General features: G+C 64.2%; 39 protein-coding genes, 1 tRNA gene and 1 other RNA gene. 14 read left to right on the forward strand and 27 right to left on the reverse strand.

Annotated features, from left to right (window positions below; translation table 11 throughout):
• From EPN31_RS00090 to EPN31_RS00110, 5 genes are all read left to right on the forward strand, one after another.
• Positions 1-1185: Cu(+)/Ag(+) sensor histidine kinase (locus EPN31_RS00090; RefSeq protein ID WP_291767985.1), on the forward strand; the 1185-nt coding region annotated here is incomplete at its 5' end.
• Between the two features lie 60 nt (positions 1186-1245).
• Positions 1246-2079, forward strand: a complete 834-nt coding sequence (locus EPN31_RS00095; RefSeq protein WP_291767986.1) for an isocitrate lyase/phosphoenolpyruvate mutase family protein — start codon at positions 1246-1248, stop codon at positions 2077-2079.
• Between the two features lie 27 nt (positions 2080-2106).
• On the forward strand, positions 2107-2475 hold the full coding sequence (locus EPN31_RS00100) for a hypothetical protein (protein WP_291767987.1): 369 nt from the start codon (positions 2107-2109) through the stop codon (positions 2473-2475).
• A 12-nt stretch (positions 2476-2487) separates the two neighbouring features.
• Positions 2488-3183 (forward strand): cytochrome b/b6 domain-containing protein, encoded by a 696-nt coding sequence (locus EPN31_RS00105; RefSeq protein WP_291767988.1) that lies wholly within the window; start codon positions 2488-2490, stop codon positions 3181-3183.
• On the forward strand, positions 3158-5335 hold the full coding sequence (locus EPN31_RS00110; RefSeq protein ID WP_291767989.1) for a copper-translocating P-type ATPase: 2178 nt from the start codon (positions 3158-3160) through the stop codon (positions 5333-5335). The genes EPN31_RS00105 and EPN31_RS00110 overlap by 26 nt, the downstream gene beginning before the upstream one ends.
• A 326-nt stretch (positions 5336-5661) precedes the next feature.
• Here the strand turns inward: EPN31_RS00110 and EPN31_RS00115 are convergent.
• Positions 5662-5737, reverse strand: a tRNA-Lys gene (locus EPN31_RS00115).
• 71 nt (positions 5738-5808) lie between these two features.
• Between EPN31_RS00115 and EPN31_RS00120 the strand changes: the two genes are divergently transcribed.
• A complete protein-coding gene (locus EPN31_RS00120; RefSeq protein WP_291767990.1) occupies positions 5809-6609 on the forward strand; it encodes a metallophosphoesterase in 801 nt (266 codons plus the stop codon).
• A 1-nt stretch (position 6610) separates the two neighbouring features.
• Here EPN31_RS00120 and EPN31_RS00125 read toward each other — a convergent pair whose 3' ends face one another.
• On the reverse strand, positions 6611-8743 hold the full coding sequence (locus EPN31_RS00125) for a glycoside hydrolase family 31 protein (protein WP_291768022.1): 2133 nt from the start codon (positions 8741-8743) through the stop codon (positions 6611-6613).
• Positions 8744-8888: 145 nt separating this feature from the next.
• A complete protein-coding gene (mnmD, locus tag EPN31_RS00130) occupies positions 8889-10748 on the reverse strand; it encodes a tRNA (5-methylaminomethyl-2-thiouridine)(34)-methyltransferase MnmD (RefSeq protein ID WP_291767991.1) in 1860 nt (619 codons plus the stop codon).
• An 89-nt stretch (positions 10749-10837) separates the two neighbouring features.
• On the opposite strand from mnmD, the gene EPN31_RS00135 reads away from it, so the two are divergent.
• The 4 genes from EPN31_RS00135 (at position 10838) to mgtE (ending at position 14872) form a co-directional block, all read left to right on the forward strand.
• Positions 10838-11677: an inositol monophosphatase family protein gene (locus EPN31_RS00135; protein WP_291767992.1), complete on the forward strand. Its 840-nt coding sequence runs from the start codon at positions 10838-10840 to the stop codon at positions 11675-11677.
• On the forward strand, positions 11674-12888 hold the full coding sequence (locus tag EPN31_RS00140) for a M20 aminoacylase family protein (RefSeq protein ID WP_291767993.1): 1215 nt from the start codon (positions 11674-11676) through the stop codon (positions 12886-12888). Before EPN31_RS00135 ends, EPN31_RS00140 begins: the two co-directional genes overlap by 4 nt.
• 76 nt (positions 12889-12964) lie before the next feature.
• Entirely contained in the window at positions 12965-13369 is a 405-nt protein-coding gene (locus EPN31_RS00145; RefSeq protein ID WP_291767994.1) for an acyl-CoA thioesterase, read from the forward strand.
• A gap of 12 nt (positions 13370-13381) precedes the next feature.
• A complete protein-coding gene (mgtE, locus tag EPN31_RS00150; RefSeq protein ID WP_291767995.1) occupies positions 13382-14872 on the forward strand; it encodes a magnesium transporter in 1491 nt (496 codons plus the stop codon).
• A gap of 99 nt (positions 14873-14971) precedes the next feature.
• Here mgtE and secA read toward each other — a convergent pair whose 3' ends face one another.
• Positions 14972-17728, reverse strand: coding sequence for a preprotein translocase subunit SecA (secA, locus tag EPN31_RS00155; protein WP_291767996.1), 2757 nt, complete (start codon positions 17726-17728; stop codon positions 14972-14974).
• 100 nt (positions 17729-17828) lie between these two features.
• Positions 17829-18800, reverse strand: a complete 972-nt coding sequence (locus tag EPN31_RS00160) for a M23 family metallopeptidase (protein ID WP_291767997.1) — start codon at positions 18798-18800, stop codon at positions 17829-17831.
• A 47-nt stretch (positions 18801-18847) separates the two neighbouring features.
• Here EPN31_RS00160 and EPN31_RS00165 point away from each other — a divergent pair, with 47 nt between their 5' ends.
• Positions 18848-19318, forward strand: coding sequence for a DciA family protein (locus tag EPN31_RS00165; RefSeq protein WP_291767998.1), 471 nt, complete (start codon positions 18848-18850; stop codon positions 19316-19318).
• A gap of 18 nt (positions 19319-19336) precedes the next feature.
• On the opposite strand, the gene lpxC is transcribed toward EPN31_RS00165, so the two are convergent.
• The 15 genes from lpxC to mraZ form a co-directional block, all read right to left on the reverse strand.
• The gene (gene lpxC / locus EPN31_RS00170) at positions 19337-20260 is read right to left on the reverse strand and encodes a UDP-3-O-acyl-N-acetylglucosamine deacetylase (protein ID WP_291767999.1); all 924 of its coding nucleotides are present in this window, start codon (positions 20258-20260) and stop codon (positions 19337-19339) included.
• A gap of 242 nt (positions 20261-20502) precedes the next feature.
• On the reverse strand, positions 20503-21675 hold the full coding sequence (ftsZ, locus tag EPN31_RS00175; RefSeq protein ID WP_291768000.1) for a cell division protein FtsZ: 1173 nt from the start codon (positions 21673-21675) through the stop codon (positions 20503-20505).
• Positions 21676-21786: 111 nt separating this feature from the next.
• Positions 21787-23013: a cell division protein FtsA gene (gene ftsA, locus EPN31_RS00180; protein WP_291768001.1), complete on the reverse strand. Its 1227-nt coding sequence runs from the start codon at positions 23011-23013 to the stop codon at positions 21787-21789.
• Positions 23010-23807: a cell division protein FtsQ/DivIB gene (locus EPN31_RS00185; RefSeq protein ID WP_291768002.1), complete on the reverse strand. Its 798-nt coding sequence runs from the start codon at positions 23805-23807 to the stop codon at positions 23010-23012. The genes ftsA and EPN31_RS00185 overlap by 4 nt, the downstream gene beginning before the upstream one ends.
• Positions 23808-23819: 12 nt before the next feature.
• Positions 23820-24767, reverse strand: a complete 948-nt coding sequence (locus EPN31_RS00190; protein ID WP_291768003.1) for a D-alanine--D-alanine ligase — start codon at positions 24765-24767, stop codon at positions 23820-23822.
• On the reverse strand, positions 24764-26170 hold the full coding sequence (gene murC, locus EPN31_RS00195) for a UDP-N-acetylmuramate--L-alanine ligase (protein WP_291768004.1): 1407 nt from the start codon (positions 26168-26170) through the stop codon (positions 24764-24766). Before murC ends, EPN31_RS00190 begins: the two co-directional genes overlap by 4 nt.
• Positions 26167-27240 carry an undecaprenyldiphospho-muramoylpentapeptide beta-N-acetylglucosaminyltransferase gene (gene murG, locus EPN31_RS00200; RefSeq protein WP_291768005.1) on the reverse strand — a complete coding sequence of 358 codons (1074 nt, stop codon included), beginning with the start codon at positions 27238-27240 and terminating at the stop codon, positions 26167-26169. The genes murC and murG overlap by 4 nt, the downstream gene beginning before the upstream one ends.
• The gene (ftsW, locus tag EPN31_RS00205; protein WP_291768006.1) at positions 27237-28430 is read right to left on the reverse strand and encodes a putative lipid II flippase FtsW; all 1194 of its coding nucleotides are present in this window, start codon (positions 28428-28430) and stop codon (positions 27237-27239) included. The genes murG and ftsW overlap by 4 nt, the downstream gene beginning before the upstream one ends.
• Entirely contained in the window at positions 28427-29953 is a 1527-nt protein-coding gene (gene murD, locus EPN31_RS00210; RefSeq protein WP_291768007.1) for a UDP-N-acetylmuramoyl-L-alanine--D-glutamate ligase, read from the reverse strand. Before murD ends, ftsW begins: the two co-directional genes overlap by 4 nt.
• The gene (gene mraY / locus EPN31_RS00215; RefSeq protein ID WP_291768008.1) at positions 29950-31122 is read right to left on the reverse strand and encodes a phospho-N-acetylmuramoyl-pentapeptide-transferase; all 1173 of its coding nucleotides are present in this window, start codon (positions 31120-31122) and stop codon (positions 29950-29952) included. The genes murD and mraY overlap by 4 nt, the downstream gene beginning before the upstream one ends.
• Positions 31112-33898: a bifunctional UDP-N-acetylmuramoyl-L-alanyl-D-glutamate--2,6-diaminopimelate ligase MurE/UDP-N-acetylmuramoyl-tripeptide--D-alanyl-D-alanine ligase MurF gene (gene murF / locus EPN31_RS00220; protein WP_291768009.1), complete on the reverse strand. Its 2787-nt coding sequence runs from the start codon at positions 33896-33898 to the stop codon at positions 31112-31114. Before murF ends, mraY begins: the two co-directional genes overlap by 11 nt.
• Positions 33895-35631 carry a penicillin-binding protein 2 gene (locus EPN31_RS00225; RefSeq protein WP_291768010.1) on the reverse strand — a complete coding sequence of 579 codons (1737 nt, stop codon included), beginning with the start codon at positions 35629-35631 and terminating at the stop codon, positions 33895-33897. The genes murF and EPN31_RS00225 overlap by 4 nt, the downstream gene beginning before the upstream one ends.
• The gene (ftsL, locus tag EPN31_RS00230; RefSeq protein ID WP_291768011.1) at positions 35628-35930 is read right to left on the reverse strand and encodes a cell division protein FtsL; all 303 of its coding nucleotides are present in this window, start codon (positions 35928-35930) and stop codon (positions 35628-35630) included. The genes EPN31_RS00225 and ftsL overlap by 4 nt, the downstream gene beginning before the upstream one ends.
• Positions 35927-36979: a 16S rRNA (cytosine(1402)-N(4))-methyltransferase RsmH gene (gene rsmH, locus EPN31_RS00235; protein WP_291768012.1), complete on the reverse strand. Its 1053-nt coding sequence runs from the start codon at positions 36977-36979 to the stop codon at positions 35927-35929. Before rsmH ends, ftsL begins: the two co-directional genes overlap by 4 nt.
• Before the next feature lie 8 nt (positions 36980-36987).
• Positions 36988-37416: a division/cell wall cluster transcriptional repressor MraZ gene (mraZ, locus tag EPN31_RS00240; RefSeq protein ID WP_291768013.1), complete on the reverse strand. Its 429-nt coding sequence runs from the start codon at positions 37414-37416 to the stop codon at positions 36988-36990.
• A 397-nt stretch (positions 37417-37813) separates the two neighbouring features.
• Here mraZ and EPN31_RS00245 point away from each other — a divergent pair, with 397 nt between their 5' ends.
• A complete protein-coding gene (locus tag EPN31_RS00245; protein WP_291768014.1) occupies positions 37814-39163 on the forward strand; it encodes an ABC transporter substrate-binding protein in 1350 nt (449 codons plus the stop codon).
• A gap of 153 nt (positions 39164-39316) precedes the next feature.
• Here the strand turns inward: EPN31_RS00245 and EPN31_RS00250 are convergent, their stop codons facing one another.
• From EPN31_RS00250 to rnpB, 5 genes are all read right to left on the reverse strand, one after another.
• Positions 39317-40522, reverse strand: coding sequence for a branched-chain amino acid ABC transporter permease (locus EPN31_RS00250; RefSeq protein WP_291768015.1), 1206 nt, complete (start codon positions 40520-40522; stop codon positions 39317-39319).
• A gap of 13 nt (positions 40523-40535) precedes the next feature.
• Complete coding sequence (locus tag EPN31_RS00255) at positions 40536-41600, reverse strand: branched-chain amino acid ABC transporter permease (RefSeq protein ID WP_291768023.1); 1065 nt, start codon at positions 41598-41600, stop codon at positions 40536-40538.
• Positions 41601-41604: 4 nt separating this feature from the next.
• Positions 41605-42312 carry an ABC transporter ATP-binding protein gene (locus EPN31_RS00260; protein WP_291768016.1) on the reverse strand — a complete coding sequence of 236 codons (708 nt, stop codon included), beginning with the start codon at positions 42310-42312 and terminating at the stop codon, positions 41605-41607.
• Positions 42293-43120: an ABC transporter ATP-binding protein gene (locus EPN31_RS00265; protein ID WP_291768017.1), complete on the reverse strand. Its 828-nt coding sequence runs from the start codon at positions 43118-43120 to the stop codon at positions 42293-42295. Before EPN31_RS00265 ends, EPN31_RS00260 begins: the two co-directional genes overlap by 20 nt.
• Positions 43121-43313: 193 nt before the next feature.
• An RNA gene (gene rnpB, locus EPN31_RS00270) (RNase P RNA component class A) lies at positions 43314-43716 on the reverse strand.
• A 94-nt stretch (positions 43717-43810) separates the two neighbouring features.
• Between rnpB and EPN31_RS00275 the strand changes: the two genes are divergently transcribed.
• Positions 43811-45652, forward strand: coding sequence for an ATP-binding cassette domain-containing protein (locus tag EPN31_RS00275; protein WP_291768018.1), 1842 nt, complete (start codon positions 43811-43813; stop codon positions 45650-45652).
• A gap of 29 nt (positions 45653-45681) precedes the next feature.
• Here the strand turns inward: EPN31_RS00275 and pyrC are convergent, their stop codons facing one another.
• Complete coding sequence (gene pyrC, locus EPN31_RS00280) at positions 45682-46809, reverse strand: dihydroorotase (protein WP_291768019.1); 1128 nt, start codon at positions 46807-46809, stop codon at positions 45682-45684.
• A 126-nt stretch (positions 46810-46935) separates the two neighbouring features.
• Between pyrC and EPN31_RS00285 the strand changes: the two genes are divergently transcribed.
• A complete protein-coding gene (locus EPN31_RS00285; protein WP_291768020.1) occupies positions 46936-47208 on the forward strand; it encodes an SWIB/MDM2 domain-containing protein in 273 nt (90 codons plus the stop codon).
• 65 nt (positions 47209-47273) lie between these two features.
• On the opposite strand, the gene EPN31_RS00290 is transcribed toward EPN31_RS00285, so the two are convergent.
• A complete protein-coding gene (locus tag EPN31_RS00290; protein ID WP_291768021.1) occupies positions 47274-47642 on the reverse strand; it encodes a hypothetical protein in 369 nt (122 codons plus the stop codon).
• Between the last annotated feature and the right edge of the window lie 145 nt (positions 47643-47787).

The raw sequence follows: 47787 nt of genomic DNA on the forward strand, positions 1-47787 counted from the left end.
GCAACTTCCGGCCCCAGCCTCAGCCAACTCGCGAAGGGCGTCCGGCCAGTCAAGACGGTCACCACCGACAACGTCAGCGTCTGGCAGGCGAACGGTGAGACCTTGCGTGCCGCCGTGGTGCAAGCACCTTCCGCCGTCGGGCCGAGCGCAGAGCCGCTGACGATCGCTGTCGCAACGGGCATCGACTTTCATCTGCACTATCTGCAGCGCTTTCACTCCTATCTCTGGACGCTCACCGCAATCACCTGCCTGGTTGCAATTCTGGCGACCTGGCTGGCCGTCCACCAGGGGCACGCGCCCATCCGGCGCATCAGCCGGGAGATCCGGAAAATCAAGACGGATCAGCTGCACGTCCGGCTGGATCTTCAGACAGTGCCTGCCGAGTTGATGGAACTGGTTTTGGCTTTTAATGACATGATCGAACGGTTGGAGACACTCTTCCAGCGTCTGTCGGACTTCTCTGGCGACATCGCACACGAATTGCGCACACCCATCACGAACTTGAAAACCCAGACCGAGGTGGCGATTTCACAACCGCGTAGCATTGAGCAATACCGCGAAATCCTGTACTCAAACCTGGAAGAGTACGAACGCATGGCAAAGATGGTGGGCGACATGCTGTTCCTCGCTCAGGCCGACAACCAGCGGCTCAAGCCCGAACTCACTACGATCGATCTGGACGCCGAACTCCGGAACCTCTTCGACTACTTCGGCGCCTGGGCGGAGGAGCGCGAGGTCGCCCTCGAGATTACGGGAAACCCGATATGCATCCTTGGGGACCGATTGATGATCCGCCGGGCGTTGAGCAACCTGCTATCGAACGCCATTCGATATACGCCGCCCAGGCATGGCGTCACGGTCAGCCTGGCAACGAGCAACCACCAAGCCATCGTGCAGATCCGCAACCCTGGCCCCGTCATCCCCGAAGAGCACTTGCCTCGCATCTTTGACCGGTTCTACCGGCTGGACGCCTCCCGGCAGCGCAGTGGCGAAGGAGCCGGCCTGGGGCTTGCCATCGCAAAATCCATCATCGAAGCGCACGGCGGCAGAATCAGCGCCCAATCGAACATCAACGCGACCACATTTCAACTTTCGCTTCCGCTCATGCCCCGCAGCCAGTCACAACCGCCAGACGAGTTTGCCCATCCGTTCAGCGGCTTCGACCCCGGCGGACCCGAAACATGAACGGCTCGTTGCGGATGGAGGAAAATTGACCCATCCGGACCCAACATCGGAGGAATTCGAATGATCCAGAGCGACTTCTCACAACGCCATACGGCCTTTCGCAAATTGCACAAAAGCGGCTGCTTCATCTTGCCCAACCCATGGGATCCCGGCTCGGCACGCTGGTTGGAGCAAGCGGGTTTCAAGGCCCTGGCGACCACCAGCGCCGGGTACGCCTTTTCACGCGGGAGGCCGGATCGCAAGATTGGCGTCGACGAAGTGCTGCGCCATTGCAACGAACTGGTACAGGCGACTCGACTGCCGGTGAACGTGGACTTCGAGGACGGTTACGCTAGCACTATCGAAAAGCTGACGGACAACGTTCAGAAATGCGTGCGCACGGGCATATCCGCACTATCCATCGAAGATTCTGTGCAGGATGCGCAAGGTACCAGGCTGTACGACCTCGATACCGCAATCGAGCGCATGCAGGCCGCTCGTGAAGCCATCGATGCCATCGATCCCAACGTCATGCTGGTCGGACGCGCCGAATGCTTCCTGGTTGGCCAGCCCGACCTCAGTGAAACCATCAAGCGGCTGTCGGCGTACGCCGAGGCCGGAGCAGACTGCCTCTACGCGCCCGGCCTTTCCACCAAAGACCAGATCGGTGCAGTCGTCAGGGCGGTCGCGCCCAAGCCAGTCAACGTCATGATGGGTCCAGCAGCCAAACTCGGATTCAAGACACTCGCCGACATTGGGGTGCGCCGAATCAGCACCGCCAGCACCCTGGCGCTTGCTGCATGGACGGGATTTGCAAAGGCTGTTGATCGACTCAAGAACCAGGAAATTGACGGATTTGACAACACGATCGATTACTTTCAACTTTGCGAACGGTTTGGAGAGACGGACCGCTGAGCGATACACAGTAACCCCGAGGTCAGCATGAAAGCCCGCGTCACCCAGTTCATTGTCACAAGCAGCGCAGTGTTGAGCCTGCTGCTGTTGTTCTCGAGCGAGGCCCTGTCGGCAACCTCGCCGTCCTTTGCCATTCAGGCACCGGCCCAAGGGGCTGTCGTCAACAGCCCCGTTATCCTCCAGGTCGAAGTCCAGGGTGCCAAGATCGGCCAACCCCTCGAGGGCCTGGACCACCTGCACTTGTCAGTGGACGGCGGCTCAGAAATCGCCATCTACCAGAACGGACTTCTACGCTTACCACTGCCCCCTGGAAAACACACGCTCTTCGTGGAGCTTGCGGGGCCTACCCACGAAGGGCTGCTGCCCCCCAAAAGCGTCACGTTTACCGTGCGGTAATCCGCGGCGAGCATGGAACCGGAACGCATTCAGCGCCACAATCACACCGTCCGGCTCGCGCATGGCGTGAATGCCATCGCTGCAATCACCCTGATAGCCACGGGCCTGGCCCTGGGAGATCAGATCCCGGCTGTCCTGGTGGCCGCCGTGGGTGGCCACGCTGCGGTCAATGGGGTACACCGGCTCGGAGGGCTGGCTTTTGTCATCGCCCTCCTCTGGGCGATAGGCATATTCCGTTCACCCACTCTCGGCCTCGTGCGTGACATCGTGCATTTTCGACCGGACGAGTGGCGCTGGTTACGGTCTTTCCTGACATGCATCCTGTCGCGGGGCCGCCAGCCTGCGGCATTCCACACAGGGCGTTTCGACCCCGCACAGCGACTGGTTCTCATCGTGCTCTTGTGTGCGACTGCATCGGTCGGCGCGAGCGGCCTCTATCTCTACATATTGCCGGATGCACCCCGCTGGATGTTCCTGCTGGTCATCCGTACACACGTCTATGGTGCCTGGATGATGATAGCCGCGCTTTGCTTGCATGCGTTCGCGGGGCTGGGTATCCTGCGCACGCACAAAGGCCTGCTAAGTGCAATGTTCGGCGATGGTACGGTACCGATCCAGACGGCTCGCACACTCTGGCCCGCCTGGACACGGAAAAAATTGCACGCTCCTCAAAGGAATCCCCATGGATCATCACACACACCACCATGATTCGCATCCGGGGCACAACGGCCAACCGGACGCAGCCAGTCTCGCAGATTTGCCCGCGGGCACGATCTACACCTGCCCCATGCATCCTGAGGTGCGGCAGGATCATCCCGGCAATTGCCCGAAATGCGGCATGACGCTCGAACCCGTCATCCCGCTGGATACCGAAGACAACAGTGAACTCGTGGCGTTCCAGCAGCGCTTCTGGTGGACGCTGCCGCTGACGGTCATCATCACCGTGCTGGCCATGTTCGGTCACCGGTTCGCATGGTTCGACATGGCTACCCAAAGCTGGGTGGAACTGGTGCTATCGCTGCCGGTCGTGCTCTGGGCGGGCCGGACATTCTTCGAACGCGGCTGGCATTCGGTGATACACCGCAGTCCCAATATGTGGACGCTTATCAGCCTAGGCACAGGTGCTGCATTCGTCTATAGCGTTGTCGCCACGCTCGCACCTGAGGTGTTCCCGCAGTCGTTCGTCTCCATGGGGCGTGTGGCCGTGTACTTCGAGGCGGCCGCCGTCATCATTTCGCTGACCCTGTTGGGGCAGATGCTGGAATTGAAAGCCCGATCGCAGACTTCTGCCGCCATCAAGGCGCTCCTGGGCCTCGCACCCAAGACAGCACGACGCATCAACGCCGATGGCAGCGAAGAAGACATCCCGCTCAACCATGTGCATGTGGGCGACCTGCTGCGCGTGCGCCCGGGCGAAAAGGTTCCCACAGACGGCGTTGTCACCGAGGGCCAAAGCGCGGTGGACGAATCCATGCTTACCGGCGAGCCGCTCCCCGTCACCAAACGGGCGGGCGATGCACTCATTGGCGCCACGCTCAATACGAGCGGCGCGCTGGTGATGCGCTCGGAAAAGGTAGGCGCGGCCACCATGCTGTCGCAGATCGTGCAAATGGTCGCCAGCGCCCAGCGCTCCAAGGCTCCCATGCAGCGTATGGCCGACGTGGTGGCCGGCAAATTCGTGTTGACCGTTGTGGCGATCGCCCTCGCCACACTGCTTGCCTGGGGGCTGTTCGGCCCCGAACCGCGCTGGGTATTCGGACTCATCAACGCGGTGGCGGTGCTCATCATCGCCTGCCCGTGCGCGCTAGGGCTGGCCACGCCCATGTCGGTCATGGTGGCCACGGGGCGCGCGGCAACGCAGGGCGTGTTGTTTCGTGATGCGGGCGCCATTGAGAAGATGCGCGAGGTGGACACGCTCATCGTGGACAAGACAGGCACGCTCACTGAAGGCAAGCCGGCTTTCGACACAGCCGTCCCGGCTCCGGGCTTTTCATCAGAAGACGTGCTGCGCCTGGCGGCCAGCCTGGACCAGGGCAGCGAACACCCACTGGCCGACGCGATCGTCAGCGCGGCGCGTGCCCAGGGCCTGACCCTCTCTGTGACGGAGGCCTTCGAATCCAGCAGCGGCATAGGTGTTCGCGGCACGGTCAATGGCAAGCGGCTGGCACTCGGCAACACCGCCCTGATGGACCAGGAAGGCATCGACGTTATAGCGTTACGAGCAGACGGCGAGCGGCTGCGCGGCGAAGGCGCGAGCATCATGCACTTGGCTGTGGACGGCGCATTCGCCGGCATTCTGGCGGTCACCGACCCCATCAAGCCCAGTACCCGCGAGGCTATCGAAGCGCTGCATCACAGTGGCCTGCGCATCGTCATGGCCACTGGCGACGGTCTGACCACTGCGCGATCGGTGGCCGGCAGGCTGGGGATCGACGAGGTGCATGGCGAGGTCAAGCCCGCCGACAAACTGGCACTGGTGGAGAAGCTGCAACAAGAAGGCCACACCGTGGCCATGGCAGGCGACGGCATCAACGATGCACCAGCGCTCGCCCGGGCCGACGTGGGCATCGCCATGGGGACAGGAACCGACGTCGCCATGAACAGCGGCCAGATTACGCTTGTCAAAGGCGACCTGCGCGGGATCCTTGCCGCGCGTCAGATATCCTCGGACACCGTGCACAACATGCGGCAGAATCTGTTGTTCGCCTTCGTGTACAACGGCATCGGCGTACCAATCGCAGCGGGCGTGCTCTATCCAATCACCGGCTGGCTGCTGTCCCCCATGATCGCAGCACTGGCCATGAGCCTGAGCTCCGCTTCGGTGATCTTCAATGCTCTGCGGTTGCGGCGTGCAAAGTAGCCGGTGACACGACGAGATTCACGTCGGGGCAGGCTAACGCGCACGCCCCGTGCCGCACCAGCAGCAGTCTGGAATACGGCTGCCCGGCTGAGTGCCTGCAGGAATTCGAGCATGAGGTCTCAGAGCAATGTCACCAGAGGCGACCGCATACGGGGAAACACATATTCACGCGCTGCAATTCCAGCGGCAAAATACCGCAGATAGGCGCACGATGCCACGATCGGACGGGCCGCACGGGTGCGGCTCCATTCAGTCATGGCTAGCCGGCGACTTCGAGGCAACTCAACCGACCATTCAGCTAAATAACTGAAAGAGAAAGGAAATTCTGGTGGGTCGTGCGCGGCTCGAACGCGCGACCAACGGATTAAAAGTCCGGTGCTCTACCAACTGAGCTAACGACCCAATGTGAGCCCGCTATTCTGACAGCATCAAAAATTCGCGTCAAGCTGCAGTCATCTTTCGGGAAAAGTGCCATGACATCCACCCATCGTTCAGAACCATTGACGCTGAATATCCTCTCGGACCTGCACCTGGGAGTGCAAGGCATGCCGCTGCCTCAGGTACAGGCCGACATCACCATCCTGGCGGGTGACATCGCACGCCCTGCGGCCGCCATGCAGTGGGCCAGCCAGTTCGACCGCCCAGTGGTGTATGTGGCCGGCAACCACGAATTCTACGGCGGCAGCATCCCGGCCGTACGCGATGAACTCGCCCGATGCGCGAAGGCCTGTGGCGTGCATCTGCTGGACCAGCAATCCCTGGAGATCGACGGCGTGCGATTCCTGGGCACGACGCTATGGACGGATTTCGAACTATTCGGCGCAGAATGCCGGGACTTGGCCATGGAGCGCTCGGCCGAGTTCATGCGCGACTTCCAGGTCATCCGCAACGCCGACGGCTCGACCTACACACCCCAGGATTCCATTGAACTCTTCCACGAACAGTACGCCTGGCTGGACGCAGCGCTGGATGATCCGTTCGACGGGCCGACGGTCGTCATCACGCACCACGCACCCAGCATGCGCAGCGTACACCCGCGGTTCGCCGAATCTCTGGTCAGTGCGGGCTTCGTCTCCGACTGCACCAGCCTGCTGGGTCGGGCCGACCTCTGGATTCACGGCCATACTCACGACAGCTTCGACTACACGGTCTACGGCACGCGGGTACTGTGCAACCCTCGCGGGTACTGCCGCGACGGGGTGAATGAAAACCCGGCCTTCGATCCCGACCTGTGCATCCAGGTCCCCGCGCACCGGCTGCTGGATCCAGCCTGACTCACCGCGCCCGCGAGATCCTTACCTCGGCCCCGCGGCGCTTCACCTCGAGCCCCTGTGACGACAGGATACGCAGGCCTTCCAGCCCCTTGATGTAGCTGGATCCCTGCATCTGCATGACCCGGATCTTGTTGCGCATGACGACCGGATTGTGCTCGGGCATGCCGAACATCCAGACCTCTTCCAGGATGCGCGCGGAATTGATCTCGCCCGTATGCTGCGCGACCGGGCCCAGGCACAGGATGTGGCCTTCGCGCCCGAATACCGGCAGCGTCTGCAGCCCGGCATGGACCGTCCAGTGTGTGCCGCCTTCGTAGCGCCAGCCAGTATTCAGATCCCACCAGGCATCGCCCTTCGGCAGGTAGACTTCCAGCGTTTCGCCCGGCTGCATTACCGGTGCCACCAACAGGGCCGGCCCCAACAGATACTGGGTATCCCACAAATGGGCCTGCTGATCCGCTGGGAAAGCTTGTGCCATGGACCGCTGGACCGGCAGGCCGGTGCGCACGGCATCATCCACGATGCCGGCCACATATGGCAGCAGGCGGTAGCGCCACTGCAGCCAATGGACCACGAGCGAGCGCGTCCGCGCATCAAAAGCATCCGGCATCAGCGCGGGCAGCCCCTGGAGGCTGAAATTACCCGAAAACACGCACATGGATAGCCAGCGCACATACAGTTCGGGCGTCATGCCATCCACGGCTCGAGCGGGATCACCCAGGCGATGCGTCTGCACGGCAACACCGCTGTTTCCCACGGACAGCGCGGCACGCAGCGATTCGGCATAGCCAGCCCAGGTGTTGTCAACTGAGGGACCCTGCTGCCAGGCATAGCGTTGAACACCCGGAAACAGGTCGCGGCTCACCATCACGCCTTCCTGGGGCGTGCGCGGCCCCGCGACGGCGTCAAACAACGCCTGGCGCGCCAGGTGGGGATAGACGTTGCGAAGCACGGCCCCAGACTCGCCCCCCCGGGCCTCGATCCCGGGCGGAAAGTCCAGCCGCGCCTGGCATATCGGGGCATCGAGCCCCTCTTCCACTGCCTGAAGATGACGCTCCGTCCAGAGCCGGCGGGCGTCCTTGTGGGTCAGATCCAGCAGTCCGAAAGGCCTGCCGCCAGACGCGGCATTCCCCGGGCACAGCCAGACATTGCCGTCGGCTCCGCACAGCAGCCAGCCGCGGTCTGCCCACTCCTCGAAAAGCGGCGTGCCCTGCAGCACTCCTGGAAAGCAGGAACCCGCCAGATGGACATTGACAGCCTGTGCCCGGGTCAGCGATTCCCGCCAGTCGGCGACTCGCCCGGTCCATTCGAAGGCGGGCTTGTCGGCCTGAAAACCGACAATCGCGGGGTCTGACAATGCCAGCACATCCATGGCCATGCCCTGGGACCGCATGCTGCGGATTTGCTCCAGGCTGGCGGCCAGGGACTGCCCCGGCGCCTGATCCAGCCACACCCCCATGGGCCACAGATTCGGCTGGCCCGCACGGCCGGTGAGCGCCGTGTACTGATTCAGGATCTCTGATGGGTCCCCGACGAACAGGAAGACATCCAGCCCGATGGCAGTCGCCCGAATGTCGTAGTGGGCGCCCCCCCGCAAATCGTGAACCACCCGATCGAGCGTATTGACATAAACCCCCCATCCGCGCGGGCTCCACGCCAGCGGCAGCGTGCGATCAGCCGCGACATCCGTGGCAAGGCACTCGCCCCTCCGGTCTGCGTCGCCCTGGGTCTCGCCCAAGCCGTACAGGCCCTCATCCTCGTCCAGCAGCCAGTCCAGGCGCCAGACACCGCCTTCTTCCGGCAACGCGAAGCGTGCCGTGGCCACCGGCTCGCCACCGCGCAGCAACTGCAGAAGCGGAGAGGCACTCCCGCTGATCTGCAAAGCGGTTTCGCCTTGTGCCAAACGCCAGCAACCGGGCTCCGGAGACGAGATCTCGAGTTCCCCAACCGCCTCTTCACGCGCCAGCAGCAGGGCCGCATGGCGCTGCGCACGGACCGACGGCTTGGCTGGCGCCAGCCACCCCGCAGGTCCACAGCGCAATCGATACACCCCCGGCGCATGGGCTTCGACCCTCAGGCGCCACTCATCCGAATGAAACGTCCATTCAGCGCAGGATGGTGTCGAGGCGACCAAGCCGATTGCAAAAATGGGGTCCGCCAGTTCAGTGGTGGGCGACACAGCGTGATCCTCTGGGCATAGGCCCGCTCAAGTCTTGTAAAGGACATTATTCTGACGGATTTGCGCCATAAAATAAAATCCACATTGAGGAAGGGCCATTCTAGCGAACGCGGATCCTGTGAATCAGCTCCCGTTCGAGCGGCAACGGCTCCCCGTAGATCTGCGCCGCAATCAGGTCCCCCGCCAGCGCGGACCAGCTCAGGCCACGCGATCCATAGGCACAAGCCAGCCACAATCCATCCATCCCCGGCACCTGGCCTACGATGGGCAAATGGTCGCGCGTTGCCGCCCGCCACCCCGCCCAGGCCATGGGCTCGCCCTGTCCTAGCCAAGGAATCGCGCCCTGGGGCAGCCAACCGGCCAGCCTGGCCAGAATGTCCTCGTGGCCAGCTGTATCTGCCAGACAGTCTTGGGCGGCGAGCCGGTAAGTGCTGCCCGCCACCCCCCACCCGTTCTGCGGCGGCAGGCAATAGCCGTTTCCAGCCAGAATACAGCGGGGTACCTGCCCCCCGCCGCCGCCGAGAACGGGATACAAGCTGAGCTGCCCGGCAATGGCGGTCACTCCCGACAATACCGGCCAAAGTGCCCGCGGCGAAGCAGCCCGCGCCAGCAATGGCCCTGCCTCGCGCGCGTTGGCCAGCACCACTTGTCCGGCAACCTGCAGCACCCGCCCGCCAGCATCCAGAAGTTCCCATCCCTCCAGGCCCCGACGCAATCCCTCGATGCGCTGCGCACGCCGCCGGATTCCCCGGCCCGTCCCCAACGCCTGCAACAGACCCTCCAGAGAAACCTGGAGTGCCTCCGGAAACCACAAGCCGCCCCAGGGCAGGGTCACACCAGACCGCTCTTGTGCGGCATCAGCCTCCAGGCGGTCAACCCAGGTGTCGGGAAACTGCAACCGCCCAAGGGCACGCCGCTGCAAGTCCGCCTGGTCCGGGGTCTGGGCGCAGACGAGCGCGCCGCACGCGGACGGACGCGCGCCGGAGGCCAACGTCATCCAGCGCGCCCAGGCCCTCTCGAGACCGACACGGGACAACCGCGACCGGGTGTCATCATCAGGGCTCAGCGCCGGGACCAGCGCAGCGCCCCCCGACGGTGTCTGCGACGGACCGGTACCTGGAGCCGGATCCCAGATCTCGACATCGGCACCCCGCAAAGCCAGCGCCTGGGCCACGCCAGCCCCCGCAAGGCCGGCACCGATGACGGCAACCTGGCCCATCGCCACAGGAGGCGACTGACCCAACCCGGGGCGCAACACGGCAACGGTCATGTCCCGCTTGCTGGCGAACCCGGGCGCCCGCGACACCAGAAACCCCGCATCACGCAAGTCCCGCCGCACCTGTCCGGCCGCACACCAGCTCGCCGCGGTGGCCCCCGCCACGGCCAGCCGGCGCATCTGGCCAAACACATGGGGAGACCACATCGCCGGATTCACACGCGGCGCAAAGCCGTCCAGATAAAAGGCATCCACCCATGCCTGCACCTGCCGGGCCAGACGCTCGATGCGGCCAAAGGCCAGGGTCAGTGTGACGGCCCCACCCGCCAGCTCGATCCGATGCACTCCAGGCAGCAAGGCGGGCCAATGTTCGCCCAGTTCCTCGGCCAAGGGCCGCATCGGCGGCGGCAGCCCAAGCCAGGCACGTTGCAGGTCCGGCAGCGCGAACGGATGGGCTTCGAAAGCCACATAGTGCAGGCGTGCGCAGCGGTCGGTGTCATCGCACCAGGCCTGCCAGGTCGCCAGGAAATTCTGCCCCAGACCGAATCCAGTCTCACAGATCGTGAAGGCGCTTCGGCCCTGCCACCGCGACGGCAGGCGGTTGCCGCCCAGAAAGACATGGCGGGCCTGAGCCAGAGCCCCCGCATCGCTGTGATACACGTCGCCATAGCGGTCGCTGCACGGAACCCCCTGCGGATTCTCGTGCCAGACGGCAGGACTCAGGATTTCGAAACTGCCCGACATTCAGTAACGCCACCACCCGGTCAAGTACAATGGACACAACCCGCCTTGCGGGCCACGACGGCTCCGCGGCGCAGCACAGGGCTTTCTCCATGTCCACACCGCATCTGTTGTCCGCCGATTGCCTGGATGCCGCCGTCACGGCCGCACACACGGCTGCCGCCATTTTACAAACGCACGCGCTGCACCGGGTTGACCTGGTCGTGGATTTCAAGACCCGCAACGACCTGGTTTCGCAGGCCGACCGGGACGCGGAACGCGCCATCATCGACACCCTGCGGGCACGTACCCCCGACATCGGGATCATTGCCGAAGAGTCCGGCGGCGAACGCGGCACGACCGCCACCTGGTCCATCGACCCGCTGGACGGCACGACCAACTTCCTCAGCGGCATTCCGCACTACGCGGTGTCCATTGCACTCATCGGCCACGCGGGCTGCCGCCCGGATGGCCATACCCCTCTCCCACAGGACACCCCGCTCATCGGGGTGATCTACGACCCCAACCGCGAGGAACTGTTCTCCTCGCTGTACGGGCTGGGAGCGTGGCTCAACGGGCGGCGCATCTACTGCTCCGGCACGACCCGCCTGGACCAGTCCGTGATCGCCACCGGTCTCCCGTTCCGCGACTTTTCGTTCGAGGCCCAGTACATGCCGGGCCTGCAGGACGCCATCCACCAGACCCGGGGCATCCGGCGCCTGGGCTCGGCAGCGCTCGATCTGGCCTGGACCGCCTGCGGGCGCTACGATGGGTATTGGGAAATGGGCCTGGCCCCGTGGGACGTTGCCGCCGGCACGGCACTGGTACGCGCCGCCGGTGGAATCTGCGAAGACATCCACCACCAAGAGCCCTGGCCCGAAAGCGGCTACGTATACGCCGGCAACCCCCACGTTGCGCCCGCACTGGACGCGTTGATTGCCAGACACCTATGACTACCCCGCTGATTACCACCCTGGAGCAATGGCTGCCGGACATGACCCGGGTCCGGCGCGACATCCACGCCTGGCCGGAGCTGTCCTTCCAGGAAGTCCGCACCGCGGATACCATCGCACGCCTGCTGGAATCCTGGGGCATTGAAACTGCCCGAGGCCTGGGCGAGACCGGCGTCGTGGGCCGCATCGACGGTGAACGACCCGGCCGATCCATTGGCCTGCGGGCCGACATGGACGCACTGCCCATGTCCGAAGCCAACACCTTCGCACATGCCAGCCGCAACCCAGAGGCGATGCACGCTTGCGGCCACGACGGCCATATCACGATGTTGCTGACGGCCGCCCGCTACCTGGCTCAGACCAAGGACTTCCCTGGCACGGTGTATGTGATCTTCCAGCCCGCCGAAGAAGGCGGCGCTGGCGCGCGCCGCATGATCCAGGACGGCCTGTTCGAGGACTTCCCCATGGATGCGGTGTTCGGCATGCACAACTGGCCGGGCATGCCGGTGGGCTCGTTCGGCCTCACGGCCGGCCCCATCATGGCCTCCAGCAGCACCTTCGAGATCATCCTGAAGGGCCGCAGCGCCCACGGAGCCATGCCGCATCTGGGGATGGACCCCGTCGTGGCGGCCGCGCAGCTCATCCTGGCCTACCAGACCATCCTCACGCGGGATCAGGATCCACTCGAGGCAGGCGTCATCAGTGTGACGCAGCTGCGGGCAGGCTCGGCCGACAACGTCATTCCCGACAGCGCCGTGCTGCGCGGCACTGTCCGCACTCTGACCGACGAGGCGCTGGACCTGATCGAATCCCGCATGCGCGACCTGACGCAGCACCTCGCCCAGGCCCTGCGTTGCGAGCCGACCTTCAACTTCCTGCGCGAATACCCAGCTACCATCAACCACGCCGCCGAGGCCGAACTCTGCACCCAGGTCCTCTGCGATCTGGTGGGCAGCGATCGGGTGAACCCCCAGGTGCGTCCTTCCATGGGAGCCGAGGACTTCGCCTTCATGCTGCAGGAACGCCCCGGCTGCTACGTGTGGATCGGAAACGGCATGGGCGACCACCGCCCCAGCGGCCATGGAATGGGACCCTGCATGTTGCACAGCAGCAGCTACGACTTCAACGATACGCTGATCCCTCTGGGTGCCGCGTACTGGGTATCGCTGGCCTACCGATTCCTCCAGAGTCCGGCCGGCCCGGCGCTCTGATTGCCGTAAAATACGCGCCTCTGCGCCGCGCGCTGCACTGCGCAAATTCCCGCCCCTTCCATCCGCCGAGGTCGTCATGTCAGATTCCGCTCCCGTCACCCTGCCCTCCTCGGACCAGCACGCGGTCCTGCGCGTCATGCCAATGCCATCGGATGCAAATATCCATGGTGACGTGTTCGGCGGCTGGATCATGGCCCAGGTGGATATTGCCGCTTCCATTCCGGCCGCGCGTCGCGCGGGCGGACGCGTCGCGACCGTGGCGGTGAACGCCTTCACCTTCAAGCAACCAGTATTCGTAGGCGACCTGCTGAGCTTCTACGCGGACATCATCCATACCGGCCGCACGTCCATCACGGTCGCGGTCGAGGTCTACGCAGAGCGCCAGCGCCTGGAAGCCGAGGTGGTCAAGGTCACCGAAGCAACCCTGACCTACGTGGCGACGGACGGAAACCGCCGCAGCCGTCCATTGCCCCCGATCTGAGGACTCGCCCGCATGGCTGACGAGCAACCCGGCCTGGAACATCCGGTGACTCCGGGCACAGGCCAGCGCCGTCTGGACTCTGAAGACGCCCAGCTCGCCCTGCAAGAGTTGCAGACCATCCTGAAACGCCAGGAGGTCGTCGATACGCTCGCACAACGCCAGCGTGACACCGAGGACGAAGACGGCTCCAATCTCCTCGAAGGCATGCTGCAGCGCCAGCACGAGGACGAGATTCGCCAGATCATCAACTCTCTGCATCCGGCCGACATCGCCTTCATTCTGGAGTCGCTGCCCATCCATGAACGCCAGGCCGTCTGGCAACTCGTCGCCCCGGAATACGACGCCGACGTGCTGCTGGAGGTCGAGGACTGGGTCCGCGAGTCGCTGATCGAGTCCATGGACCATGAGGACCTGATCGCGGCCACCGGCACCATGGATGCCGATGAGATCGCCGATCTGGCTCCCGACTTGCCGGCGGGGATCATCACCGAAGTCCAGAAGGGTCTGACCGACGCGGAACGCGCGCAGCTCCTCGCAGCCATGGGCTATCCCGAAGACACCGTGGGCGCCATCATGGACTTCGACATGGTGCGCGTACGCGAAGACGTGACGCTGGAAGTCGTGCTGCGCTACCTGCGCCGCCTGCACGAGTTGCCGGACCATACGGACCAGATCTTCGTGGTGGATCGCAATGACCTGCTGCGCGGCACGCTGTCGTTGTCGCGGCTGCTGCTGAGCGAGCCGGACACGCTGGTGAGCACGGTGATGGAGCCGGACGTGCTGAGCCTGAACCCGATGGATCCGGACGCCGACGCCGCCAGCGCGTTCGAGCGCTACGACCTGGTCTCGGCGCCGGTGGTCGACGAACAGGGTCGGCTCATTGGCCGGGTCACCATCGATGAAGTCGTGGACGTGCTGCAGGAAGATTCGCAGGAGCAGCAGCTCTCGCGCGCCGGCCTGCAGGAAGAAGACATGTTCGCGCCGGCACTGTCGGCGCTGCGCAACCGGGCACCCTGGCTGCTCATCAATCTGTGCACCGCCTCGACAGCGTCCTTCATCGCTTCACGCTTCGAGGACACGGTCAGCCACATCGTCATCCTGGCCTTCCTGATGTCCATCGTGGCGGGAATCGGCGGGAACTCCGGCAACCAGACCATGACCATGATCATTCGGGCGATGGCCACGGGCCGTGTCACGGGCTCGAACCTGTGGCCGCTGGTCCGGCGCGAGCTGCAGGTGACCTTCATGGTGGGCGCCTGCGGCAGCCTGGTGGCTGCCACGTTCGCGTGGGTGATTTCGGGATCCTACGCGGTGGCCGGTGTGATGATGGCCGCCATGGTCGGCAACATGCTGATCGGGGCCGCGCTGGGGGTTCTCATCCCGCTGCTGCGGGATCGCTTCGGAAAGGACCCGGCCATGGGTTCGTCGGTATTGCTGACCTTCGCCACGGACTCGCTGGGTTTCTTTCTGTTCCTGGGCCTGGCGACGGTGTTCCTGCTATGAAGTGGTACGCCCCCAGAGGGCGCACCAATGCCCCCAAGCGGACTGCCGGCATCCCGCCCGGTCAATCGGGGAGGGGCCCGGTCAGATACGCGCGGCTGTTTAGGCCAGCCGCCCGTGGCAATGCTTGTACTTCTTGCCGCTGCCGCACGGGCAGGGATCATTACGCCCCACACGTGGATAGCCGCCGGGCGGCTCGGGCCGCCGGCCAATCACGGCGTCCGGGTCCTGATCCAGGCCTGGATCTTCGCCCCGCAGCGCCGCATCATAATCCGCGTGGTGATAGCGAACGTTTTCCAGCGCCGGCGCGGCGGGTTCCTCGACCTGGACCTGTTCGCGCGACTCGATCCGCACGGTCAGCAGCACCCGGATGGTCTCGGTGCGGATACGGTCCAGCATGTCTGAGAACAGGGTGAAGGCCTCGCGCTTGTAGGCCTGCTTGGGATCGACCTGAGCGTAGCCACGCAGATGGATACCCTGGCGAAGATGGTCCAGGGACGCCAGGTGGCTACGCCAGTTCGAATCCAGCGCCTGCAGGAGCACCGAGCGCTCGAACGGCTCCCAGCCCTCGCGTCCGACCAGATCGACCTTTTCCTGATAAAGGCGGCGCGCCTCGGCCACGACGCGGTCGTGCAGATCATCGTCCGTGAGATTGGGTTCCTTTTCGAGCATCTCGGCCAGCAGCATGGAGATGCTCCAATCCGATTCCAGCGCTGACTGCAGGCCAGGTACGTCCCACTGCTCTTCCATGGTTTCTTCAGGAATGTAGTGGCGGAACACCGAAGTGATCTCGGCATCGCGCAGATTGGCAATGGTATCGGCCACCGACTCCGACTCCAGGACCTCGTTGCGCTGGGCATAGAGCACCTTGCGCTGGTCGTTGGCGACGTCGTCGTATTCCAGAAGCTGCTTGCGGATGTCGAAATTCCGGGCCTCGACCTTGCGCTGTGCCGATTCGATGGAACGCGACACCATGCGTGCCTCGATGGGTTCACCCTCGGGCAGCTTCAGGCGCTCCATGATGGCACGCACGCGATCGCCAGCGAAAATCCGCATCAACGAATCTTCCAGCGACAGGTAGAAGCGTGATGAGCCAGGATCCCCCTGGCGGCCGGCCCGGCCGCGCAGCTGATTGTCGATACGGCGGGACTCATGGCGCTCCGTCCCGACGATACGCAGGCCACCGGCCTGCTTGACGGCCTCGTTGTCGGGCGCCCACTCGGCCCGGATCTGGGCGACCCGCGCTTCCTTGTCCTCGGCCGACAGATCGGCGTCCGCGTGCACCAGATCGATCTGCCTGTCCACACTGCCGCCCAGCACGATGTCGGTTCCGCGTCCAGCCATGTTGGTGGCGATCGTGATGTGCCCCGGCTTGCCAGCCTCAGCCACGATGACAGCCTCGCGTGCGTGCTGCTTGGCGTTGAGCACGTCGTGCGGCAGTCCCGCCTTTTTCAGCGCCTCGGACAGCCGTTCGGAATTTTCGATGCTGGTGGTGCCGACCAGAACGGGCTGGCCGCGCTTGTGGCAATCCACGATGTCGGCCAGGATGGCCTGGTACTTCTCGGCATCCGTCTTGAAGACCTGGTCGTTCTGGTCCTTTCGGACCATCGGCCGGTTGGTCGGGATGATCACGGTTTCCAGTCCGTAGATTTCCTGGAACTCGTAGGCTTCCGTATCCGCCGTCCCGGTCATCCCGGCCAGCTTGTCATACATGCGGAAGTAATTCTGGAACGTGATTGAGGCCAGCGTCTGATTCTCGTTCTGGATGTGCACGCCTTCCTTGGCCTCGACCGCCTGGTGCAGGCCGTCGGACCAGCGCCGACCCACCATCAGACGGCCGGTGAATTCGTCCACGATGATGACTTCATCGTTCTGCACCACGTACTGCTGGTCCCGATGGAACAGGCTGTACGCCCGCAGCGCCACCAGCAGGTGGTGGATGAGAGCGATATGGCGCGGATCATAGAGCGATTCGCCCTCGGGCAGAATGCCTCGCTCGACCATCATCTGCTCGGCCTTGATCTGCCCCGCTTCGGACAGGTGGACCTGCTGTGCCTTTTCGTCCACCCAGTAGTCGCCGTCGGGTTCGGGCTCATGCGGTTTGGGCTCTTCGGTCATGCGCGTCAAGAGTGGCGGGACCACATTCATGCGCACGTAGAGCTCGGTATTGTCCTCGGCCTGACCGGAAATGATGAGCGGCGTGCGCGCCTCGTCGATCAGGATGGAGTCCACCTCGTCCACGATGGCGAATGCCAGGCTGCGCTGACGCCGGTCGCCCGGGCGGTATTCCATGTTGTCGCGCAGATAATCGAAGCCGTACTCGTTGTTGGTGCCGTAGGTGATGTCGGCCTGATAGGCCGCGCGCTTTTCCTCGTTTTCCTGTTGCGGGACCACCACGCCGACGGTCATGCCCAGGAAGCCATAGAGGCGCCCCATCCATTCGGCATCCCGCCGAGCCAGATAGTCGTTCACGGTGACGACGTGCACGCCGCGGCCGTTGAGCGCATTCAGATAGACGGCCAGCGTGGCCATCAGCGTCTTGCCCTCGCCGGTCTTCATTTCGGCGATCTTGCCGTTGTGCAGCGCGATGGCGCCTATCATCTGCACGTCGAAGTGGCGCATGCCAAACACGCGCTTGCTGGCCTCGCGCACAACCGCAAAGGCCTCAGGCAACAGGGAGTTCAAGGATTTGCCGTCGGCGATGCGCTGACGGAACTCGCCCGTCTTGGCTTTCAGCTCGTCATCCGACAGGCCCTGCATGGCAGGCTCCAGCGCATTGATCTGCGCCACCTGTTTGCGATACTGCTTCAGCAGCCGGTCATTGCGGCTGCCGATGATTGTTTTGAGCAGAGAAACCATAAGTGTGTCGTCGCGGGGGGCCCGGCAATGGAGGGCCGGAGAATTGTCAGGTGCAACCGCCTACGCGATCACAGGTAAACGCTGCAGTTTAACGCAGCTATCAACCCCCCGCATGGCCGCCTTGGCCAGCACCCGCCAGGCGCGAGTCAGCCTGTACCGGCGGCGTCTCGTCCGCCCTCTGGACGAAGAGAGTGGGATCCAGCGGATAGTCCGCCGCCCGGACCTCGAAGTGGAGGTGCGTGCCGGTGGAACGCCCCGTACTGCCGACCCGGGCGATCAGATCGCCCTGCCGGACGACATCTCCCACCCGGACCAGCACGCGGGACGCATGCGCGTAGCGGGTGCGCAGGCCATTGCCGTGGTCGATTTCAACCATCCGGCCATACCCCGGCACAGGACCGGCCCGCACCACCATTCCACCTGAGGCCGCCCGGATCGCCGCCCCCCTGGGAGCCGCGAAGTCCAGCCCCTCGTGCATGGCGTACCGGCCGCTCACCGGGCTGCGGCGCCAGCCGAACGACGAACTCAGGTAGGGATAGTCCACGGGTGACTCCGTGGGGAGCCCCGCCCGCTGCCCCGACTGCTGCGAAAGCACGTCTCGCACGAGGGTGTAGGCGTCCTCCTGGGCGGTCAGGCGCTGCGTCAGCCGGTCGATGCGGCGCCCCAATCGTTCGGCAATGCCCATCCCCGCATCCGAGGACGCCGACGTGTTTCGAAACGCCGGGGCTGTCCCGGCAGTTACTGCTTTTCCGGCCGCCGGCGCAGCCGCGGCCAGCGGGTCCGGGACCAGTTCCGGCGCCGTGTACCGCAGTCCGGCCGCTTCGGCCACCCGCGCACCCAACGCCTCCATGGCCAGCAAACGGCCTTGCAGTTCGCCGACTCGGCCGGCCAGATCGGCGAGGCTTCCTTGCAGCCGTGCCGAATCATCCGACAGCCCCGAATGCACCCGTGACACCACGTCCGGCACGTTCTGCTGAGCCGACTGCCAGCCGGCCCCCGCCCACGCGGCGGCAGCCAGCGCCAGGCCGGCGACAGCCGCCACCAACCACACGCTAGAATGTGTCAGTGACAAGCTGCACTTAAGTCGCTTTGGAATTCGTCTCAACCAGAACCTCGCTCATGTCCAAATCAGCCTCCTTCCCGCGGTCGCGCCGGGCCGGTGTACAGGCCCTGGACTGGCTGGATCACCACCCCCAGGGATCAGATCTTCTGCAGACTGCCCACGAGCTGCTGGCGTTGCAGGCAGTATTGGCCGGTACGCTGCCCGCCGCGCTCGCACGTCGCATTCAGGTGGCTCAACGGAATGGGACGGAACTGACCGTCATGGTGCCCGGACCGGCTCACGCAGCCCGGCTGCGCCAGATGACACCAGCGATCGCCCAAAGGCTGCAGCAGTCCGGTTGGCCCATTGAACGGATTGTCGTCCGGATCGACGCCCGGGCGGCCGTTGGCGGGGCACAAAAGCCACTGAGGGAATTCCAGCCCTTGGGACCGGAAGCGCTGCGCTCGTTCGAAACGTTGAGCGGCCAGGTGGCACCGGGTCCCCTGGCGGATGCCATCCGCCGGCTGCTCAACCATCACGGGCGTTGAAGCCACCCGCAAGGAAGATCAGGCCAGCTTCCAGTCGCGGGTATACGCGGCAGGCGCAAGTTCCGGGGACTCGTAGGTGATGACTTCCCAGCAGTCCTGCTGCGCCAACAGCGCGCGCACAAGCTGGTTGTTCAGGCCATGTCCCGACTTGCAGGCGGAATAGCGGGCCACCAGCGGTTTGCCCGCGAGATACAGGTCGCCGATGGCATCCAGGATCTTGTGCTTCACGAATTCATCGTCGTAACGCAGGCCATCGGCATTCAGGACACGGTACTCGTCCAGGACGATGGCATTGTCCAGGCTGCCGCCGCGCGCGAGACCCATGGACCGTAGCGCCTCGACTTCGCTAACAAAACCGAAGGTACGTGCCCGCGCAATGGTCTTGACATAGGAATCGCGCGCGAAATCGACCTCGGCCACATTGGCCGTGGCATTGATGGCCGGGTGGCGAAAATCAATGGCGAACGACAGCGCAAAACCATCGTATGGTTCCAGCCGGGCCCACTTCATCGCAGGACCTTCGCCCTCGCGGACTTCCACGGGCTTGAGCACACGCAGGAAGCGCTTGGGCGCGGACTGTTCCAGCAACCCGGCGCTGCGCAACAGGTACACGAACGTCCCGGCGCTGCCATCCATGATGGGGACTTCTTCGGCGTCCAGATCCACATGGAGATTGTCCACCCCCAGACCGGCCAGCGCCGACATCAGGTGCTCCACGGTCGAGACGCGCACCGAACCCTGTTGCAGGACCGATGCCAGGCGCGTATCGCCGACCGCGTCGGCACGCGCCGGAAGGTCGACGATCTCGGGCAGATCCACACGGTGGAACACGATGCCCGTGTTGGGTTCCGCCGGGCGCATGGTGATTTCCACACGCCGTCCGGAATGGAGACCGACGCCCTTGGTGGAAATGACCTGCTTGAGGGTGCGCTGTAAGAGCATGGAATGATTTGTTCTGAAAGGCAGACTCACGAGGCTGGCGCGAGCCGCCAGAATCGAGTCATTGTAACCGCTCTGAGGGTTTTCCACGAGACGTTCACGAAGGTTTGCGTATCAAACCGTCAACGGCGTACCGCTGATACGCGAAGACGCGCACACCCCCAGGGGCAGGGGTATGCGCGTCAGACGCCAGGCTGCGGACCCGCAGCCTCACTGTGAGGGCCTACGAAGGCCGACGCTGAAGATCAGTCTGCCTGCTTGCGCAGAAAGGCCGGGATATCGAAGTGTTCCATACCCGCTCCCTCCAGGGCGCGAACCTGCGCCGTGGCGCTCGCATTGCCACGATGCCGGATCACTGAAGGAACATCCGTACCCGCGAAATCACGGCCACCGACCACGGGCATGTTGTCCGTCCCGTTGCGCTGCACCTCGGCGTTGCTGGACACCAGTTGAGGCCGATTGAGGTTCGCCCCCAGACCCGTCGCCACGACCGTCACCCGCAGGTTCTCGCCCATGGCTTCTTCGTAGGCCGTGCCGAAGATGACAGTTGCATCTTCAGACGCATAGCTGCGAATGGTTTCCATGATTTCGCGCGTCTCACGCATCTTCAGAGTGCGGCTGGCAGTGATGTTCACCAGAATGCCCCGGGCTCCATGCAGATCCACACCTTCCAGCAGCGGGCAGGCAATGGCCTGTTCGGCCGCAACCCGGGCACGGTCGGTCCCGGCCGCCACAGCCGTCCCCATCATGGCCTGGCCCTGCTCGCCCATGATGGTCTTGACGTCCTCAAAGTCCACATTCACATTGCCTTCCACGTTGATGATTTCGGCAATGCCTGCGCAAGCGTTGTGGAGCACGTCATCGGCGGCGCGGAAGCAATCTTCCTGCGTTGCATCCTCATCCATCAGTTCATACAGGTTCTCGTTCAGCACGACTACCAAGGAATGCACATGCCGCGACAGCTCGCGGATACCTTCTTCGGCCAGCCGCATGCGCTTGTTGCCCTCGAAGATGAACGGCTTGGTCACCACACCCACCGTCAGAATGCCCAGCTCCTTGGCCACTTCGGCCACCACCGGACCTGCACCGGTACCCGTGCCGCCGCCCATGCCGGCCGTGATGAACACCATGTGTGCACCCGTCAGAGCCGCGCGAATTTCCTCACGAGCCGTTTCCGCCGCGGCTCGTCCCTGTTCCGGCTTGGCGCCGGCCCCCAGGCCTGTCCTGCCCAGGCGAATCTGCACCGGCGCCTCGCTGGTGACCAACGCCTGTGAATCCGTGTTGGCGCAAATAAACTCCACGCCCTGGACCCCCGAATGAATCATGTGCGCCACGGCGTTGCCGCCCGCACCCCCCACGCCGACGACCTTGATCACGGTGCCATTGCGGCTGGTATCCAACATTTCGAAATTCATCATGTCTGACTCCCTCACGTACTGAAAAACGGAACAACTTCCCCTGAAAAAATTCATGACCGGCCCCCTCCGCCCAAGGCTTCCACCCCGGACAACTGCCTCGCGGCAGTCTGGCTAGTTCATGAACCACTCCTTCATGCGTGCCAGAATGGACTTCACCGCTCCTTTCTGTTGCGCAACCTTGCGGCCGCGGGCGCGCTGCATGCGCGCCTCGGTCAACAAACCCATTACCGTCGCAAAGCGCGGATTGCGCATCACGTCGGACAAACTTCCTTCGTACATCGGGACCGCCACCCGGACGGGCTTGAGAAACACGTCTTCGGCCAGCTCCACGATGCCAGGCATGAGCGCCGTGCCACCCGTCAGCACCACCCCTGAGGCCAGCAGTTCCTCGTATCCAGATTCCCGGACGACCTGCTGCACGAAACCGAACAACTCTTCCAGGCGCGGCTCGATCACCGCCCCCAGGGCCTGGCGCTTGACGCTACGATTCGGACGATCGCCCAGGCCGGGCACCTCGATCATCTCCTCGGCATCCACCAGCACCTGCTTGGCAATGCCATAGCGCAGCTTGATTTCTTCCGCATCCGGCGTGGGCGTGCGCAACATGGCTGCAATGTCGCTGGTCACTTGGTCCCCGGCGATCGGGATGACAGAGGTATGCCGGATGGCGCCGCCCGTGTAGATGGCGACGTCCGTGGTCCCGCCGCCGATGTCCACCAGAACGACGCCCAGTTCTTTCTCGTCCACCGTCAGGCTGGACAGGCTGGAGGCCAGCGGCTGCAGGATCAGATCCTGCACTTCCAGTCCACAGCGGCGCACGCACTTGACGATGTTCTGGGCGGCGCTGACCGCACCGGTCACGATATGGACGCGGACTTCCAGACGCATGCCGCTCATGCCGATGGGTTCACGAATATCTTCCTGCGCATCGACGATGAACTCCTGCGTCAGGACATGCAGCACCTGCTGGTCGGTCGGGATGTTCACGGCCTTCGCAGTCTCGATCACGCGCGCGACATCGGTGGCTGTGACCTCTTTGTCCTTGACCGCCACCATGCCACTGGAGTTGAAGCTCGTGATGTGGCTGCCCGCAATCCCCGTGTAGACCTCGCGGATCTTGCAATCGGCCATGAGCTCCGCCTCTTCGAGCGCCCGCTGGATGGAGTTGACGGTGGATTCGATACTGACCACCACCCCCTTGCGCATGCCTTCGGACTCGTGCTGTCCCAGCCCGAGTACTTCGAACCCCCCGTCCGGCAGGATCTCGGCGACGACGGCCACCACCTTGCTGGTGCCGATATCGAGTGCAACGATCAGGTCTTTGATGTCACGGGTCATGGTTTGGTCGTGGAAGCGTGGTTTTCGGGGGCCAGGGTGATGGCAAATCCATTCGGGTAGCGCAGGTCTGCGCTGGCAATCAGGCGGGTGCCCAGACGCCGGGTCAGTTCCGGCCAGGCGCGCACGAAGCGCTCGATACGCGCAGCAAACGGCAGAGCCCCCGAACGGCCATGGGGATCCGTGGTATCGGCCGCAGGATCGCGGCCGAGCGTCAGATGAACACCGTCCGAAAGCGTGACTTCCCACGCATAGCGCGGCGTCAGTGTTGCTTCGTGCACACTCAGGCCCAGCGGGGCAAACCAGCGGGCGATCTCGGCGTAGCGTTGAACGACCAGGCGTTCCGAGCTGGCCGGACCATTCAACTGCGGCAGATTCATGTCATCGGGCAACTCGCCCCGATTCGCCGTAAAGGCCTCACCCCAGGTGTTGATCATCTGATTTTCATTCCAGTACGCCAGCGGCTGCTCTTCCTCGATGCGCACACGCAACGTGGCCGGCCAGACGCGCTGGACGGAGGCGTGCCGGACCCATGGCGTGGTTTCGATCATGTGACGCACCTGGGTCAGATTGACCAGGAAGAAGTTGCCCTGGACACGACCGGCCAGCGCCGTCTGCAAGCTCAGCGGTGTGACGTACTGCAGGCCGGAATTCGAAAGTGGCGCAATCTCGATACGTTTGATGGCGAAATAGGGGCGCCGGATGGTCCACATGAGCGCGCCCGCCACAATGGCCAACACTGCCAGCAACGCCAGCAGATTGGCGATCAGGTTGGTGAGGCGGGCTTCCGCAAACACGTCCGGGGCTCCTCAATGTCCGGCGGGGGCGCGCACTTTGCAGCGCGCCGTCGCCAGGATTTCCACACACAGGCGGCCATAGCTCATGCCTGCGGCCTTGGCCCCCATGGGGACCAACGAATGACCCGTCATGCCGGGTGATGTGTTCATCTCCAGTAGCCAAGGACGATTCTGATCATCCAGCATGATGTCGGCGCGCCCCCATCCTTCGCAGCCCAGCACACGGTAGGCCTCCTCGGACAGGGTCTGCACCTGGCGCGTCAGCGCCGGATCCAGATCGGCCGGGCAGTGATACTGGGTCTCGTTGGACACATACTTGTGCTCGTAATCGTAGTTACCCTGCGGCGCCACGATCTCGATCACCGGCAGGGCGCGCGTTCCCGCACCCGCTCCCAGGATGGGAACTGTCAGCTCGCGCCCCCGGATGAACTGCTCAGCCAGCACCTGGTCGTCGAAGCGGCACGCCAGGGCATGCGCCGGCGCAAGCTGATCAACCACATCCACACGCATCACGCCCAGCGTCGAGCCTTCGTGCGGCGGCTTGATGATGAGCGGCAGCCCCAGATCATCGGCCAATCCGCGCGGGTCGGCATTGCAATCCAACGTCGCGAAGCGCGGCGTGGGCAACCCGTGATGCAGCCAGACCCGCTTGGTGGCGATCTTGTCCATCGCCAGGCACGACGCCAGCGGACCGCTGCCGGTATACGGGATGTGGAGCAACTCCAGCGCACCCTGGATGGTGCCGTCTTCGCCGTACCGCCCGTGCAGGGCAATGAATACCCGGTCGAAGCGTTCGTCTGCAAGCTCGGCCAGGCTGCGGACGCCGGTGTCGAACAGATGGGCATCCACACCTTGCTCACGCAGGGCCTTGCAGACCCCAGCACCCGACATCAGGGAAACGTCACGCTCGGCAGAACTACCGCCGTACAGGACCCCGACACGCCCAAAGGACGGCTTCATAGCGGCCTCCCGAGCTGAACCGGGACCCGGCTGATGGACCCGGCTCCCATGATCACGACTACATCACCATCGCGCACGAACTCGCGAATCGCGTCCGCCATGTCGGCCACGTCCTCGACAAACACGGGTTCGACCTTGCCGGCCACGCGCAGGCCGCGCGCCAGCGACCGGCCATCGGCAGCCACCAGCGGCGGCTCACCGGCCGGATAAACCTCGGTCAGCAACACCGCATCCGCCGAGCTCAGCACGCGGACGAAATCCTCGAAACAATCCCGTGTCCGGGTATAACGATGCGGCTGGAAGGCGAGCACGATCCGGCGATCCGGCCAGGCGCCCCGCGCCGCGGCCAGCGTGGCCGCCATCTCCGCGGGGTGGTGCCCGTAATCGTCGATCACCGTATAGGTTCCGCCACCCTGCGCCGCGGACACAGGGAAGGTCCCCACTTGGGTGAAACGCCGGCCAACCCCGCGAAACTGCGTCAGGGCCTCCAGGATCGCCTCGTCGGCCACACCGAGCTCGGTGGCCACGGCGATGCTCGCAAGCGCATTGAGGACATTGTGACGACCAGGCAGGTTGAGCCTGACGGCCAGCGGCGGCAGTGCGCCATCGGGACCCTGGCGCTCAGCCACGAAGCGCATCGCGGTCCCGTCCGTATGGATGTCATGCGCCCGCACTTGGGCCGGCGTATCGATACCATAGGTCGTGATGGAACGCGACACGAAGGGCACGATCTCGCGCACGTTCGGATCGTCCATACACAGAATGGCGCTGCCGTAGAACGGCAGCCGGTGCGTGAACTCGACGAAGGCGCTCTTCAGGCGCGCGACATCGTGCCCGTAGGTGTCCATGTGGTCCAGGTCGATATTGGTAATGATGGCCGTGACTGGCAGCAGATTCAGAAACGATGCATCGGACTCGTCCGCCTCGACGACGATGTAGTCCCCCTGACCCAGACGCGCATTGGCATCCGCCGCGTTCAGGCGCCCGCCGATCACGAAGGTGGGATCCAGGCCACCGGCTGCCAGCACGCTGGCCACCAGGCTCGTGGTGGTGGTCTTGCCGTGAGTACCGGCCACCGCGATCCCGAGCTTCAGGCGCATCAGCTCGGCCAGCATCAGTGCGCGCGGCACCACCGGCACATGCGCGGCGCGCGCGGCCAGCGCCTCGGGATTGTCAGCGCGGATGGCGCTGGACGTGACGATGGCGCCCGCACCCGCGATGTGCTCCGCCGCATGGCCGATCATGATTCGCGCACCGAGCGACGCCAGGCGCTGAGTCACCGGCGTTTCCTGGATGTCCGACCCGCTCACGACATAGCCCTGGTTGAGCAGGACCTCGGCGATGCCGCTCATCCCGGAGCCGCCGATGCCGACAAAATGGATATGATGAATTCTGTGCTTCACGCCGGTTCCTTCTGGGTATGGACGCACGCCTCGGCAATCAGCCGCGCGGCATTCAAACAAGCCTGCCCGTGGGCGCGAACGGCCACCGACGCCAGCTCGGCACGCTGGCGCGCCATGAACCATGCGGCCAGCGTCGACGCATCGAGATCCGCTTGCCGCATCATCCAGCCCGCTCCCCCGTCTGACAGATAACGTGCATTGGCTGTCTGGTGATCATCGATGGCATGCGGCAGCGGGATGAACAGCGCGGCCACGCCGACGGCGGCGACCTCAGCCACCGTCATGGCCCCCGCTCGGCAAATCACCAGATCGGCTGCCGACAGCGCCTGGGCCATGTCATCGATGAAAGGCGTGACCTCCGCGCGCACAGACAGGCGATCATAGATCTGCCGCACCGACTCAGCATGCTGTTGCCCCGCCTGGTGCAGCACATGGGGCCGCTGCGGTTCCGGCAGCCGTGCCAGCGCCTCGGGCACCAGGGCATTGATCCGGGCTGCCCCCAGGCTGCCGCCCAGCACCAACAGCTGCAACGGCCCCTGCCGCCCGGCATAGCGCTGTGCAGCCGGCTGGGCGCCGGCGAGGGCCGCGCGCACCGGGTTACCCACCATCTCGGCACCCGGCAGCGTACCGGGAAATCCTTCCAGCACGCGGGTCGCCAGGCGCGCCAGCCAGCGGTTGGCGGTTCCCGCCACGGCATTCTGTTCATGCACTACCAGCGGAATGCCCAACCACCGCGCCATCAAACCGCCCGGAAAAGCCGCATAGCCCCCCATGCCCAGCACGACGTCGGGCCGCAGACGCTTGAGCAGGCGGCGCGCCTGTGCGCAGGCGGCTGCCAGCGTGCAAGGCAGCTTCAGGAGAGTCAGCAGACCTTTACCCCGGACCCCACCGAAACGTAGGGGCAACAGCTCGATGCCATGTGCCGGCACCAGCCGTCCCTCCATCCGGTCGGGATTGCCCAGCCAGAGGATCCGCCATCCCAGGTCGCGCAGCACTTCGGCCACGGCCAGCCCCGGCATGATGTGCCCGCCGGTTCCGCCCGCCATGACAAGGATGGTGCGTTGCGTCATCGCCGCTTCCCCCTCATCATGCAACGGGTCTCGTAATCCACGCGCAGCAGGATAGCCACGGCCACCAGATTCATCACAATGCCCGAACCGCCATAACTCACCAGCGGGAACGTCAGTCCCTTGGTCGGCAACAACCCCAGGCAGACGCCCACGTTGATGAAGGCCTGGACACCAAACCAGAGCGCCACGCCCTGAGCCACCAGGCCATCGAAGACGCGCTCCAGGACCATCGCCTGGCGTGCAATCTCGAACCCACGCAGCACCACATAGGCAAACACGGCCAGCAGGCAGAGCACGCCCACGAAACCCAGCTCCTCACCGATCACCGCCACGATGAAGTCGGTGTGCGCCTCCGGCAGGTAATGCAGCTTCTCGACGCTGGCGCCCAGCCCGACCCCGAACCACTCACCGCGACCTAAAGCGATCAGCGAGTGCGAGAGCTGATACGCGCTGCCGTAGGCATTGTCCGGATTCCAAGGATCCAGATATACGAAAATGCGTTCACGACGCCAGGGCGACGCCCAGATGAGCATCAGGAAACTCCCCATCACGATGCCCAGCAGTGTGGTGAACAGCTTCAGATTGATGCCGCCGATGAACAGAATGCCCACGGCGACGGCACCGATCACGATGAAGGCCCCCAGATCGGGCTCCAGCAACAGCAGCAGCCCCACCATGGCCAGCGCCAGCGCCATCGGCAGGAAGCCGCGCAGGAAACCCTGCAGATGGGCCTGCTTGCGCACCACATAGTCGGCCGCGTACAGCACCACCACCAGCTTCATGAATTCCGAAGACTGGAAGTTCAGCGGGCCCAACGGAATCCACCGGCGGGCGCCATTGACTTCGCGCCCGATCCCCGGGACCAAAACCACCACCAGCGTCAGCAGCGCCACGGCAAACAGCGGCAGCGCGACCTTTTGCCAGACTTTCATGGGTACGCTGGCGGTGAACAGCGCCGCGACCAGGCCCACCAGGATGAAGACGCCGTGCCGGCCGACGAAATAGAAGCGCCCGTAGCTTTCGTAGCGGGGACCGTCGGCCAGCGCGATCGACGCCGAATACACCATCAGCAGACCGAACAGCACCAAGGCCACGACCGCGACGATCACCCCCACGTCCACGCTGGGCATGGTAGTGCGCCCAGGACGCACGGTGTTCAGGCTGGATGTCAGGCCGCCGAGCATGCTCATGCCACCTCCCCGCGCTCGATGGCCATCTCGCGCACGGCCGCCACAAAACAGGCGCTGCGATGCGCATAGTTGCGGAACATGTCCATGCTGGCGCAGGCTGGCGACAACATGACCGCGTCCCCGGGCTGAGCGAGCGCCATGCCGCGTTCCACAGCCTGCTCCAGCGTCCCGCACGACTCCAGCGCTACACCGGTATCGGCCAGCGCTGCGGCAATGCGGGGGCCATCCTCGCCAATCAGCAGCACAGCGCGGGCATGGTCATGCACGGCAGCCGCCAGCGGCGAAAAATCCTGACCCTTGCCCAGACCGCCCGCAATCAGCACCACCGGCCGCCCTTGACCCTGCAGGGCTGCCAGGGTGGCGCCCACGTTGGTCCCCTTGCTGTCATCGATGAAATCGACCCCGGCGACCGTGCGGATCAGCTCCGTCCGGTGCGCCTCGCCGCGATACTCGCGCAAGGCATGCAGCATGGGGGCCCACGGCAAGTCCAGGGTCGCGCCCAGAGACAGCGCCGCCAGCGCATTCAAGGCATTGTGCCGACCGCGAATCTGCAGGGCATCCGCCGGCATCAGCAACTGGAGGCGACCCGGTGCGCGGTGCACGACGTCCGCCGGCTTCCTGCGGGCGTGCGGCGATGCCACCGCTTCCGGCTCGGACGGCTGAGCCCGCGCCAGCCACGTCAGGCCCTGCTGCACATGAAGCCCCAGATCGTCGGCCAGCACCGGGGCATCACCGCCGAAGCTGCGCACCTGATCGGCGGCCAGATCATCCACCATGGCCCGAACCCAGGCATCGTCCCGGTTGACCACCGCCACGCGCGCCATCCGCAGCAGCCGCGCCTTGGCCGCGGCATAGGCCTGCATGCTCCCATGCCAGTCCAGATGATCCTGGGTCAGATTCAGCACCACGGCGACGTCGGGCGCCAGAGTGGTCGTCGACTCCAGCTGGAAGCTGGACAGTTCCAGGACCCAGACCTCAGGCAGATCGTCGTGAGCCAGGGCGTCCTGCAGGCTGCTCAGTGCAGCCGGACTTATATTGCCCGCCGCGCGCACGCGGCGCCCGCAAGCCTCGACCAGATGCCGGGTCAGCGAAGTCACCGTGGTCTTGCCGTTGGTGCCGGTCACGGCGGCCACCAGCGGCGCATAGCCCTGCGGACGCAGATCCGAGAGCGCGCGGGCGAAAAGCTCGATTTCTCCCAGCACCTCGATCCCGCGCTCATGCGCGGCAGCCAGCAAGTCCGACACCGGCGCACGACGCGGATTCAGCCCCGGACTGAGCACCAGGGTATGGACGCCATCCAGGGCGCCGCTGACCAGCGCATCCGGCCCCAGATGCAGATCGGCGGAGATCTGCGCGGCTTTCAGAGCTTCCAGACCGGCCGGCTGGACACGCGTATCGAGTACCCGCAGCGATGCCCCATGCGCTGCACACCAGCGCGCCGCAGCGACGCCGGTCTCTCCCAACCCCAGGATCAGGGTCAGGCCATCGCGCCGCACGGAGGGGAATGAGTAACGTTCGGTCATCGCAGTTTCAGGCTCGACAGCCCGATCAGCACCAGCATCATGGTGATGATCCAGAAACGGACCACCACCTGGGTTTCCTTCCAGCCGCCCACTTCGAAATGATGGTGCAGCGGCGCCATCCGGAAGATGCGCCGGCCTTCGCCATAGCGCCTCTTGGTGTATTTGAACCAAGACACCTGCAGCATCACCGACAGGGTCTCGACCACGAACACCCCGCCCATGATGAACAACACGATTTCCTGGCGCACGATCACGGCGATGGTTCCCAAGGCGCCACCCAGCGCCAGCGCACCGACGTCGCCCATGAAGACCTGTGCCGGATAGGTGTTGAACCACAGGAACGCCAGACCCGCGCCAGCGAGCGCCGCACACAGCACCATCAGCTCGGATGCGCCAGGAATATACGGGAACAACAGGTAGCGAGAGTAGTCCACGCGCCCCACGACGTAGGCGAATATACCCAGCGCGGTCCCCACCATGACCGTCGGCATGATGGCCAGGCCGTCCAGGCCATCGGTCAGGTTCACGGCGTTGCTGGACCCCACGATCACCAGCCAGGTCAGGATCACGAAGCCGAAGACGCCCAGCGGGTAGCTCACGGTCTTGAAGAACGGGACGATAAGGTCGGCGCGCGTCGGCAGCGGCATGGAGAAGCCGCTCATCACCCAGTCCCGGAACAGCGGCCACAGATCAGCATTGGCGGGCGCGGCCACGGCAAAACTCAGGTACACGGCAGCGACGGCGCCGATCAACGCCTGCCAGCAGAACTTCTGTCGGGCCGGCATGCCCTCCGGATCATGATGCACGACCTTGCGATAATCATCCGCCCAGCCGACCCAGCCAAAACCGAAAGTCACCAGCAACACCACCCAGACGAAACGATTGGTCCAGTCGGCCCACAGCAGCGTGCTGATGCCGATGGAAATCAGGATGAGGGCGCCACCCATGGTGGGCGTACCGTTTTTCTGCAGATGGGATTGCGGACCATAGCTCCGCACGGCCTGGCCGATCTTCATCTCCGTCAGGCGGCGGATCAGCCAGGGCCCGGCGAGCAAACCGATTGCCAGCGCTGTCGCACACGCCAGCAGCGCACGGAACGTAATGTATTCCACGACCCCGAAGGCGCGGAAATGTTCGTCGGACAGCCAGCGGGCCAGTTCAAGCAGCATGGTCGTCCTCGCTGATGGATGCGCCTGCCAGCAGCGCGAGAACCACGCGCTCCATATGCATGCTGCGAGAACCCTTCACCAGAATGTGGCCGGGCCGTGCGGCCAGCACGGCCGGCAGCAGCGCCTCCAGCGTCTCGAACGCCTGAGCGCCAGGCCCGAATGCGCGGGCCGTGGCGCGTGAAGCGGCGCCCAGCGTCAGCAGCACCTCCAGGCCCTTCTGCCGGGCATAAACGCCGACTTCTTCGTGCATGGACGGCCCCTGGTCGCCAACTTCGGCCATGTCGCCCAACACCAGGACGCGTCGGCCGTCCAGACCAGCCAACACATCGATGGCGGCACGCACGGAATCCGGGTTGGCGTTGTAGGTATCGTCGATGAGCTGGAATCCGTCGGCCAGCAGCCGGGGCTGCATGCGCCCGCCGACCGGAGCGAAACCCGTCAGCCCGGCGACAATGGCGTTCTCCGGTGCCCCGGCCACCCAGGCGCAGGTCGCCGCCGCCAGTGCATTGTGCAGATTGTGCCGCCCCGGCGCGTGGAGCACGACCTGCACGGCCTCGCGGCCCAGGTGCAGCTGGAATTCCGTCAGATCGGTACCGGCATGGACTTGCGTAGCGCGCACGTCGGCCTGTCCGGAAAACCCGAAACGGCGAACCGTACGCGCCCCAGCCAGCTCCCGCCATACCCCCGAATGGGCGTCATCCTCCGGGAAGACAGCCACACCAGTAGCCGGCAGGGACTCGATGACGGACCCGTTCTCGCGGGCAACCGCCTCGACGCTGGCCATGAATTCCTGATGCTCGCGCTGCGCGTTGTTGACCAACGCAACCGTGGGCTGCGCAATCGCGGACAGCACAGCAATCTCGCCGGGGTGATTCATCCCCAGTTCCAGCACGGCCGCCCGGTGCGAAGGACTCAGCCGCAGCACGGACAGTGGTACGCCAATCTCGTTATTGAAATTGCCCCGGGTCGCCAGGCGGCCCTCTTCACCCAGCCAGGCAGCCAGGATCGCACTGATCATTTCCTTGGTCGTCGTCTTGCCATTGCTGCCGGTGACCGCAATGACCGGGAGCGTGTACAGGCCGCGCCAGGCCCTAGCCATACGCTGCAGCGCCTGCCGGGTATCGCCCAGCACGATCTGGGTCAGCGTGCTGCCGGCCACGGGGTGCGCCACGATGGCCGCGCGGGCACCCGCCCGCTGCGCCGTATCCAGATAGTCGTGACCGTCGAAGCGCTCACCCTGCAGCGCCAGAAACAGATCGCCCGGTTGCAGGCTGCGCGTATCCGTGGACAGCCGGACGCCAGCCTGCCAGGTCAGCGCCAAGCGGGCCCATTCGCGGTCATCGAAGGGGCTGCGCACATGCTGGACTTCCTGGTAGGTTTCGTGACCCTTGCCAGCCAGCAGAACGACATCCCGATCGCCAGCCTGCCAGACGGCGTCCAGGATCGCACACACCCGGTCGACCTCGATCCGCGGTCGCTGGGACATGCCGGCCACAATGGCCTCGATGATGTCCTCCGGAACCTCCGTGCGGGGATTGTCCGTGGTGACGATCACCGCATCCGCCAACTGTGCGGCGGCCGCTCCCATGAGCGGCCGCTTGCCCGTGTCGCGGTCTCCGCCGCAACCAAATACGCACATGAGCTGGCCGCCACGCTCCCGTGCAACAGGCCGCAGGGCCGTCAGGACCCGCTCCAGGGCGTCGGGCGTATGCGCATAGTCCACCACCACCAGCGGCTGAGGACGGGAAGCGCTTGTGCCAGCCAATCCGTTAACTACCTGCAGGCGCCCTGGCACTGGATGCAACACGGACAAGGCCCGCGCGATGCGGCTCAACCCCCAGCCCAGCTCGCGCAGGACCCCCGCCACCAGCAGCAGGTTGGAAACATTGTGTTCGCCGACCAGTCGCGTCAGGATCTGCGCACTGCCATCAGGCGTCACCAATTTGAAGACCAGACCGTCCATCCCGTGCTGCAAGTCTTCAGCGCGAAACGGCACCGTCGAGGCAGCCTTCAGGCTATAGCCCACCCGATGTCCGGACGGAGCCTTCCCCGCCAACAGTTCGGCACCAGCCGCGTCATCGGCGTTGATGACGGCACCGCGCATCCCTGAACGCTCAAAGAGCAGGAACTTGGCCTGCTTGTAACGCTCCAGGGTCCCGTGATAGTCCAGATGATCGCGGGTCAGGTTGGTGAACCCGGCAACCTGGATCCGTATACCGTCGAGCCGCCCCTGCTCCAGACCAATGGACGAGGCTTCGACGGCCGCCGCCACTCCGCCGGCACGAGCGATGGCCGCCAGGCTGCGATGCATCGTCAGCACGTCCGGCGTCGTCAGGACACCGCCCAGATTGCTGCCGTCCGGAAGCGTGACGCCCAGGGTCCCCACCGTTCCGCACGGCATGTCCTCGGAATTGAGCGCGTCGGCGATCCAGCGGACCGTGGACGTCTTGCCATTGGTGCCCGTGACCGCCATCACCGTCAGTGCATCCGAAGGCCGCCCATACCAGAGGTGCGCGATCTCACCCAGTGCAGCCGGCAGGTCCGGCACGACCAGCACCGGTACCTGATCCGGCAGCGGCTGATCGCCACCGGCCGCCACCACGATGGCGGCCGCACCAGCGGCCACGGCGGCCAGCATGTAGGCACGACCATCGGCCCCAATGCCCGGGCAGGCAAAAAACACATCGCCGGAGCGGATCTGGCGCGAGTCCAGACAGAGGTCGGCGTGACGATCGACCCGCTCATCCAGCCAGGTCATGATATCCAGGATAGTCATCGTTCGTGTCCCCCCCGATCCGCCACGGCCACCAGCGAATCCACGGGGGCATCCGGCCGCACCCCGAGACGGCGCAGGGTGCTCGAAACAATATCGGAAAATACGGGTGCGGCTACGCGGCCGCCATAATACCCCCCCGTACTGGGTTCATCGATGGAAACGGCCACTACAATGCGAGGATTTGAAACAGGGGCGAATCCGACGAACGATCCGCGATACTTCGTCTTGCTGTATTGGCCGTTGACGATCTTGCGCGCCGTCCCGCTCTTGCCAGCCACCCGGTAGCCCTGCACCTGGGCCAGCTTGGCGCCATCAGGGCCCGCAGCGGCCTCCAGGAAGGAGCGCATGATGCTCGTGACCTGTGGGGAATAGACCTGGGTGCTGGTCGGCTTGCCGTCACGCCGCAGCAGCGACAGAGACACCATGTCACCATCTCGTGCAAATGCCGTATAGGCGTGGGCGATCTGAATCAGCGAGACGGACAAACCGTAACCGTAGGCCATGGTGGCCCGCTCGATGGCGCGCCAGCGCTGCCAGGGCCGCAGCCGGCCAGCCGCCATCCCCGGAAAGTTGGTCTGCGGGACGCGGCCGAACCCGAGTTGCGAGAACTTCGTCCACATGTCGCGTGACGAGAGCAGCTCCGAAATCATGGTCATGCCAACATTGCTCGAATGCTGGATGATGCCCCCCACAGTCAGCGTCCCAAAATGGCCCACATCGGAAATCAGGGCTCCCTGGTAGCGATAGCGGCCATTCCCGGTATCAAACAGCGTCTTGGTCGTGATCTTGCCCTCATCGAGCGCCAGCGACGCCGTGAAAGGCTTCATGATGGAGCCCGGCTCGAAAGTGTCGGTCATCACACGGTTGCGCAGCGCGGGGCCGGTCCGCTGCGCCATATCGTTTGGATCATAGGAAGGCAGATTCACCATGGCCAGCACTTCACCGGTACGGGAATCCACCACGATCGCGGCGCCACCCTTGGCCTGGTGTGCGTCGATGGAGGCCTTGAGGGCGGTATATGTGTCGAACTGGATGCCGGCATCGATGGAAAGCTGCAGATTCTGACCGTCCACTGCCGGCACCGCCGCCTGCACGTCCTCCACCACCCGCCCGAGCCTGTCCTTGATCACGCGCCGGGAGCCCGGCTGCCCCGACAGGCGGTCGTTGAAAGCCAGCTCGACCCCTTCGATCCCGCGATCCTCGACGTTGGTGAAGCCGATGACGTGCGCCATGACCTCGCCTTCTGGATAGATGCGCCGCGACTCCGTCAGCTGCTGCACCCCCGGGATTTTCAGCTGGCGAATCTGCTCAGCCACGCTGAGCGGAACCTGCCGCTGCAAATACACGAAATTCTTGTCCGCGTCATGGGTGCGCTGCTCGATATCGCGCACGTCCACCCCTAGCAGTTTCGCCAGCTGCGTGATCTGGTCGGGAGTCGCCTTGTGAAAATCCTCGGGGATGACCCAGATCGCCTTGGCGGGGACGCTGGATGCCAGCACCACCGAGCCACTGCGGTCGAAGATTTTGCCGCGCGTAGCCTGCAGCACCAGCGTGCGCTCATAGCGACGCTCGCCCTGACGCTGCAGGAATTCGTTGGAGAGGATCTGGACGCTGAGCGCCTTGGCCACCAGGGCGAAAAACGCCAGCCCCAGCACGATCAGAACCAGGCGGGCACGCCAGAACGACGGCCTGGAGGACAGCACCGGACTCCTATGGAAACCAAACCGCTTCATGGCTGGCCTCCTGTTTTGCCGGGTTGCGCCGGCGCAGCGGATTCCTGCAGATAGATGGTGCGCCCGGGCGTCACCGGAACCAGATGCAGTTCGGTCCGCGCCAGAGCGTCGATGCGCGCATTGCGGGCGAGTTCCGCCCGATCGAGCTGCAATCGCCGCCAGTCGACATCCAACTCATGAGCCTGGGACCTGAGGCGCTCCGATGCCACGAACAGCTCGCGAGTCTGGAATCTCAGCGTCACCAGCGAGATGGCCGACGTCATGAGCACCAGGGTCAAGAACAGGGCCAGGCGGATCATCGATGCCCCCTGTGCCCCGTCGCACGGCCCGACTGACCCGGCCGATGGACCAGCGCACGAGCCTGCGCCAGAGTCAGCGGCACCGCCGTACGCTGTGCCACACGCAGCACGGCCGAGCGTGAACGGGCGTTGTCTCCGACTTCGGCCTCATCAGCTTGCAGCCGGCCCAGCAGGGTCACATACGGCTTGGGCATGTCCTTCTCGGCAATCGGCAGGCGGGCCTGCGCCTGTCCCGGTCGGGCGGCCGCTGCCAGACACTGCTTGACCATGCGGTCTTCCAGCGAATGGAAGCTGATCACAGCCAGGCGGCCACCCTGATGGAGGCGGCTCAGCGCTGCCGGGAGGGCGCACGCGAGCTCCTCGAGCTCTTGATTGATGTAAATCCGTATAGCTTGAAAGGTACGAGTGGCCGGATGTTGACCCTTTTCGCGCGTGCGGACGACACCGGCGACGAGCTGGGCAAGTTCGCCCGTGGTGCGCAAAGGGCGGGATTCGCGGCCCGCAACAATCGCGTTTGCAATCTGGAAAGCAAACCGTTCTTCGCCATAATGTGCGATGACCTCCTTGATCTGTTCCACGTCGGCCTGGGCGAGCCATTCGGCTGCCGTCTGCCCACGGCTGGTGTCCATGCGCATGTCCAACGGGCCGTCGCGCATGAAGGAAAAGCCCCGCTGGGCATCATCGATCTGGGGCGATGAAACACCCAGATCCAGCAACACCCCATCCACCGTGGAAATGGACAGACTGTCCAGCTGCTCGGCCAACGTGGCAAAGCCCTGATGGACCACGCGAACGCGAGGATCCTCGGCCTGCAGCGCAAGCGCCACCGAAATGGCCTCCGGGTCCTTGTCGAACACCACCAGAGACGCGTCGGGCGCCAGACGCTGCAGCAACAGCCGGCTGTGGCCACCGCGCCCGAACGTCCCGTCCACGAACACCCCGTTCAGGCGGGGCGCTGTTCCATCACCCGCCGAACGACGGCCGAACTCCGGGCTCAACAATGCGTCGATGGCCGGTTCCAGCAGGACGGTTCGGTGGGAATACGCCATAGGCTGGCTCAAAAGGAAATCTGTTCAAGAATCGACGCGTCAAGCTTGTTCACATCATCGATGCTGCGCGCCTCCCAGGTGGGCCGATCCCACAGCTCGAAATTCGACCCCAGTCCCAGCAGCATGACCTCACGTTCGAGACCCGCCGCGGCGCGCAGCTCCGGAGACACCAGAATGCGACCGGCACCATCCATCTCCACGTCCTGGGCGCTGCCCAGCAGCAGCCGCTGCAACGCCCGCGCGCTGGCCGGCAAGGCAGCAATCTGCTCGCGCTTGGTTTCCCAGATGGAACGTGGATAGAGCATCAGGCACCCGTCCGGATGCCGCGTGAGAGTCAGACGCCCCTCTTCAGTGGCCAACAGCACGTCACGATGCCGGGCTGGAATCGACATCCGGCCCTTGGCATCCAGTGTGAGTGCGCTGCTTCCCTGAAACATGGGGTTCCTCCCACTTCTTGACACAAAAAACTACTTCCGCCCACTCTAAGGGATGTCTGCACACCGGTCAAGAGTCTTTTTGAAATTTAATCAATGACAACAAGCACTTACACCCGATCTAGAAGACCCTGATAAAAATTAAACATCTGAAAAATCAAGATATTGCAAGATGAAGTCAATGTTCTTTATCACCACTGGGAGGGCTGGCAGAGCGGCTCGACACCGCATCGGAGACTGCGCCAATCACCAATTGACAGGCCCATGGCGAACCGATGTAATGACTCCGCAACTCACAAGTTGTCACCAGCGCATCCGTGTCGGGTGCAGGTCTCGAAAGCATCTGGACCTTTTTTGCGTTTGCTGCCTGATCGCCAGTCAACAGAAAGGAGTCACTCTCATGTCGGATCGTTCCCATACCCCCTCTTCCCGCCGCCAGTTCTTGAAGTCCGTAGGCGCGACCGGGGGTTCCCTTGCACTCGCCAGTGCGCTCCCCTTGAGGCAGGCCTTCGCAGCCGGCACCCCTCCCGCCATCAATCTGGGACAGGTGTCCACGATGACCGGTTCGGCAGCCGAATTCGGCCCCTATTACCGCGACGCCGTACAGCTCGCCGTGAATCACGTGAACGCGGCCGCCAAGGAAGTCTTTGGCGGCCCGATCATTGCCAACCACATCACGGTGGACAGCGCCACGCTCCCCACGGTCGGCGTGCAGGCCGCCCGCCAGATGATCGACACACAACATACGCCGGCGGTGATCTGCGGCTGGTCCAGCGGCGTCACGGTCGCCGTGGCGACCTCGGTCACGATTCCTTCAGGCGTGCTGCAGATCGCCAACGGCGCAACCTCGCCGCTGATCAGCGTCCTGCCGGCGGACGCCAAGGCTGATCTGCTCTTTCGGACCTGCGCATCCGACGCGCTGCAAGGCGTGGTCGCCGCGCAATTGGTCGCCGGCAAGATCGACCCGAAGTACAAATACGAGAAAGTCGCCACCATCTACATCAACAACCCATACGGCCAAGGCTTATCGAATTCTTTTGCCACTGCCTTCCAAAAATTGGGCGGCAAGGTGCTCGCACAGGTACCCCACCCCGAAGAGGTCCAGCCCACCTACAAGTCCATGCTGTCACAGGCTCTGAAGGACAAGCCCGACCTGCTCATCATCGTCAGCTACCCGGCGCACACCATCGCCATCTGCAAGGAATCCCGCGACACCTTCAACTTCACCAACTGGCAGTTCGTCGACGGCAACTCCAGCGTGGACATCATCAAGCAGGTCGGCCAGAAAGACATGGACGGCCACTACGGCACGGCGCCGGGCGAAGACACGACCACGCAGTCCTACAAGGACTTCGCCAAGAACTTCACGGCCGGCTTCAAATACGACCACTTCCCGCCATTCACGACCTGCTCGTACGACGCGGGCCTGGTTGCGGGCCTGTCCATGGCGGCCGTGGTGGCCGGTGGCCAGAAGGACGCCTCGAAAATCACGGGGGCCATGCTGCGCGATGAACTGCGCAAGGTCTCCAACCCGCCGGGCGACATGATTGACGGCGGCGATCCGGGCCGAGTCGTCGACATGCTGAAAGCGCTGAAGGCGGGCAAGAAGATCAACTACAACGGGGTAGCCGGTCCTTGCGACTTTGACAAGAACGGCGACGTGGTCACACCCATCAGCATCTGGAAGTACGAGGGTGACCAGATCAAGACCGTGAACATGATCCCGGCCAAGGACATCCCCACGTCCTGACGCGAATGGCCAGGGCGCCGCCGGTGCGGATTTTCGCCGCCGGCCTGCCCACCCAACGAAAATGGCCGCTTGCATGCATGCAAGCGGCCATTTTCATGGTCTTCCCGTTCCCCGACCAAGCACAGCGACGAGCAGCCCGGCCAGGGTGGGCCGTCAATCCTCTGGTACGCCCTTCAGGAAGCGCGAGACACGCTTCTTCTCGGGCAAGATGCCCTGCGGGCGATACAGCACGATGGCGGCCAGCAGCAGCCCCACAAAGGCCCAGCGAAGGAAGGACATGCGCGAGGCGATCGCAGGGGCGATACCCTGCAGTTCGGTAGACAGAAAATCGGTCACGAATCCGGTGCCGCTCCACACGGCCCAGATCACAAATGCGCCCAGAATGGCACCCTTGTTGTTGCCGCTGCCGCCCAACATCAGCATGACCCAGACCAGGAAGGTCGCAAAGAGCGGCTTGAAGTGGCTGTAGTCGATGGTGACCATGTAGGGCGCATAGAGCGCCCCGGCGACCCCGATGATGACCGCCCCCAGCACGAACGACTGAACCCGCAAGGATTTGACATGCTTGCCGCTCATGGCTGCGGAAGCTTCCTCGTCGCGCACCGCACGCAGCGCCCGCCCCCACGGCGAGCGCACCAGCGCTTCCAGGACCAGATACACCACCAGCAGCGTCAGCGTCACGATCACCAGATACACATAGCCGTAATCCCGAGGCTGCAGCGCTGAGAACACATGGTTGACACCGGCAGGCAGCCAGGCACAACCCGCTGGATCCGAGAGGCAGGACAGCGGCTGCGGAATCCCCGACAGCGGCTGCGGACCATTGGCCAGCCAGCGCTCGTTCTGGAAGATCAGCCGGATGATCTCTGCAATGCCCAAGGTGGCAATGGCCAGAAAGTCTGTGCGCAGATGAAGGATGGGCTGGGCAATCAGGTAGCCGACCACCCCGGACAGGATTCCCGCCGCCGCCATCCCGATCACAAAGGGTGCATTCAGGCCGAACCACTGCTGGGCATACGCCGCCATCAGCCCCGATGGTGGCGCCGTCACGAAAAGCGCCATGGTGAAGGCGCCCACCGCGAAGAAGCCGGCGATCCCGAAATCCAGGTGACCGTTGTATCCCCACTGCGCGTTCAAGCCCAGCGAAAGCACCGAGTAGATCATGGCCATGATGCAGAAAGACACCAGGTAGTCCATGATCCCGGGCACCCAGGCCGAGATCCCGAAGGCCAGCACCAGGCCAAGCACAATGGCGGCCGGCAGCCGCGCGCGCCAGCGCCAGCGCGAAAACACTAGCCCACCCAGCAGCACGGCAGGGATCAGCAGTAAACAAGCCTTGAGGACATGTGCCGAATCCATGGTGACCCAGCTCCTAGCGTTGGACGAAAAGACCCTGTGGCCGCATCAGCAGCACCAGGACCATCAATACGAAAGCGACGGCCGGCCCATAGGCCGGGTTCATGAAGGCCGAGGTCAACTGCATGGCTACGCCAATGATGACGGAGCCGACCAATGCCCCCCAGGCACTGCCAATGCCACCCATGATGACGGCGGCAAACAATGGCAACAGCAACACGAAACCCATGTCGGGGCGCAGTTGCGAGGCCAGACCGTACATGGCCCCACCCACTGCCGCCATGCCGGCTCCGATGACCCACGTCCAGGCGATGACCTGCTCGGTGTTGATGCCGCGTACCTGGGCCAAATCCGGATTGTCGGCGGACGCCCGCATGGCTTTGCCGATGCGGGTACGCGTCAGCATCCAGTAGATGGTCGCCACCATCACGATGGCCAGTGCGAAGACGAACAGCTGGTCAGCCTGGATCCGCAGCCCAAACGGCAACTGCAGTGCGGGATTGGAGCGCCCAGAATAATAGAAGTGGAAATCCGACCCCCAGATCAGATACACCACGCCGCGCAGCAGGAATTCCATCCCGAGAGAGGCCATGGCCAGCAAGACCAGCGGCGACATGTGTTTTCGCAAGGGACGATACAGAAAGCGGTCCAGGATGATGGCCACAACAGCCGTCACGATCGCGGCCACCAGCAGCCCGGCAATCAGTTCCCAGCCGAACGAGAACCGCCAGATGGGGTTGCTTTGCGGCAGGACCAGAACGACGCCATAGGTGACGTAGGCACCCAGCGTCAGGAATTCGCCATGGGCGAAATTCGGGAACTTCAGGACGCCATAGCACAGCGTCAGGCCAATCCCGCCCAAGGCGATGATGCCGCCCAGCATCACCCCCCACACCGTCAGCGACAGCATCTGCTCCGCACTGGTGCCCGAGAGCCAGCCGGCAAACCACATCGCGATCAGTACGGCCAGCAGCACCACCCCCACGAATCTGGGGCTGCGCATTCCCTCTTCGTCCCGTGCCTCGACCGTTGCGGATTCGTCCGGCACGGCCTCAACCACGGCTTGCGCGCTATCAACCATCACTTCAACCTCCCAGGTAGAGGCGCCCGACATTGGGGTCCTCGAGCAGTTCCTTGCCGGTGCCCTCGTGGCGGTTCTCGCCGCTGGCCAGCACATAGCCCCGATTCGCCATGCTCAGCGACTGACGCGCGTTCTGTTCGACCATCAGGACAGAAATCCCGGTCTCGCTGATCCGCGCAATGCGCTCGAAAATCTCGTCCACGAGCTTGGGAGACAGCGCGGCCGTGGGTTCGTCCAGCAGCAGGAGCTTGGGATTGAGCATCAGCGCGCTGCCCATGGCCACCATCTGGCGTTCGCCGCCGGACATCTTGCCGGCGAGCTGACGCCGCCGCTGGCGCAGCTTGGGGAACATGGCATAGACCCGTTCCTTGCTCTCGGTCAGATCAGCCTTGCCCAGCGGAAAGGCCCCCATCTCGAGATTCTCTTCGACGGTCAGCGAGGTGAACACGTTGGCCACCTGAGGGACATAGCACATTCCCTGGCGCACGATGCGGTGCGGCGCGAACTGGGTGATGTCGTGACCATCAAACCAGATAGAGCCCTCGCGCGGATGCAGCAGCCCGAAGATGGTTTTCATCAGCGTGGACTTCCCGGCGCCGTTCGGACCAATGATGGAGACGACCTCCTGGGGTTCGACACGAATCGACAGGCCACGCAGGATCTCCGTGTCGCCATAGCCGGCCGTCACGGTATCAACCTTCAGCAGTGGCATACTGCCCCCCCAGGTAGGCCTCGAGGACAGCCTTGTCGTTGCGGACGATTTCCGGCTTGCCTTCGGCGAGCTTGCGACCCTCGCTCATGACGATGACCGGATCGCACAAGCTCATGACCATGTTCATGTCGTGTTCGATCAGCAGGAAAGTGATGCCGCGCTCGCGCGACAGGTAGCGGATATTGCTCACGATGCTCTGCAGCAGCGTGCGATTCACGCCAGCGGCGGGTTCGTCCAGCAGGATGATCTTGGGGTCGGCCATGAGTGTGCGGCCGAGCTCCAGCAATTTTTTCTGCCCGCCCGAAAGATTGCCCGCATACTCGTTCTGCACATGCGTGAGCTGCAGGTATTCAAGGACCTCGCGCGCCTTCGCAAGATTGTGCGCTTCCTCGTTGCGAAGCTGGCGGCCGCCGCACAGCGCGCGCCACCAGTGCTCCCCCGCTTGGTTCGGAGGAACCAGCAGCAGGTTCTCAAGCACGCTCATGGTGCCGTGCTCACGGGGAATCTGGAAGGTTCGGCACAGCCCCCGCGCGAAGATCTGGTCTGGCCGCATGCGGCCGATATCCTGGCCATCCAGCACGATGCGGCCCGAATCTGGGGCGATGAAACCGGTGATCAGATTGAAGACGGTGGTCTTGCCCGCGCCATTGGGGCCGATCAGGCCGGTGATGGTGCCGCGCTCCACCCGGAAGGAGCAGTGGTCCACAGCCCGCAGGCCGCCGAAACTCTTGGTCAGGTTCTGGACCTCGAGCAGCCAGGGTGCAGGCTGCTCCCCGCCCGGCCGGGGCGAGTCCGTCGTATGTGCCACCGATGTCTCCTGTAGGAGGGCTATCCGGTCGGCGCACTCATTCCGATTACAAGGAATAGGCACGTCGGTTTCAAAAGATTGCGCTCAGAGTAGCACAGCCCCGCAGGCGCGCCCTATGCGAACAATTCCCTATCCTGGGCGTTTGACATTGGGAGCCGAAGTCCCACGAACGCGCCGGCTCTGAAAATTGAAAGTGCGGAACAGATCTATAGGCCGGATTCTGTACGCCGGGTTTCCCCGACGGGCAATCATTCCTCTGGTCGCGCCATTACTGACGCGCTCAAGCCATCTACCCGCATGCTTGGGCGGGCCGCCCTGTCGGCACGAAGCCGGTGCATGCCTATTTGATGTTGCTCCCGATAGAGGTTGCCGCGTTTCACCCTGCCACGGCCTGGCGGACAAGCCGCCTGGACGGTACGGAAGTCGCCGTACCCGTGTGCGCTTGCGCGCACCCCCGTCGCAGACTCGTCTCTGTGGCCCTTTCCTCGGCTTGCCCCGTAGGGGTCGCCGGACGGCTGTTGGCCGCTATCGCGCCCGATGGAGTCCGGACCTTCCTCGACACCGTCAAACGGCACCGCGATTGCCCGATCTGCCCCGCAGCCGCATTGTACGGGATTCCAGGCAAGCCGCTGGCACAAAACTGCGACAATGGAGCTTACGCATTGGCTGCATTCCCATCTCCCCACCTCCATGTCCGATACTCTGTTGACCCTGACCCAGGCCCAGCTCGCCTACGGCCACCACCCGCTGCTCGATCACGCCGACCTGACCTTGCTGTCGGGCGAGCGCATCGGCCTGATCGGTCGCAACGGCGCCGGAAAGTCATCGCTGCTGCGCGTCCTGGACGGCCGGACGCAACTGGATGACGGCGAGATCCAGAGGCGCAGTGGCCTGCGCGCAGCCACCGTCGAGCAGGAACCCGAACTTCCGGACGGGGCGGTTCTCATGGATTACTTGTGCGGCGACCTGCTGGCCTCTGAGGACTGGCAACGCTCGGCCCGGGCCGCTGTTCTCATCACCGCGCTGGGGCTCTCGCCGGACATGCGGCTGCAGGGGCTGTCGGGCGGCACCCGGAAGCGTGTGGCGCTGGCCCGCGCCTTCGTGGACGAACCTGACCTGTTGCTGCTGGACGAACCCACCAATCACCTGGACTTCGAAGGTATTGCCTGGCTGGAAGAAACACTGCGCAAGAGCCGGGCAACGGTCATCGTGATCACCCACGACCGGCGCTTCCTGGACGCTGTGGCAAGCCGCATCGTCGAGCTGGACCGCGGGCAGCTTCTCAGCTTTCCCGGCAATTTCTCGGCCTGGCAGGCGCGCAAAGCGCAATGGCTGTCCGCCGAGCAACAGGCCAATGCCCGCTTCGACAAACTGCTGTCGCAGGAAGAAGTCTGGATCCGCAAAGGCATCGAGGCCCGCCGCACCCGCAACGAAGGCCGTGTGCGCCGTCTGGAGGCGCTACGGCGCGAACGGACCGCGCGGCGGGACCAGCAGGGCCAGGTGCGTTTTGCACTTTCTGACGGGCAGCGCTCGGGCAAGCGCGTGGTCGAGCTTTCCCACATCACGCACGGCTTCGATGGCCGCACCCTGATCCGTGATTTCAGTACGTTGGTACAGCGCGGTGACCGGATCGGCCTGATCGGCCCCAATGGCGCGGGCAAGACCACCTTGCTGCGCATCTTGCTCGGGGAACTCAAGCCGCAGGAAGGCCAGGTGCGGCTGGGCACCAATCTGTCGGTCGGCTATTTCGATCAGATGCGCGACCACCTGGACGAATCCGCCACGCTGGCCGACACGATCAGCCCGGGCAGCGAGTGGGTGGAAATCGGCGGCGAGCGCAAGCACGTGATGAGCTACCTGGAAGACTTCCTGTTCCCGGCGGCACGTGCCCGCTCTCCGGTTTCCACACTGTCCGGAGGCGAACGGGCGCGCCTGGCGCTGGCCCGCATGTTCGCACAGCCTCACAACGTGCTGGTGCTGGACGAACCCACCAACGACCTGGACATCGACACGCTCGAACTTCTGGAGAACCTGTTGCAGGATTACCGGGGAACGGTGCTGCTGGTGAGCCACGACCGGGCTTTCCTGGACAACGTCATCACCCAGACCATCGCCGCTGAAGGCGGCGGGCTGTGGCGAGAATACGTCGGGGGCTACGACGACTGGGAGCAGCAGCGCCCCCGGACGATGGCCACCGCGTCAGACGCGAACCGAGTGTCAGCCGACACGGCCGGCACGGACACGCCAGCGGTGCCTGGTGGGCCAGACGTCAAGGCGCCAGCGCCACCTGCCAAACCGCGCAAAGGCCGTCTGGCGCCCTGGGAACGCGACGAGCTGGATGCATTGCCGGCCCAGATCGCCACCCTGGAGGCCGAACAGGCCGCTCTGGCACAAGCGCTATCGGATCCTGATCTCTACCGGGACGGCACCGATAAGGCCGACCAGATCCAGCAGTCCATGACAGCGCTGCAAATCAGGCTGGAAGCCCTCTTCGATCGCTGGACCCTGCTCGAGGACAAACAGGGACAATAACGCACCGGTAGGCCCGGCGGCGGCGCCAATTACCCGCGCAAGCGCCAGCCCAGCGTCTCGCCGGCGGCCAATGGCACGACATCCGTGCCGTCCACCGCCAGGGCCTGCGGAATGACCGCCTCGCAGCGTTCGAGCGTGATCGTGCCTCGGTTGGGGGCCAGGCCATAGAACCGAGGGCCGTTCAGACTGGCAAACGCTTCGAGACGATCCAGGCGGCCCTGCGCCTCGAAGGCGGTGGCATACAGCGCCATGGCGTGGTAAGCCGTATAGCAGCCGGCACAGCCGCAGTCCTGCTCCTTGGCGCCGCGCGGGTGCGGAGCGCTGTCGGTCCCCAGGAAGAAGCGCGGATTGCCGCTGGTGGCAGCTTCCAGTAGTGCCTGTCGGTGTGTTTCACGCTTCAGAATGGGCAGGCAGTAATAATGCGGCCGCAAGCCGCCTCTGAAAAGCGCGTTGCGGTTGTAGAGCAGGTGGTGCGCCGTCAGGGTCGCCGCCACCGGACCATCAGCCTCGCGCACGTAGGCCACACCATCGGCCGTGGTCAGGTGCTCAAAGACGACCTTCAGCGCCGGGAATGCCTGGCGCAGCGGCCGCATCACGCGCTCGATGAACACTGCCTCTCGGTCAAAAACGTCCACTTGCGGGTCGGTCACCTCGCCATGCATGAGCAGCGGCATCTTGAGATCCTGCATCACGGCGAGCGTCTGCCGGCAATTGGCCAGCAGATCCGTCACCCCGGAGTCGGAATTGGTGGTGGCACCCGCAGGGTAGAGCTTCACGCCGTGGATGAAGCCGCTGTCACACGCCCGGCGGATTTCATCCGGCGGAGTCCTGTCCGTCAGGTACAAGGTCATGAGCGGCTCGAAGGCCTCGGTCTGGAAGCCTGCCTGGGTCAGCGCATCAAGGATGCGCCCACGATACGCCCGGGCCGCCTCAGTCGTGGTGACCGGAGGCTTGAGGTTCGGCATGATGATCGCGCGGCCAAACTGGCGAGCAGAATCGCCGATCACTGCGCGCAAGGTGTCGCCATCGCGCAGATGCAGATGCCAGTCGTCGGGCCGGGTCAACGTGATTTCACGCAGCGATCCGGCACGCGCTGCGGACGCCCTCAGGCGGCCCGATTCAGGCGAAGACGGCAAGAGGACGGGGGACTCGGTCATTCGTTGGCTCATACAGTAAAGGATCTGAGAGATGCGTTCGGGTCGAAAGTCACCCGAATCACTTTGTCTTTAGGAGAAAGGCGCGGTATGCTGCGGGGGCAATTCATTTAACAGGAGCCTGATTACATGGCAACCACGGAAAAGTCTGGTCGCAAGCCCAATGCGGCATTCATGAAGCCCTTGACCCCCAGCGCCACGCTGGCTGCGGTAATCGGCAAGGAAGCCGTACCGCGTACGGAAGTCACCAAGCGCATTTGGGACTACATCAAGCAGCATAATCTTCAGGACCCCGCGAACCGTCGGAACATCAACGCCGATGCAAAGCTGCGGCCGTTGTTCGGCAAGGACCAGGTTTCCATGTTCGAGCTGACCAAGCTGGTCAGCCAGCACCTGAAATAAGTCCTTGGCCGCATCGGCGGCCCAGACCAGCCCCTGCGGGGGCGTCAGTCCCGAACTGCCCGGTCTCAAAAGCCGGGCAGTGGTGTTTCCCCAGCGCAATGGGCCAACCAGCCCTTGATCAGGCGGTAGATGATCCAGATCATCGCCACTGCGCCTGTCACAAAGCCCACGAATATCACCGTGGCGATCGCGCTGAGCACCAGCCACAGCAATCCCCACCAGAACGTTCGAATGACCCAGTCGATGTGGCCGGCATAGACCGTGCCCACCAGGTCTGCACGCTTCAGGTAAGCCAGCACTACGGCTGCAATGATGGCGGGGCCGAACAGGCCGAATGACAGGATCCCCAACGCGAACAGCCCATAGATGAGGTGGATGAGCGGGCGCTGAGCCAAGCCCTTGTCGGCCTCGGGAGTGTCTTCATCCTGAATCATGGAATCTCCGTTTCGGATGCGCAAAAAAACACAAAGCCCCTGCAGTATACGCTGCAGGGGCTTTGGAGGATAAGAGCCTGACGATGACCTACTTTCACAGATGTTCATCCACTATCATCGGCGCAAAGGCGTTTCACGGTCCTGT

Source organism: Castellaniella sp. (genome assembly GCF_004321985.1).
GTDB lineage: Bacteria > Pseudomonadota > Gammaproteobacteria > Burkholderiales > Burkholderiaceae_B > Castellaniella.

Excerpts from the sequence above, each read along its gene's own strand:
- EPN31_RS00095 (WP_291767986.1), top strand. The coding sequence starts at position 1,246 with ATGATCCAGAGCGACTTCTCACAACGCCATACGGCCTTTCGCAAATTG.
- EPN31_RS00100 (WP_291767987.1), top strand. The coding sequence starts at position 2,107 with ATGAAAGCCCGCGTCACCCAGTTCATTGTCACAAGCAGCGCAGTGTTG.
- EPN31_RS00105 (WP_291767988.1), top strand. The coding sequence starts at position 2,488 with ATGGAACCGGAACGCATTCAGCGCCACAATCACACCGTCCGGCTCGCG.
- EPN31_RS00110 (WP_291767989.1), top strand. The coding sequence starts at position 3,158 with ATGGATCATCACACACACCACCATGATTCGCATCCGGGGCACAACGGC.
- EPN31_RS00120 (WP_291767990.1), top strand. The coding sequence starts at position 5,809 with ATGACATCCACCCATCGTTCAGAACCATTGACGCTGAATATCCTCTCG.
- mnmD (WP_291767991.1), bottom strand. The coding sequence starts at position 10,748 with ATGTCGGGCAGTTTCGAAATCCTGAGTCCTGCCGTCTGGCACGAGAAT.
- EPN31_RS00135 (WP_291767992.1), top strand. The coding sequence starts at position 10,838 with ATGTCCACACCGCATCTGTTGTCCGCCGATTGCCTGGATGCCGCCGTC.
- EPN31_RS00140 (WP_291767993.1), top strand. The coding sequence starts at position 11,674 with ATGACTACCCCGCTGATTACCACCCTGGAGCAATGGCTGCCGGACATG.
- EPN31_RS00145 (WP_291767994.1), top strand. The coding sequence starts at position 12,965 with ATGTCAGATTCCGCTCCCGTCACCCTGCCCTCCTCGGACCAGCACGCG.
- mgtE (WP_291767995.1), top strand. The coding sequence starts at position 13,382 with ATGGCTGACGAGCAACCCGGCCTGGAACATCCGGTGACTCCGGGCACA.
- secA (WP_291767996.1), bottom strand. The coding sequence starts at position 17,728 with ATGGTTTCTCTGCTCAAAACAATCATCGGCAGCCGCAATGACCGGCTG.
- EPN31_RS00165 (WP_291767998.1), top strand. The coding sequence starts at position 18,848 with ATGTCCAAATCAGCCTCCTTCCCGCGGTCGCGCCGGGCCGGTGTACAG.
- lpxC (WP_291767999.1), bottom strand. The coding sequence starts at position 20,260 with ATGCTCTTACAGCGCACCCTCAAGCAGGTCATTTCCACCAAGGGCGTC.
- ftsZ (WP_291768000.1), bottom strand. The coding sequence starts at position 21,675 with ATGATGAATTTCGAAATGTTGGATACCAGCCGCAATGGCACCGTGATC.
- ftsA (WP_291768001.1), bottom strand. The coding sequence starts at position 23,013 with ATGACCCGTGACATCAAAGACCTGATCGTTGCACTCGATATCGGCACC.
- EPN31_RS00190 (WP_291768003.1), bottom strand. The coding sequence starts at position 24,767 with ATGAAGCCGTCCTTTGGGCGTGTCGGGGTCCTGTACGGCGGTAGTTCT.
- murG (WP_291768005.1), bottom strand. The coding sequence starts at position 27,240 with ATGACGCAACGCACCATCCTTGTCATGGCGGGCGGAACCGGCGGGCAC.
- ftsW (WP_291768006.1), bottom strand. The coding sequence starts at position 28,430 with ATGAGCATGCTCGGCGGCCTGACATCCAGCCTGAACACCGTGCGTCCT.
- murD (WP_291768007.1), bottom strand. The coding sequence starts at position 29,953 with ATGACCGAACGTTACTCATTCCCCTCCGTGCGGCGCGATGGCCTGACC.
- mraY (WP_291768008.1), bottom strand. The coding sequence starts at position 31,122 with ATGCTGCTTGAACTGGCCCGCTGGCTGTCCGACGAACATTTCCGCGCC.
- murF (WP_291768009.1), bottom strand. The coding sequence starts at position 33,898 with ATGACTATCCTGGATATCATGACCTGGCTGGATGAGCGGGTCGATCGT.
- EPN31_RS00225 (WP_291768010.1), bottom strand. The coding sequence starts at position 35,631 with ATGAAGCGGTTTGGTTTCCATAGGAGTCCGGTGCTGTCCTCCAGGCCG.
- ftsL (WP_291768011.1), bottom strand. The coding sequence starts at position 35,930 with ATGATCCGCCTGGCCCTGTTCTTGACCCTGGTGCTCATGACGTCGGCC.
- rsmH (WP_291768012.1), bottom strand. The coding sequence starts at position 36,979 with ATGGCGTATTCCCACCGAACCGTCCTGCTGGAACCGGCCATCGACGCA.
- mraZ (WP_291768013.1), bottom strand. The coding sequence starts at position 37,416 with ATGTTTCAGGGAAGCAGCGCACTCACACTGGATGCCAAGGGCCGGATG.
- EPN31_RS00245 (WP_291768014.1), top strand. The coding sequence starts at position 37,814 with ATGTCGGATCGTTCCCATACCCCCTCTTCCCGCCGCCAGTTCTTGAAG.
- EPN31_RS00250 (WP_291768015.1), bottom strand. The coding sequence starts at position 40,522 with ATGGATTCGGCACATGTCCTCAAGGCTTGTTTACTGCTGATCCCTGCC.
- EPN31_RS00255 (WP_291768023.1), bottom strand. The coding sequence starts at position 41,600 with ATGGTTGATAGCGCGCAAGCCGTGGTTGAGGCCGTGCCGGACGAATCC.
- EPN31_RS00260 (WP_291768016.1), bottom strand. The coding sequence starts at position 42,312 with ATGCCACTGCTGAAGGTTGATACCGTGACGGCCGGCTATGGCGACACG.
- EPN31_RS00275 (WP_291768018.1), top strand. The coding sequence starts at position 43,811 with ATGTCCGATACTCTGTTGACCCTGACCCAGGCCCAGCTCGCCTACGGC.
- pyrC (WP_291768019.1), bottom strand. The coding sequence starts at position 46,809 with ATGACCGAGTCCCCCGTCCTCTTGCCGTCTTCGCCTGAATCGGGCCGC.
- EPN31_RS00285 (WP_291768020.1), top strand. The coding sequence starts at position 46,936 with ATGGCAACCACGGAAAAGTCTGGTCGCAAGCCCAATGCGGCATTCATG.
- EPN31_RS00290 (WP_291768021.1), bottom strand. The coding sequence starts at position 47,642 with ATGATTCAGGATGAAGACACTCCCGAGGCCGACAAGGGCTTGGCTCAG.